Source organism: Streptomyces sp. NPDC004752, assembly GCF_053601275.1.
This window is the reverse complement of record NZ_JBSGBN010000037.1, coordinates 5512-63182: the sequence shown is the minus strand read 5'-3', so window position 1 is coordinate 63182 and position 57671 is coordinate 5512. Positions and strand designations below refer to the sequence as shown.

Sequence of the window (57671 nt, the reverse complement as noted above, 5' to 3'; positions counted from 1 at the left end):
CAACGAGGGCGGCATCCTTCCGCTGTCCCGCCGGACGCACCGCGACCTGCTGGTGGTGGGCGCCGATCCGGCCTCCCCGTCCGGTACGACCGGCCCGCCCACCGGGGTCCTGGCCGCCGCCCTCACCGAGCTGGGCTTCACGGCCACCGCGCTCTCCACCGGCACGGACCCCTCCGACGCCACCGTCGCCGAGGCGGTGGCCGCCGCCCGGGACGCGGACGCGGTGGTCGTGGGGACGTACAACGTCTCGGCGACCAGCTCCCAGAAGTCCCTTGTCGAGCAGCTCCTCGCCACCGGGAAGCCGGTCGTGGCCGTCGCCGTCCGCAACCCGTACGACGTCGCGCATCTGCCGTCCGTACCGGGCTACCTGGCGACGTACTCATGGACCGACGTGGAACTGCGCGCCGCCGCCCGGGTGATCGCCGGACGGGTCGGGCCGCGGGGCAGGCTGCCGGTGCCGGTGCAGCGGGCGGACGATCCGGCCCAGGTGTTGTACCCGATCGGGCACGGGCTGTCGTACTAGGCGTACGCCCCGCATCGGGCGTACCACCGCCAACAGGCGGAAAACCTCCCGAATGTCTGGCGTGTGCCCGCCGCCGCGGGCCACGCTGGACGGGGTGTCCGGGGGGAGCGCGATGCGCGGGAGACGTTTCATGGGGGTGGTGTGCGCGCTGTCGGCGCTGGTCACCGGCCTGCTGGCGGGCTGTCGGGGAGCGTCGGGCGATGCCGGGGACGGTCCGCCCGGCGGGCCGTCGGCGGCGAGCCGGACCGCGGGGTACGGCGCGCGGTTCCTGGCGGTCGGCGAGTGCAGCTCGTTCGGGACGACCCGTTTCGCCGAGGTGCCCTGCACCGGTGAGCGGGCGGCGGCCCGGGTCGTCGCCCGGTACGACGGCGCGGTCGGCGACGGCCTGCCGTGCCCCGCGACCACCGACTTCGTGCTGCACATCAGCGCGCGGCAGCCGACCGGCGAGGGCAGCGAGGACGGAGAGGACGGAGAGGGCACGTTCCCGGTGGGCTACGCCTGTATGCGCCGGCTGGAGCCGCCGCACCCGGGCGACCCGGGCGGCGGGGGCGGCCCCCGCACCATCGCCGGGGACTGCGTCTACGGCACCGGCGCGGGCCAGGTACGGGAGACGGCCTGCGACGGCTCGGGGTCACGGAAACCGCAGTTCAAGGTGGTCGAGACGGTCACCTCAAGGGACCGGTGTCCGGCCACGACCGCGCTGTACGTGCAGCTCGGCGGTGAGCGCCCGGTGGGCTGCGCCCGCCGCCTGTAGGGCGGGCGCAGCACCGTGCGTCACGGACGCAGCGCCGGTTCGCGCTCCATGTCACGGACGTCCAGCCGGGCGTCGTAGCGGGCCAGCGGGCGGGCCGCCGACGGGTCCGCCGCGACCGCCGGGGAGGCGACGCCCGCCCAGGTGAGGATGCGGGCGGTGGCGAGCGCCTTCTCGTCGGCCACCAGACCGGCCACGTTCGCGCCGTGGTTCATGCCGGGCGCGGTGACCACGTACGAGTCCCGCGCGCCGTGGCCGAGGCGGAACCGCTCGGCGCCCCAGGGGTCGTTCTGGCCGTAGACGAAGAGCATGCGGGTGGCGTGGTGGCGGACCCAGGTGTCCACGTCGCGCATCGCGTACGGCCAGAACGTCATCGGGATGGACCGCGGCACGAAGTTCCGGGGCGGCTGGTAGCCGTACTTGATGTACTTCTTCTCGATGTACGAGAAGTGGATCGTCGGCGCGCCCAGTTGGGTGCCCGCCTGGTAGTAGTACGGCGTGTACGACTCCAGGCCCTGGTCGGTGTAGGCGGAGAAGCCGGAGATCGTGTCGACGGAGTCCCAGATCTCCTGGTCGGTGGCGTGCTCGGCGTCCGCCGGGACGGTGTCGCAGTCGGACAGCCCGCTGTACTGCCAGAAGCCCCAGACGTAGTCGAGGACGACGGCCTCGTAGGCGCGGTCCAGGCCGCCGATGGTGCTGAAGGTGTAGCCGTTGTCGGCGGCGTACGCCGTGTACGTCTTCTCCAGGGCCTCACGGCGTACCAGTGCCTCCCGCTGGACCGCGTTCAGCCGGTCCCGGCACTCCTTGGTGCCGACGGTCGCGAAGAACCGGTCATAGGCCGAGTCCTCGTCGTTGACCACGTCGTTGGGGGCCACGTACGCCACGACGCCGTCCATGTCTCGCGGATAGAAGCGCTCGTAGTAGGTGGCGGTCATGCCGCCCTTGGAGCCGCCCGTCGCGAGCCAGTTGGCGGGGTAGATCTTCTTCAGGGCCGTGAAGATGCGGTGCTGGTCTGCGGCCGCCTGCCAGATGTCCAGCTTGGACCAGTCGGCCGGGGACGGGCGGGACGGAGTGAAGAACCGGTACTCCATGGAGACCTGGTTGCCGTCCACGATCTGGGTCGGCTCGCGGCGGCCGGGGGTGGTGGAGACGTTGTAGCCGCCGGTGTAGAAGACCGTCGGGCGGGAGACGTCCTTGTGCAGCACGGTGATCCGCTGCTGGAACGTGCCCTTGGCCGGGTCCCGGTGGTCGACCGGCTGGGTGTAGGTGAGGACGAAGAAGCGGTAGCCGGTGTAGGGCTTCTCCTCGACCAGGCTCATGCCCGGTATCGCGAGGAGCCGTTCCTTGATGTCCGTGCCGCCGGTGGTGACCGACCCGGCAGCGGTGGCCACGCCCGCCGTGCTCACGGTGCCTATGAGCACCGTGAGCGCGAGCAGCCATCTGAGCGCCTTGCGCATGCACCCTCCCTGTGAAACGGATGTGCGCCGGAAGCTATCGGAGCAACTCGCTTCACACCAGGGGGTGTTGGGGGTGTTAGGGGTGTTGGAGGGATTGGCTCAGCGCCCGGTCGGCGGGGCGGGCCGCGTCAGCGCGGCCAGCCTGGCCGGCGAGGTCAGCGGAATCGGCGGGGTCAGCCTCGTCGGCGAAGTCAGCACAGGATCCAGCCGGAACTCACCGAGCCGCGGTCCACCGAACCCCTGACCCATACGCACCGGTGCCCGGCGTGCACCCGCACCGGGCCCGCCCGGAGTGCATAGCGACCCTGGTCCACGACCGGGCGGTTGCCGCGGGCCTGCACGCTGACCGACATGGTGCGCTTGGTACCGGACCTCTTGGGGAGCGTGACCGCGCAGACGTAGCCGTTGCGCTTGTAGATGTGCACGGTGCCGGTGGAGAAGGGCAGGGACTTCACCTTGCGCCCGGCGCAGGACCCGTCCGACGCCGCCAGCGCGCCGCCGGGCACCGCAAAGGCGAGCGCCCCGGAGGCGGCCAGCACGGCCACGCCGAGTGCCAGCCGTCTGCGCATCGCACCACTGCCCACTGTCGACCCTCCCATGTCACGGCCGCCGCACGGCCGTCGGCGGTGCGGCGGTGAACGTACTGATGTACGGACGCACGACATACGTCCAAGGTTGCACGGCCATGGGCGGTGGTGGGCCGACCGGTTGACGGCACATCAGTCGACTGACGGCGTGTCGGCCGACGCACCGTCCGCCCAAGATGACGCACCGTCCGCCCAAGATGACGGGCAGATCAGCCCGAGATGACGCATCGTCAGCCCGGGACGCCGACCGGCTCCTCGGGCTCGGACTGGCCGACGAAGGTCCGCCACAGTTCGGCGTACCGTCCGCCGCGCGCCAGCAGCTCCTCGTGGGTACCGTCCTCGGCGACCCGCCCGTGGTCCATCACGACGACCCGGTCGGCGCGCGCGGCGGTGGTGAGCCGGTGGGCGACGACGAGTGTGGTGCGGCGGCCCGCGAGCCGGTCGGTGGCCTGGTTGACCTGGGCCTCGGTGGCCAGGTCGAGGGCCGCCGTCGCCTCGTCGAGGAGCAGCACGTCGGGGTCGACCAGCTCCGCGCGGGCCAGCGCGATCAGCTGCCGCTGGCCCGCCGAGAGATTGCGGCCGCGCTCGGCGACCTCGTGCAGATAGCCGCCGAGCCGGGCGATCATGTCGTGCGCGCCGACCGCCCGGGCCGCGGCCTCCACCTCGGCGTCGGTGGCGTCGGGGCGGCCGTAGGCGATGGCGTCGCGGACGGTCCCCTGGAAGAGGTACGCCTCCTGCGGGACAACGCCCAGGCGGTGCCGGTAGGAGGTGAGGTCGAGGGCGCGCAGATCGGTGCCGTCGACCGTGACCCGGCCGGCGGTGGGGTCGTAGAACCGGGCCACCAGCTTGACCAGGGTCGACTTGCCGGCCCCGGTCTCGCCGACGAAGGCCACGGTCTGCCCGGCGGGTATCCGCAGGTCTATCCCGGTGAGGGCCGCCTCGCCGAGCGCGCCCGACCCGTCGGTGCGGTACGCGAAGTGCACGTCCTCGAAGGCGATGTCACCACGCAGACGGGGCACGTCGAGCGGCGCGGCGGCGGACTCGGTGGACGTCGGCTCGCGCAGCAGCTCCCGGATCCGGCCGAGGGAGACGGACGCCTGCTGGTAGCCGTCGAAGACCTGGGAGAGCTGCTGCACGGGGGCGAAGAACAGGTCGATGTAGAGGAGGTAGGCGACCAGGGCGCCGGTGGTCAGGGTGGCCGCCTCGATCCGGCTCGCGCCCGCGATCAGTACGGCCGCCGCGGCGACCGAGGCCAACAGCTGGACGAAGGGGAAGTAGACGGAGATCAGCCACTGGCCGCGGATACGGGCACCACGGTAGCTGTCGCTGCGCTCGGCGAACCGGCGCGCGCCGTCCCGCTCCCGCCGGAACGCCTGCACGATGCGCAGCCCGGACACCGACTCCTGAAGGTCGGCGTTGACCACCGACACCCGCTCGCGGGCCAGTTCGTACGCCTTCACGCTGGCCCGGCGGAAGAAGACGGTGGCGACGAGCAGCGGCGGCAGGGTGGCGAAGACGACCAGCGCGAGCTGTACGTCGATCACCAGCAGGACGACCATGATGCCGAAGAAGGTGACGACCGAGACGAACGCGGTGACCAGCCCGGTCTGCAGGAACGTGGACAGCGCGTCCACGTCCGTGGTCATCCGGGTCATGATCCGGCCGGTCAACTCCCGCTCGTAGTAGTCGAGTCCGAGCCGCTGGAGCTGGGCGAAGATCTTCAGACGCAGGGAGTACAGGACGCGTTCGCCGGTGCGCCCGGTCATCCGGGTCTCGGCGATCTGCGCCGCCCACTGCACGAGGACGGCGACCAGGGCGAGCAGCGAGGCCGCCCAGACGGCGCCCAGCGCCATCCGGCCGACGCCCTGGTCGATGCCGTGCCGGATCAGGACCGGCAGCAGCAGGCCCGTGCCCGCGTCGACGGCGACGAGCAGCAGGCTGACGAGCAGGGGGAGGCCGAAGCCGTGCAGCAGGCGCCGCAGGCCGTACGACCGCTCCGGCCGGACGGCCCGTGCCTCGTCGATGCCGGGGGTGTCGGTCGCCGGGGGCAGCGCCTCGACCTGGGCGAGCAGTTCGGGGGTGGCCGGGGTGCCCGCGAGGGCTGTGTCCTTGGGGTTCTTCGGTTCGCGGTCGCCGCTCCACAGGCGCGGGGTCACGCCGCGCTCGGCGTCGAACTCGGCGTCCAGTTCCTCGCGTACCGAGGTGTCCTCCTGCGGTACGACGGGCCGGGCGTGGCCCGGGGAGACGCCGCCGAGTTCGTCGGGGTCGGTGAGCAGGCGGCGGTAGAGGGCGGACCGTTCCTGGAGTTCGTCGTGGGTGCCGATGTCGGCGAGCCGGCCGGCGTCGAGGACGGCTATTCGGTCGGCGAGGCCGAGGGTGGAACGGCGGTGGGCGATGAGCAGGGTGGTCCGGCCCTCCATGACCTGCTTCAGCGCCTCGTGGATCTCGTGCTCGACGCGGACGTCCACGGCGGAGGTGGCATCGTCGAGGACCAGCAGCCGCGGGTCGGTGAGCAGGGCGCGGGCCAGGGCGATGCGCTGGCGTTGGCCGCCGGAGAGGGTGAGGCCGTGTTCGCCGACCTTGGTGTCGTAGCCGTCGGCCAGCTCGGTGACGAAACGGTCCGCCTGGGCGGCGCGGGCGGCCTTCTCGATCTCCTCGAAGGTCGCGTCCGGGCGGCCGTAGGCGATGTTGGCGCGCACGCTGTCGGAGAAGAGGAAGGAGTCCTCGGGGACGAGGCCGATCGCGGCCCGCAGGGAGTCGGAGGTCAGCTCGCGCACATCGTGGCCGCCGATCAGGACGGCGCCGTGGGTGACGTCGTAGAAGCGCGGCAGCAGCAGCGAGACCGTCGACTTGCCGGAGCCGGAGGAGCCGACCACGGCCAGGGTCTCGCCCGGACGGATCTCGAAGCTCAGCCCTTGCAGGACCGGGTGGCCCGGGTGGTACCCGAAGGACACGTCGTCGAACTCGACGGTCGCGGGGGCGTCGGCGGGCAGGGTCTTGGTGCCCTCACGCAGGCTCGGCTCGGTGTCGATCAGCTCCAGGACACGCTCGGTGCCGGCCCGGGCCTGCTGGCCGACGGTGAGCACCATGGCGAGCATGCGGACCGGGCCGACCAGCTGGGCGAGGTAGGTGGAGAAGGCGACGAAGGTGCCGAGGGTGATGTGGCCGCGCACCGCGAGCCAGCCGCCGACGGCCAGCATGGCGACCTGGCCGAGGGCCGGTACGGCCTGGAGCGCGGGCGTGTACGTGCTGTTCAGCCGGATGGTGCGCAGGCGCCCGGCGAACAGCCGGCGGCCGACGTCGCGCAGCTTGCCGGTCTCCTGTTCCTCCTGTCCGAAGCCCTTCACCACGCGTACGCCGGTGACGGCGCCGTCGACGACGCCCGCGACGGCGGCGGCCTGGGCCTGCGCGTACCAGGTGGCGGGGTGCAGCCGGGAGCGGCTGCGCCGGGCAATCCAGCCGAGGGCGGGGGCGACGGCGAGGGCGATCAGGGTCAGCGGCAGCGACAGCCAGGCCATGACGGCCAGGGAGACCAGGAAGAGCAGGACGTTCCCGATGGTCATCGGGAGCATGAAGAGCAGGCCCTGGATCAGCTGGAGATCGCTGGTGGCGCGGCCGACCACCTGGCCGGTGGACAGCTCGTCCTGGCGGCGGCCGTCGAGCCGGGTGATCGTCTCGTACATCTCGGTCCGCAGGTCGTGCTGGACGTCGAGGGCGAGCCGGCCGCCGTAGTAGCGGCGGACGTAGGCGAAGACGTAGACCAGCAGGGCGGCGCCGATCAGGGTGCCCGCCCAGGGGGCCATGGCGCGGCTGTGGTCACCGATCACCTCGTCGATGATCACCTTGGTGACCAGCGGGACCAGCGCCATCACGGCCATGCCCGCGAGGGAGGAGCCGAGCGCGAGAACGACGTCCTTGGGATACCGCCAGGCATACCCGGCCAGCCGCCTCGCCCATCCCCGCTCCGCTACCACGCCGCCGCCTCCCACGTCGTCCTGCGTCGTCCTGCTCCGTCGCAGGATCAACGCCCGGAGCACCGGATTTCATCCCCCCGCAACAAACCACTCCGTTGGGTTCGGCGGGGTGCGGGCGGAGCCGGGTCCGAGGCGGAGCCGATTCCGGGACGGCCGATTCCGGGACGGCCGATTCCGGGACGGCCGATTCCGGGACGGCCGAGTCCCCGCTGTGGGCGGTTTCGGGATCCGGGCGGTTCCGGCTCGGCAAGTCGCCGAACATGCCCGGTTCCGGCCGCGGGCGGCTCTGGGGCAGCCGTTCTCTCGCTCACGGAGCCCGCGCGTACTCTGCGGAAGGCGATGAACGCGGAGACAGCGGAGACATCCGTGGGGGCGACGAATGCCGTCCGGTGACCCCCGGACGTAAATGCCGCCTAAGAACTGAACGGACCATGGAAGACCATGGAAATGGGCACCGAACTTCCCGAGGATGCGATCCTCCCCCTGATCCGGGAGCACACGGGCCCGGTCACCGGGATCCGGCGGACCGAGCGCGGCTTCAGCTCGGACCTGACGGCCATGGTCGACTGCGCGAAGGGCCCCTTCTTCTTGAAGGCCATGCGCAACCGGCCCGGTGGCCGACGGAAGTCCCTCATCAGGGAAAGACGGATCAACGCCTACCTCGGACACCTCTCGCCACCCCTGCTGTGGGACGTGGAGGCGGAAAACTGGCTGGTCCTGGGCTTCGAAGCGGTCGACGGCCGCTCGGCTGACTTCGCACCCGGCTCGCCGGATCTTCCCCTGGTGGTGGACGCCCTCGGGCAGATCGGCCGGCTGCCCCTTCCGGAGATCGCCCGAGAGTGGACCGATATCCGATGGGACCGGTTCGCCACCGGTTCGGAGGCTGAGCTGTTCCGGGGTGACTTTGACTCGCTTCTCTACACGGACATCAACCCGAGCAACATGTTCGTAGCCGGGCGCCGCGTGTGGGTGGTGGACTGGGCATGGCCGACCAGGGGGGCGGGCTTCATGGATCCTGCGCTTCTCGTCGGTCAGCTCATCGCGGCCGGCCACACCCCGGACGGGGCGGAGAAGTGGGCGGCCCAGTTGCCCGCATGGCGCAGGGCCGATCCGAGGGCGATCGATGCCTTCGCCGTCGCCAACGTTCGGATGTACCGCGCCTTCGCCGAGCGGAAGCCGGATGAGGACTGGCCGAAGGCCATGGTCGAGGCCGGCCGGGCGTGGACCGACCACAGAGGGGTCACGGCGGAGTAGGCGCCGGCACACGCACACCCCCACGGCCCACAACAACGCCCCTCGCATGCCCCTGGCACGCGACTCGCAGGCCCCTCGTACGGTCGTGGGCGGTCGTACGAGGGGCGTTGTCCACGTGCGCGGGCGGCGAGGCGCTTGATCCTGCCTGTGGCCGTCGGCCGGGTCGTGGGGCGGCGGTGGTCAGACGCGTACGCGCAGGTAGTAGAAGCGCGTCGTCTGCGCCGCGTTCTGGTTGTCGTCGCTGACCAGGACGACCTTCAGGCGGCCCCGTTCGCGGCCTGTGATCGCCATGCCCTCGATGTTGTCGAGGAGGGGGTTGGGCTGGGGCTGCTTGGCGGTGGCGCCCAGGGACGGGCAGTCGGCGAGGTCCGCCAGCAGGGTCTTCTTGATCAGCCGCACGTCCTTCTGGCCGGTCAGGTTCTCGACGCCGCTGGTGTCGGTGGCGTGCCGCGGATCGGCCAGGTAGAGGCGGACGGTGTTGCCGACGCCGGCGGTGAAGCCACGCTCCAGGACCAGCAGTCGGCCGTCGCGGGTCGCCTGGACCTCGGGGACGCCGAGCCCCCGGTCGGTGCGGTAGGCGTACTGCGCGGAGAGGCGGAAGTGGTCGCCCTTCGTCCGCTGCCAGGTCTGGAAGCGGACGGTGTCGGCGTCGTCGCCGGAGAGCGCGCCCTCCATGCCGGCGAGCAGGGTGCGCCCGCCGGGCAGCAGAGTCAGGCCCTCGAAGGTCAGGTTGGTCTTGGCGCGGCCCGCCGGGGCGACCAGCAGGGCGGACGGGACCGGCAGCCGGTCGAGGATCCGGCCGTCGCGGGAGTAACGGCGTACGGACGGCTCGGTCTCGGAGCTGACCAGCCGGGTCCCGTCGCGGTCGATGACCAGGCCCTCGGAGTCCAGCTGGGCGCCCTTCTCGTCGGCGAGCGAGAGGACCGACCTCGGCTGGAGGGTCCGCGCGTTGAGCCCGAAGAGCTCGGAGCGGTCGGAGAGGGCGGCGAGGGAGCCGTCGCGGTCCACGGCGAGCGCGGAGAAGTTGCCGACGAAGGTGCCCTCGTACGTCGTCTTGTCGAGCGCGTCCGAGAAGCGGTCGATGGAGACGGCGGGCGAGCAGGCGTTGCCCGCCGCGGGGGCCGCCCCGGCGGTGCCCGCGGCGGTGAGGCAGGTGGCCGCGGCCAGCGCGGCGGTGAAGGTGGCGAGTGCGGTTCTCATGCGCATGGGCGTCACCGTAGGGCAGCTCGGTGACGCCGTGGGGTCCGCGCAGTGAAGGCTCAACTCCCAGCCGCGGCGAGGTCCTTGTGGATGGCCTTGGCCACGCCCTGGATGGTGCCGATGCCGTAGTTCATCGTGCTGTTGCCGTGGGTCAGCACGGTGATCATGTAGTCGTGCCCACGGCCGTCGAACGTGCCGACGCTGTGCACCCGCCAGCCGTGCGTGGAGCGCTGTAGCCAGCCGTTTTTGACGTGCACGGAGACATCGGAGGGGGCGCCGTACGGGGTCCCCCAGCGCTGCGACGAGACGACCTGGCCCATCAGCTTGCGCAGGTAGGCGCGGGAGTTGTCGCTGAGCACGGTGTTCTTGGCGGTGACGAGCTTCAGCAGCTTCTGCTCGTCGGTCACGGTGATCTGGGTCAGGCCCCAGTGGCCGTTCGTGCCCGGTTCGGTCTGTGTCATCTTCGCGGCGGCCAGGAAGCCCTTGATCTTCGTCAGGCCCAGCTGCTTCCACAGCTTGCTGGTCGCGTCGTTGTCCGACTTGGTGATCATGGCCTTGGCGAGCGTGGCCTCACGGTCGGTCAGATAGCGGTTGTGCTCCTTCGCGTCCCACAGCAGCGTGGCGAGGACGGTGACCTTGACGACGCTGGCCGAGTCGTAGGCGGTGGTGGGACGCAGCGTGCAGGTCGTCCGCGAGGTGCGGTCGTAGAGGCCGACGGCGACGGTGCCCTTGCGGCCCGCGAGGGCGGCCGTGATGTCCTTCTTCAACTTGGCGGCGAGGTCCGCCTCGGCGGACGTACAGCTGACCGCGGGCGCGGTGGCGGCAGGCGCGGTGGCGGCGACCGCCGGGGCGGCGACGACGAGACCCGGCACGAGCGCCGCGGCACCGACGCCCGCCGCCAGGACCGCGGCGCGTCTGGATATCCGATGATTCATGCACCTGTTGACTCACGGGTACAAAGGAAAGGTTGTACGCGCAGGCCCACTTGCCGGATAAATCCCCCAAGTCCTGCCGCCGCCCGCACCCGACCGGCCGCCGCCGGAACGAAAACCCCACGCCCGGGGCCCTCGGCGCACGGCGTACGGGACACCTCGCATCCCGTCATGCAACCGACACTCGCCGTACACCCCCACCCCCGCATGTCCATGTCACTCTAGGGTGCCGCCTCCTTCAACCCGCGTAGAACGGACCCCACATGATGCTGGCGACACCCCTGCGCCGCTGGAGGACAGTGGCGTTGACCACGGCCACCGTCCTGGTCGCGCTCACCGCCCCCACCCTCACCGCGACCCCGGCCCAGGCGACGACGACCGCGTACGACTCGACGTACTACAAGAACGCGATCGGCAAGACGGGCACGAACCTCAAGTCCGCCCTGCACACGATCATCAGCGGCCAGAGCAAGCTGTCCTACGCGCAGTTGTGGGACGCGTTGAAGGTGACCGACCAGGACCCGAACAACAGCAACAACGTGGTCCTGCTGTACTCGGGCATCTCCCGCAGCAAGTCCCTCAACGGCGGCAACGTCGGCGACTGGAATCGCGAGCACGTCTGGGCGGTCTCGCACGGCAACCTCACCACCTCGACCGGCCCCGGCACCGATCTGCACCACATCCGCCCCGAGGACGTCCAGGTCAACTCCACCCGCGGCAACAAGGACTTCGACAACGGCGGCAGCACCTTCACCAACTCCGGCGGCAGCCGCACCGACTCGGACTCGTTCGAGCCCCGCGACGCCGTCAAGGGCGACGTGGCCCGCATGATCCTCTACATGGCGGTCCGTTACGAGGGCGGCGACGGCTTCGCTGACCTCGAACCGGACGACAAGGTCAACAACGGCAGCACCCCGTACATCGGCCGGCTGTCGGTCCTGAAGCAGTGGAACGACGAGGACCCGCCGGACGCCTTCGAGGAGCGCCGCAACCAGGTCATCTACGACTCCTACCAGCACAACCGGAACCCGTTCGTGGACCACCCGGAGTGGGTGGACGCCATCTGGTAGGCGCGCCACGGCCGCCCCGGGGATGCGGGCACGGCTCCGGTCCCGGTGTGCTTGAACGACTACTTCGCTCACACCGGTGAGGTCACTCCCGGACCCGGGCGTGTCCCGGAGCCCGGACAGGAGCATGGGAACGCCTCGGCCGCTCGGCCGGGGCGTCCGACTCGCTTCTCCGGAGAGCCATATGAAGCTGCGTTCCTGGTCCCTCGCCGCCGCCCTCGCCCTGACCACCCTGGTGGTGCCCGCCCAGGCCGCCTCCGCCCGGGCCGCCGCCCCGTCCTGTCCCGACGGTTCGGTGTGCTTCTGGAGCGGGGAGGGCTTCGGCGGCTCCTACTGGGAGTGGACGTCCCGCAGCGGCTACCGCGACATGCCGCCCAGTCTGCACGACCACGTCGGCTCCTTCGTCGCGAGCGCCCGCGCCTGCTTCATCAACTGGTCCCCGGTCGAGAAGCGGGACGTGTTCAACGGCGACTGGCGCTCGCGGTACAACGGCGACTTCGGCGGCCGCATGGACGGCGTGGGCCCGGGCGCCTGCTGACCCGGACCGTCGTCCTCAGCCCAGATGCGTCGGCGCGAACATCCGCAGGACCGCCGGGAGTACGACCACCGACGGTCCTGGTGACGTGAGCGCTCGCGCCAGGTCCGCCTCCAGGGTCTCGGGGCTGCTGCACACCCCGGGGATCCCGAAGGACCCGGCCAGCGCCACATAGTCGGGGCGGGCCAGCTCCGTCGCCGTGGCCTGACCGAACGCATCGGTCATGTACTCGCGCAGAATGCCGTAACCGCCGTCGTCGACGATCAGCCAGGTGACATCCAGACCGTACTGGCGGGCCGTCGCCAACTCGGCGATCGAATAGAGCGCCCCGCCGTCCCCCGACACCGCCAGCACCGGGCGGCCGGGGTCGGCGACGGCCGCACCGAGCGCCGCCGGAAAGCCACCTCGTCCCGCTCGCATGAAGTGCCACACCCCTGAGCGGGGGATGCGGCATTACCAGGGTTGGGTCAATCTCCCGCTACGGGGCTCTCGGCATCGTCAAGAACGTCGATGTCATCGAGGTCGGCGTACACGGGTGAAGGAAGGCGGGCACCCCGGCTGTCCGCGATGCGTCGGACGTCGCGCAGCGATTCAGCCATGCGGGATGCCAGGAAGTGGAGTTGTACGGGAGTGGCCTTGCGGTCGGCGAGCATGTCGGTGGCATGGTCGAGCAGGTCACCCGCCATGCCGAGCTGTACGTTCTCGATCGTGTCGGCGACGCGGGAGAGATACCCGGTGCCGTCACCCACGAGGTAACAGGGCTTTCCCTCCGCACCGTCCCAGGGCAGCAGTCGTGAACTGTTCATCCCGTGCGCACCGGTGACACCGCCCCTCACCTGGCGACCTCCGCATCCGCTGCGAGCATGCCGAGGGACCCGACGCCGATCCCGAACACCCGGGTCGTTGCCGGTGCCGTCGGGGGCCGGTGACCGGTGTGGTGGGCGGCCGGTCCACTCACGTACGGGGCGTCGGCACAAGAGGAGCCGAGGCACCGACACGGCCGATCGGCGGCGGCAACGACAACGCCTCGGTTCGCGCCTCGGTGTGGGCGGCGCAGGAGCCGGAGCAGCGGATTGAAGGGACCGGCGATACGGTGACTCATGTCGTCAACTTCCTTGGGTTCGTTGATGACCACGCCCCCGGACCGGTCGCACGCGGTCACACGGTCGCGGGGGTATCGCTTTGTGCGGGGTGGTGCTGCATGGGCGGGTTCCCGGGAAAATAATCCCAGTCAGATCGTGCTCATCAAGGCACTCTCAGCGATGGCTGGAACGAGCTTTGCAACCAGGCGCAGACGGATCTACCCCCTGACCAGCCTCGGATTTTTGCGTTCAGTTGACGTAGGACCTCGGCCTCCCCCGGACTCTCCTCGGAGTCAATAAGAACCTTCGTATGAGGGCAACTTGATGAGGACGACGTCCTACCGTCGGAGCAGTGACCTGCTCGGCGCCTGATGTGTGGGAGGCAATGTTGTTGTTCTTCCGGAGCCTGCTCGAAGAACGAGGCATACGGACACCCGACGACTTCCTTCCGCACTATCGGAAGGCGGCGAAGCGACTCGGAGTGACGAACGCGGATCCGGCTCCAAAGACCATCGAGGGCTGGATCTACGAGGGCCGGAAGCCGCAGCGGGTGTTCCGACCCGCGATCGTGGAGATGCTCGGCTACAGCATCGACAGCCTCTGGACGGAAGTACCCGAGGGCTCCAAGCCGAACCTCGTTCCGCTGGCCGGCGCGTCACCGAACCAACCTCACGTCGAGACCGACGTGGACCTCAACGAGATGAAAAGGACAGGCGCGATGGCTGTACGACGCGCAAAAGACTTCCTGCTCGGCAAAGACCGCGGTGCGGTAGGAGACGACACACTCGGCCTGCTGGATGACGAGGTGCAGCGCCTGGTCATCGCGTACCCGCGGGAGCCTCTGGCCGCGATCTGGCCCGACCTCCTGGAGACCCAGGACCAGGTCTTCGCTCTCCTGGAGGGCGGCAGGGTACGGCCGTCACAGCTCCGTGACCTCAACGTCAAGGCGGCGGTGCTGTCGTTCCTCGTCGCCAAGGGCTTCAACGACATGGAGGACACGCACGAGGCGAAGACCATGACACGGGTCGCCGCAGCATGCGCACGAGACGCCGAGCACGCCGGACTCATCGCTCTCACCGATGGACTGATGTCGCTCATCGCGTACTGGGCCAACAAGCCAAGTGACGCCTACCACTACGCGAGCAAGGGCGCGGAGACCGCGGCGAACCTGCGCGGCACCGTCGGGCTGTGGCTCCTGGGTCTCCAGGCTCGCGCCGCGGCCGCTCTCGGTGACGAGGAGAGCGTGCGCGCCCTCACCCAGCAGGCAGCCGACAGGCGTGAGCGTGTCGTGCTTGACGACCTGGACCTGCTCGGCGGCCTGTTCACCTACCCCCAGGAGAAGCAGTCGTACTACGCGGTGGAGTCCGAGGCGCTGCTCGGCCACGGCGACGCCCAGCTCGTAGCGCAGGCCGAGCAAGCGGTACTGGGCTTCAGCGATCCGGAATCCCCGAACTGGGCCTTCGGAGACCTCGCCGGATCGCAGTGCGACCTGGCGATGATCCGACTGTTCAACGGCGATGTCGACGGGACCGCCGAAGCGATCCGCCCCGTCCTGGACCTCCCCGCCTCGCACCGCAACAACGGCATCGTCGTATCCGCTCTGCGTGTCCGTCAGACCATCACGCACAGTCCCGCACACAACTCCGCCGCAGCACGGGACCTGCGCGCCGAGATCGAGGCGTTCCCCACCAGCCGGCCGGCCCTGCCGCGCGGGTAGAGTCGGGAGAATGTACCCGGTCCAGCGGTCCAGCGCGCGCCTGGAACTGCGCGAACTCGCCGTCGATGACGTCGAAGCGGTACTCGCTGTCTACGGCAGCCCCGAGGCTACGGAGCACCTCTCCTTCGAGCCCCGCACGCGCGAGCAGGTCGGCCAGATCGTGGCGCGCTCGATCGCCGCAGCGACGGACACGCCACGATCGGAGTACGCGCTCGCCATCATCGAGCGAGACACGACCCGACTGATCGGGTTCGGCCGCCTGGCGGCCGATCCCCACCAGCAGCGCGCAGCCACGATGGGCTTCGCTCTGCGCCCGGACGCCTGGGGGGTCGGCTACGGCCTCGAAGCGGTATGCCTCCTTCTTGAACTGGGATTCGAGGGGCTGGATCTTCACCGCGTCTGGGGGGCTCGCTCTCCGCTGAACGAAGCGTCAGCGAAGACCATGACTGCGGCAGGAATGACCGAGGAAGGCACGATCCGCGAGCACGTCTTCAAGGCCGGCCGCTGGCGTGACTCAGTCGTGCACGCCATTCTCGATCGAGAATGGCGTCTTTCGCAGGCCACAGCCTGATCGACGACATGACGGCCGACGTCGTCATCGAGGAGCTGGGCAGGCGCTAGGTCCCGGTGGTCCGGCTCGACCTGACTCGTCGGGATCGGGCGCGATGATCAAGAGGCTGCTGGATCAACTGGCGTGGCGATTGCCGGGCGCCGCGGCAGGCGAGACCAGCTCAATCACATGTGGAGTGGCGCTAAAACAACCTTCGTGGCTGAAATGCAACCTGCACACCTGACCGAGATCAGTAAAATCTGACTCAAGGCGTGAAGATAAATTGGGGACTATTTCATCGAGTATGACCTCAGCCCGTTACTGCCGATAGTAAAGCATATATGGCACATTTGGAAAATAGGGGACATATGGCCACATCAAGAAGCGTAGTTGTTCAAGTTCTGACCATAGAAGGCGTCATGACAGGGTGTGAGTGACGTGTGAAGATCTCCGGCTGGCGCAGAGAGGCAACTGCGCTGGAGGGGACTTCACATGCGATCTCTGTTTCAGAGACCCACGCGGCACAGAGCCGCAGGGTCCGAGCAGCCCTATCTCCCACTGTCCTCCCTGCGTCGTCTGCGTCCGCTCGCGGCGGCGCTGACATTGCTGATGGCCGTCGAGGCTGCCGTGGTCATCGACTCCACGGGCCAGGCCGTCGCTCTGCCGCAGGAAGTGCCCACCAAGACCGCGACGGCCTCCGGTAAGAAGCCCAAGAAGCTGGGACCCGTTACTGCGGCCTCCGTTGCCGCTGCGCGGTTGAAGGCCAAGATCCAGAACCGCCGCATCGAGGCCACCGACGCTCGTACGGAGACCTCGACCACCTACGTGAACCCGGACGGAACGGTTACGGAGAAGGCGTACGCCGGACCGATCCGCTTCAAGGGCGACGACGGCTCCTGGCACAGCGTCGACCCGTCGCTGGAACAGGCCAGTGACGGATCGGTCAGGGCGAAGGGGCATCCCCACGGGCTGACCCTCGCCGGCAAGCATGCCGCACCGAAGGGACTGAAGGTCGCCGGTGAGAAGAGTGCGGCGACGCCGGTGCCACTGGTCACGGTGGAGGATCGTGCGGGTCGGCAACTTCAGCTCGGCTGGTACGGCGCGTTGCCGGAGCCCACGATCGAGGGGGCCGATGACACGGTCGCCCGGTACAAGGACGCACTGCCCGCCACCGACCTGCTGATCGAGTCCACGCGCACGGGCTATGAGCAGTTCCTGGAGCTGAAGAATCGCTCCGCCGTCGATGCCAACGGCCAGGTGGCCTACAGCCTGAAGGCCAAGGGACTGACCGCGAAGGCCCACGCGGACGGGTCGGTCACCTTCACCGACGACAAGGGCAAGACCGTAGGGGTTTTGCCGTCGCCGGTGATGTGGGACGCCCAAACGGACAAGAGCTCCGGGGAGCACACCCATCAGGCGAAGGTGGGGGTGCAGGTCGCACAGGACGGCGACACCATCACCATCACGCTGACTCCGGACGCCGAGTTCCTGACGGATGAGAAGACGCAGTTCCCGGTCACCATCGACCCGTCCATCAACGTCGGCAGCAGCTTCGACACCTTCGTGGAGCAGGGCTACACCACCGACGAGTCGGCCGCGACCGAGCTGAAGATCGGCAACAACGGCTCCAGTCAGGTAGCCCGTTCCTTCCTGTCCTTCCCGATGAAGAACATCACCGGGAAGCAGATCACCGCGGCGAAGCTGAACCTGTACGAGTTCCACTCCTGGTCCTGCACGGCCAAGGGCTGGGACGTGTACAGCACGGGCGCGGCCAGCACCAGCACGCGCTGGACGAGCCAGCCGTCCTGGGGCACGAAGTACGCCACCAGCACACAGACCAAGGGCTACTCCAGCTCCTGCAACGACGGCTGGGTCAACGCGGACGTCACCTCGCTGGTCAAGTCGTGGGCGGCCAACGGCAACGGCACCAACCACCTGGGGCTGCAAGCCTCGGACGAGACCGATCCGTATGGCTGGAAGCGGTTCAACTCGGGCGACGCCGCCTCCAGCACGCCGTATCTGTCGGTGAGCTACAACTCCATTCCCGGGGTGCCGACCCTGATATCCCCGGCCGACAAGGGCGCCACCAACGACACCACGCCGACCCTGTCGGCGAAGGCGCTGGACGGCGACGGCTCGCAGGTCACGCTCGACTTCGAGGTCTGGGCCTCCAACGGCACCTCCGCGCTGCAGTCCGGCTCCAGCAGCAGCGTCGCCTCCGGCGCGACGGCCACCTGGACGCCGACGGCGCTGCCGCCGGGCACCTACAAGTGGCGCTCGCGTTCCGGGGACGGCTCAGCGAACAGCGCCTGGTCGGGCTTCCGCACCCTCACGGTCGACACCACGGCCCCGGCGACAACGCAGATGTCCTCCACCGACTTCCCGGCCGGGCAGTGGTCAGGGACGCCGGATGACAACGGGAACTTCACCGGCACGTTGACCTTCACCCCGCCGACCAGCGATGTGAAGGAAGTCCAGTGGAATCTGGACGGCGGCACCTGGCAGCCGGTCGCCACCACCGGCACCGCGGTCACCGCCAAGCCGGTCTTCCGCGCCGGCAAGCACACCCTGAACGCGCGCACCAAGGACGCGGCCGGCAACGTCTCCGCCTCCACGAGCTACACCTTCTACGCCGGTTCCGGCGCCGCGCTGCTCACTCCCGGCGACGGGGACCGTCCCGCCCGGCGTACGGAGCTGACGGGCCAGGGCAAGGCGAGCGACACCGGAGTGCGCTACCAGTACCGGCGCGGCGAGACCGACACCTGGCAGGACATCCCCGCAACGGACGTCCGCCGCAAGGCCGACGGCTCGACCCTCACAGCCTGGCCGGCGACCGTCACCAGCGGCAACGCCGAGGCACTGACCTGGAACGTCACCGACACCCTCAGCGAAGACGGCCCGGTCGACGTCCGCGCGGTGTTCACCGACGGCACCACCACCGACGCCTCGCCGGCCACCACCATCACGGTGGACCGTAACGCCGGCCAGGCGCCCAGCGAAGATGTCGGGCCCGGCACCGTGAACACGCTCACCGGCGACTTCGGCTTGTCCGCCACCGACGCCTCGGCCTTCGACCTGACGGTCACGCGCTCTTTCTCCTCCCGGCGCCCGTCCAACGGCGCCCAGCAGGAGGGCCAGGCCGCGATTTTCGGGCCGCAGTGGACCGCGGGCACCACTGCTGACATCTCCGACAGCAACTGGGCCTACGTGCGCAAGACCTCGGCCACTTCCGTGGCGGTCGTGGACGTGGACGGCGACGAGACCGGGTTCACCGCTGCCAAGGACGGCGGCTGGAAGCCGGAAACCGGTGCCGAAGATCTGACACTGACCGGCAGCCTGACGAGTTCCTTCACGCTGAAGGACACTGACGGCACCACCTCGCTGTTCAGCAAGGTCGACTCCACCGCCACCACCTGGCAGCTGTCCACCACCTTCCTGCCCACGGACAAGTCCACCACCACGGTGATCTCGGAGAAGACCACGGTGGACGGCAAGACGCTGGCCCGGCCCAAGTACGTGATCGCGCCCACCTCGGCCATGTCGGCCGACACGTGTGCGGCCACGCCGTCGACCAAGGGCTGCCGGACGCTGGAGTACGTCTACGCGACCTCCACCACCGCCACGTCCAGTGCGTTCGGCGACTACAGCGGGCAGGTCAAGCAGATCCGCCTGTGGGCCACCGACCCCGGCGCCTCGGCCGCGACGGCCACGGCCATTTCGCAGTACTCCTATGACGACCAGGGCCGCCTGCGCGAGCAGTGGGACCCGCGCATCTCCCCGGCCCTGAAGACCGCCTACGGCTACGAGTCCGCCGGCCGCGTGACCGCGCTGACCCCGCCGGGTGAACTGCCGTGGACCTTCGAGTACGGCAAGGCAGGCAGCAGTGCGGTGGCCGGCGACGGCATGCTGCTGTCGGCTTCCCGCCCGACCCTGACGGCGGGCACGAAGGACACACAGGACGGCGGCAAGGCCATCGCGTCCGTCGTCTACGACGTGCCGCTGTCCGGCGACAAGGGCCCCAACCAAGTCGCGCCCGGCGACGCGGCGACGTGGGGCCAGACCGACGCTCCCACGGACGCCACCGCAGTCTTCCCCGCCGACCAGGTTCCCCTCTCCCACACCGGAAGCGACCTGGGCGCAGGTGATTACGACAAGGCGTCCATCACCTACACCAACGCCTCCGGACGCGAGGTCAACACCGGCCTGCCCGGCCGGCACCTGACCACCAAGCAGTACGACCGGTTCGGCAACACCGTCTTCGAACTGACCGCCACCAACCGCGAACTGGCCCTGGGCAGCGCGGACTACCAGGTCAACACCCAGAGCCAACTCGGCATCCTGGCCGCCTCCTCGGCCGAGCGAGCCCGCCTGCTGGGCGCCGTCTCGGTCTACTCGGCCGACGGCAAGCGGCAATTGGAGGATTTCGGGCCCCTGCATCTGGTGACCCTCACGCACGCCCTCACCGGCGACGCCGACAGCCCCGACCTCCCGGCCGGAGTCCAGGTTGCCGCACGCGAGCACACCGTCAACACCTACGACGAAGGGCGGCCCACCGACGGCACTGCCACGGTGAGCGACCAGGTCACCACCACCAAGGTGGGCGCCACCATCGACGGCTATCCGACGGATGGTGACGTGCGTACCACGGCCACCGCCTACGACTGGGCCAAGGGCCTGCCCACCAGCGTGACGACCGACCCGAACGGGCTGAAGCTGACCAAGACCACCAGCTACGACGCCCAGGGCCGAGTCATCAAAACCACGCTGCCGAAGTCCACCGGAGCCGACGCAGGGGCCACAGTAACCAGCTACTGGTCAGCCACCGGAACCGGCTCGTGTGCCGGGCGCCCGGAATGGGCGGACCTCGTCTGCTCCACGGGTCCGGCCGCTGCGATCACCGGGGGCGGTTCCAACCCGACCGAACTGCCGGTCAAGACCACGGAGTACGACCGCTGGGGCAACCCGGCCAAGGTGACCGAGACGGCCAACAGCGTCACCCGCACCACGACCAACACCTACGATGCCGCAGGCCGCTTGAAGCAGACCCAGGTCACGGGCGGTGTCGGTGCGGCAGTTCCGGCCCAGACCACCACCTATGACTCGGCAAGCGGCGACGTGGCGACCGTCACCAACGGCACGGCCACCATCACCCGCACCACCGACCTGCTCGGGCGGGAGATCGCCTACGACGACGGCGCGGGCAACGTCACGCGTACCGAGTACGACAACCGTGACCGCAAGATCAGAGTCACCGACTCGGCCCCGTCCACCATCACCTACGACTACGACAACCCCGCCGGCCTGCCCACGCGGGTCCACGACTCGGTGATGGGCACCATCGGCGACGTCACCGGCTCCTATGACTCCGACGGCCGCCTCTACAAGGAGGTGTTGCCGTGGAACATGGACGTCGAGTTCGACTTCGACCCCAACGGGGCTGAGACCTCCCGCTACTGGCACTGGGAGTCGGGCTGGACCGTCCAGGGTGAGTCCACCAGCGAGTCCATTCACGGCCAGGTCGTCAGCCGCACCACCTACACGGGCGGCGGGGCTTACCAGGAGTACACCTACGACGCGGCCGGCCGCCTGACCAAGGTGGACGACTCCGAGGTCGGCGTCACCACCCACCGCGCGTACGCCTTCGACGACAACACCAACCGCACCTCCCTGACCACCACGGTCGATGACGTCGACGGAGGCGATCCCACCACCAACACGGTCAACTACAACTACGACAGCGCCGACCGGCTGACCGCCGCAGGCACCGTCTACGACGCCTTCGGCCGCACCACCGCACAGGCCGGCGGAGCCCAGAACGCCTACTACGCCAACGACCTTGTACGCCAGATCACCGCGAACTCCAAGCGCACGACCTGGAACCTGGACGCGGCCGGGCGTCTCGCCTCCTGGACGACAGAGAAGCAGGCAGAGGACGGCACCTGGGCAACGGACACCACCAAGACCAATCACTACGGTGGCGACGGCGACAGCGCGGACTGGACGGACGAGGGCAACGACACCATCAGCCGAAGCCTGGAGGACCTGACCGGCAGCCTGATCGCCACCACCAGCGCGACCGGTGACGTCGTTCTGCAACTCGCCAACCTGCACGGCGACATCGCCACCCAGATCCCGCTCGTGGACAACACCACCCCGGTGGTCAACACCTACGATGAGTACGGCAACCTGCTACCCGGCACCGACCCCACGCGCTACGGCTGGCTCGGCGGCAAGCAACGCTCCACCGAAACACCCAACGGCGTGACCCTCATGGGCGTACGCCTCTACGACCCGACCACCGGACGCTTCCTGTCCGTCGATCCCGTCCCCGGCGGCAGTGCCAACGCCTACGACTACTGCAATGGCGACCCCATTAACCACTATGACCTCGACGGGCGGTGGTGGCACTGGCGGCGCTGGACCCGACGGGTCGGCCGTTTCGTGGCGCATCATCAAACGTGGGTGTCGTACGGCCTGGCCTTTGGCTGCTCGTTCGTCACGGAAGGATGGGGAGCACCAGCGTGCGCGGCAGGTGCAGGCGCTATCACCGGCTGGGTCTCGTACCGATACGGCACCAAGAAGCGCAAGCGCCACATTGGTGGTTACTGGGCGAGCACCTGGCGTGGAGCCCGGGACGGACTGATCGGCTACAGCGCCGGAAACGGCAGGAAATACTACAACGGCGTCCGCGGCGGCATCAGGAGCTTCCGCACATGGTGGCGCGGTGGTCACGGCGGGTACACACACAGATGGCCCAACTACTGACGGATAGGAACGGGATGGTCTCAGACCCGCGCGTACACACACGCAGATGGGCATCTAAGCATCCGATCTACACTGGATTGATCTTCGGGGCGCTGTTCTATCTCGTAGAAATCCTGGCGACCGGAGATGCCCTCGAGGCCATACCGTTCGCCATCGCGATCGGAGCGGTTTTCACTCTGACCGCCTTCGGCGAGCGGCGGCGTCGACGCAAAGCGGAGCAGATCCGCAAATAGCGGTTACCCCTGAGCCAAAAAGAAACCGCCGGCAGGCGTATAGCCCGACGGCGGTTTTCTGTTGCTCTTTTCTCATCGTCGAGGGTTTCCACCTGATTCGGAACCCGCTCAGAAACCCGGGACATGGGGCCAAAGGCAGCCAACCGAGCCGAGATGGGGCCGAGCACCCTCAGCTCATACCTCGCAATGCAGATGGCCACGTTAAAGATGCACAAGCCTCTACCCATAGTAAAAATAGAGCAGGTTGACGCAAAGAATGACTGATTGAGTCGACAAGGAAAGGGATTTCGCTACACTTCAGGTATCGGTCGGCAACCCGAGGTGCACTGAAACGTGAATTTGAAGGTGCTAGCCGATTTCGTCGTGGATCTCCGAGTCTTTCAGGGGCGATCCTTAAGGCGATCCGTTATTACTTGGACGCAGTCCTGTCCCGTCAACTGTCCTGCGACAAGCCGGGGGTACCAAGGGGAATTCAGAGCCCCGCCGCAGGCCCTTCCGGGAGCACCTTTTGATACGCCGACGTCAGCGTAATGAACCTCAACCACCCTCGACTTTTTCAGCAGCCTCGGATGCTATCCAGATTACCATTCGAGAATTGATTGACCTTGTAGGAGTTCTTGAGCATGCCCATACTAAAATCGCCGAGTTGAGCGATTCCGACGACGAGACGATCGCCCGCGCCAGCGGAGTCACGCTCATACCATCACTGTATGCGCGAGCTGGATTGGCCTTGACAAAAGATGGTGATAACATCCCCTTGCTTGTCAGCGAGGTTGGTCTGCTTGAGGCCGCAGTAATTAACCTGGAGTCATATGAAGGGAATGAGGTAGTTCTGGTCGCTGGATACGAACTCCTCGATGTCTTTTCGAATCGAGAGGTGAATTCCGGTCCTCTGCGCCGTATACACGGGATCTTGACCTTTGATGGTGATGCGGGGACGACCAGCGGATCAGTCACTCCTTCCGTGAAATGACGGCCAAGGGCGAAGTCTGCTGAGCGTCGATCCACCTCGTGCTGGCCGGGCTGTGAGTGAGGGAAATGAGAAGAGGCGCCTGATGCCTGTGATGATGGGAGTTCTCACGCTTTCATCAGGCCCGACCAGCAAGGCACCTCGTAAGTAACGGGTGATCAGCTCGTACTCAGGTGCGTCGGCGCGAACATCCGCAGTACCGCGGGGAGCACGACCACCGACGGTCCTGGTGACGTGAGCGCTCGCGCCAGGTCCGCCTCCAGGGTCTCGGGGCTGCTGCGCACCCCGGGGATCCCGAAGGACCCGGCCAGCGCCACATAGTCGGGGCGGGCCAGCTCCGTCGCCGTGGCCTGACCGAACGCATCGGTCATGTACTCGCGCAGGATGCCGTAACCGCCGTCGTCGACGATCAGCCAGGTGACATTCAGACCGTACTGGCGGGCCGTCGCCAACTCGGCGATCGAATAGAGCGCCCCGCCGTCCCCCGACACCGCCAGCACCGGGCGGCCGGGGTCGGCGACGGCCGCACCGAGCGCCGCCGGAAAGCCATAGCCGAGGCCGCCGGCGCCCTGCGCCGAGTGCATGGCGTTCGGGGCCTGGGCGTCGAAGGCCGACCAGGCCCAGTAGGCCAGGATCGTCATGTCCCAGAAGGACGGGGCACCGTCCGGCAGGGCGCGCCGGACCGCGGCCAACACGTCCTGTTCCAGGGTGAGTTCCTGGGCGGCGATGCGGTCGGCGACCTTGGTGAGCAGGGTGCGCACCCGCCGCGGCGCCGAGGGGTCGGTGCGCTCCGTCACCGTCTCCAGCAGCGCCTGTAGGGCCGGCCGGGCGTCCGCGTGGATGCCCAGGGCGGGGTGGTTGGACTCCAGCTTGCCGAGGTCGGCCTCGATCTGGATCACCCGGCCGCGCGGGGTGAACGTGTGGTAGTTGGAGGACAGTTCACCAAGGCCCGAGCCGACCACCAGCAGGACGTCCGCGTCCTCCAGGAAGTCGGTCGTGTGCCGGTCCTCCAGCCAGGACCGGAGGGAGAGCGGATGCTCCCACGGGAACGCGCCCTTGCCGCCGAAGGTCGTCACGACCGGGGCGGCGAGGCGCTCGGCCAGCCGCAGCAGCTTGCCGGCGGCGTCCGCCCGGACCACTCCCCCGCCGGCGATGATCGCCGGGCGGGCGGCGCGCGAGAGCAGGTCGGCGGCCAGGGCGGTCAGTTCGGGGCGCGGGGGCAGCTCGTCCGGGGTGGCGTCCAGCGCGGTCACCACCGGCAGGGCCGTCTCCGCCAGCAGCACGTCCTGCGGGATCTCCACCCACACCGGGCCGTGCGGGGCGGTCAGCGCCGACTTCCAGGCGGCGGCGACGGCGGACGGGATCTGGGACGGGGCGCGGACGGTGTGGACCGACTTCACCACGCCCCGGAACGAGGCCGCCTGGTCGGGGAGTTCATGCAGATAGCCGTGCCGGCCGCCGCCCAGCCCGGCCGTCGGGATCTGGCTGCTGATGGCGAGGACGGGGGCGGAGGCCGCCGCCGCCTCTTGGAGCGCGGCCAGCGAGGTCAGCGCGCCCGGCCCCGTCGACAGCAGCAGCGGCGCGGCCTCGCCGGTGATCCGGCCGTACGCGTCCGCCGCGAAGGCGGCGTTGTTCTCCACCCGCAGCCCCACATAGCGAAGGTCCGAGCGGCGCAGCGCGTCGAACATGCCGAGGGCATGCTGGCCGGGCAGGCCGAAGACGGTCGTCGCGCCCAGCCCGGCCAGGGTCTCCACGACCAGGTCTCCGCCGTTGCGGCCGGGCGGAGGGGCGAGGGCGGCCGCCGTCTGCGCGGGCGTCGGGCGCAGTACCAGGCCGTGGTCGTGCGTCACTGGGGCTCGGTCTCCTAACAAGGGGGCGGGCGGGGGAAGTTACGCGGTGCGGTCCGCCGCGATCCGGCGGGTCATCAGGGTGGTCAGCTCGTATGCCGTGTGGGAGGCGGCCACAGCAGTGATCTCGGCGTGGTCGTACGCGGGCGCCACCTCGACGACATCCGCCGACACCAGGTTGCAGGACGCCAGGCCGCGCAGGATCTCCAGCAGCTCGCGGGAGGTCATGCCACCCGCCTCGGGGGTGCCGGTGCCGGGCGCGTGCGCCGGGTCGAGGCAGTCGATGTCGATGGAGATGTACAGCGGCCGGGCGCCGATGCGCTGGCGCAGCTGGTCGGCGATCTCGTCGGCGCCGCGCCGGTAGACGTCGGCGGAGGTGACGATGCCGAAGCCCAGCTTCTCGTCGTCGCTGAGGTCCTGCTTGCCGTAGAGCGGGCCGCGGGTGCCGACGTGGGAGAGGGCGGAGGTGTCGAGGATGCCCTCCTCGACCGCGCGGCGGAACGGGGTGCCGTGCGTGTACTCGGCGCCGAAATAGGTGTCCCAGGTGTCGAGGTGGGCGTCGAAGTGGAGCAGCGCCACCGGGCCGTGCTTCTTCGCGACCGCGCGCAGCAGGGGCAGCGCGATGGTGTGGTCGCCGCCGAGGGTCATCAGCCGCGCGCCGGTGCCGAGCAGATCGTCGGCCGCCGCCTCGACGGTCTCCACGGCCTCGTTGATGTGGAACGGGTTCACGGCGATGTCGCCGGCGTCCGCGACCTGGGCGAGCGCGAAGGGGGAGGCGTCCTGCGCCGGGTTGTAGGGGCGCAGCAGCCGGGACGCCTCACGGATGGCGTTGCCGCCGAAGCGGGCACCCGGCCGGTACGAGACGCCGGTGTCGAACGGCACGCCGACGACGGCGACGTCGGCGGTGCCGACCTCGTCGAGGCGGGGCAGCCGGGCGAAGGTCGCGGGGCCGGCGTACCGCGGGACGCGGGAGGAGTCGACGGGACCGCGGGGCGTTTCGCTGCCGCTCATGGTGAAATGCCTTCTTTCCTGCGCTTCTTCGCGCATGTACTGCTTTCCCTGACCGTCCCGGGCTTCCCGGGATTTCTCGGGCTTTCCCGGCTTTCCCGGGCTTTCCCGGTGGCTCTACTGGTGGTTCTACTGGTGGGCCGGGACGGGTTCGGAGGCGCGTTCGGACGCGAGTTCGGAGGAGAGTTCGGGGGACCGTCCGGCGAGGCGCTCACGCCACGCGGCGAGGACGGCGGCGTCGGTCGGCCGCGTCAGCAGGGAGACGACGACGTAGGCGACCAGGGAGGACAACAGGCCGTAGTAGACGGGTTCGTTGGCGAGGATGCCGAAGGAGGCCATCAGACCGATGACGGCGAGGCCGCCGACGATCACCGAGGCTAGGGCGCCCTGGGCGGTGCCGCGCTTCCACAGCAGCCCGCCGAGGATCGGGACGAGCAGCCCGCCGACGAGCAGGTTGTAGGCGACGGTCAGGGCCTGGACGACGTCGTTGAGCGCGATGGCCGTGGCGATCGAGGCGACGCCCATGATCAGGATGAACGCACGGTTGCCCTTGACCTCGTCGTGTACTTCCGCTGATTCCGCTGATTCCGAGTGCGGGCGCACCACGCCGCGCAGCCGGGACCAGATGTCGTTGTTGGCGACGGTGGCGCAGGCGATCAGCGCGCCGGACGAGGTGGACATCACGGCGGCCAGGGCGGCGGCCAGCACCAGCCCGCGCACACCGATCGGGAGTTCGTCCTTGACGATCGTCGCGAACGCGTCGTCCGGGCTGCCCAGCTTGGGATAGAGCACCTTGGCCGCCGTGCCGATGACGGCGCCCGCGAGGGCGTAGACGAGACAGTAGGTGCCCGCGACGGTGCCGCCCCACTTGGCGGTCCGGTCGTTGCGGGCGGTGAAGACGCGCTGCCAGATGTCCTGACCGATGAGCATGCCGAAGGTGTAGATCAGGACGTAGGTGAAGATCGTCTCGCCGCCGATGCCCAGCGGGTCGAAGTAGTCGGTGGGCAGCTTGGCCTTCATCTCGGAGAAGCCGCCCGCCTTGACGACGGCGATGGGCAGCAGGAGCAGCAGCACGCCGAATGTCTTCACGACGAACTGCACCATGTCCGTCAGTGTGATGGACCACATGCCGCCGAGCGTGGAGTACGCGATGACGATCGAGCCGCCGAGGACGATCGCGACGGTGCGGTTGAGGTCGAAGAGGACGTCGAAGATCGTGGCGTAGGCGATGGTCGAGGTCACCACGAGCATCAGGGTGTACGCCCACATCACCAGGCCGGAGATGAGGCCCGCCCGGCCGCCGTAGCGCAGGTCCAGCATCTCGGAGACGGTGTAGACCTTCAGGCGGGCGATGCGGGCGGAGAAGAAGACGCTCAGCGCGAGCAGGCCGAGGCCGATGGCGAAGACCATCCAGGCGCCGGACAGGCCGTACTGGTAGCCGAGGCCCACACCGCCGATGGTGGAGGCGCCGCCGAGGACGATCGCCGCCATGGTGCCGGAGTACATCGCGGGTCCGAGGCGGCGGCCGGCCACCAGGAATTCGCTCTTCGACTTGGCGCGGCGCATGCCCCACCAGCCCATGGCCAGCATGCCGGCGAGATAGACGACGATCACGGTGTAGTCGACGGCCATGTGGGGCCCTCCTTCGCGCACGGTCGGTGGCGTGTCGTGCTAAGACTCGTGGGTGTCCCGGAAGGGGATTTCCGGGAGCGGGGACGCCGACAGCGGATCACGGGGACAAACGCCCGTACCCGCGGCTGCCGGTCCGGACTGACACTAGGTGGCCGGAAAGCGACTGCGAAGTGTACGTTTCATCCATTCGAGCGAGTGGGGATGGAGGGAACGCACACGATGATGCCGGACACGTCCGCGCCGGCCGTCCCGCCCACCCCACCGGTTCCGCTGTCGGCGCTGCTGGCCCGGGAGGACCTGGCCCTGCGGCAGATCGCGGGCCCGTCGGGGCCCGGGGTGGTCATCCACTGGGCGCAGACCTCGGAGATGTCGGACCCCTACCCGTATCTGCTGGGCGGCGAGCTGCTGCTGACCGCGGGCGTGCACTTCCCGGAGGCGGCGGGCTCGGACGGGGGTGCCCCCGGCCGAGCGAAGCCGAGACCGGGGGACAGTTCCGGCGACGCTTTCGACGTCGGCTCCGGCGACGCTTTCGACGGCTACTTCGACGACTACGTCGCCCGGATCGTGGCGGCGGGCGGCGCGGCGCTCGGCTTCGGTGTCGCCCCGGTGCACGACACGGTCCCGCGGGCCCTGGTCGCGGCCTGCGAGGCGCACCGACTGCCGCTCGTGGAGGTCCCGCCGCTGACGCCGTTCGCGGGCGTGGCCCAGGCGGTCTGGCAGCTGGTGGCCCAGGCCCGGCTGGCCGAGCTGCGCCGGGTCACGGAGGCCCAGCAGGGCCTCGCGTCCGCCGCGTCCCGCCCCGACCCGGTGCCCGCGGTGCTGCGCCAGCTGGCCCAGCGGCTGGGCGGCCGGGCGGCCCTGTACGGACCCGACGGCACGGAGATCGCCGCCGCGGGCCGGGCCCCCGACGACGACGTACGCACGGCCCTGGACCAGCTGACCCGGGTGGTACGGCCCGTCACGGACAGTCCCCGCCCCGCCCCGGTCCCGCCGCACCGAACCCCGGCCCCTAGGTCCCGGACAACCGGGCCGAGCCACCCGGACCCGGACCCCATGGACCCGACACCCATGGACCCGACACCCACAGGGCGGGCACCCATAGGCCTGGACGCCACCGGCCCGGCATCCATGGGCCCGGCGCCCACCGGCCAGGCGCCCGCGACGCGGGCGGATTCTTCGGACACCCCCGCTCAGGCCGCGGACCCGGGCCGCGCCCACTCCGGTAGCCGCGCGAACTCCGGTAGCCGCACCTACCCGCCCACCGCCGGCTCCGGCCCCACCGCCGGCCGTACCGGACCGGCCGCGCCGCCCACCCCCGTGGGGTCCACCCCCGCGCCGCCCACTCCCGTGCGGCCCGGACCGGCCGCCCGGTCCGGGCCCTCCTCCGCGACCGATGCGCTGGGTGGTACGCATCTCGCCGCCTACGCTCTGGGCAACGGGCAGGGGTTCGTGCTCGGGGTGGCGGTGCCGCGGCGGGAGACCGGCGATCACACCATCTCCTCCGTGGCCGCCGTCCTGTTGTCGCTGCTCACCGGGGAGCATCACAGCGGTGCCGGGGCGGCGCGCTCCTCGGCGCTGGTCCGGCTGCTGCTCGGCGCGGCGCCGGACGACGTGGCACCGCTGCTCGGCGACGGGCGGTGGGTCGTCGTGCACGCCCGCCCGCAGGCCCAGGTGCCGGACGCGGTCGCCGGCTCCGCGTTGGGCGCGGCACTGGGCTCGGCGCTGGTCGACGTCGACCGTGACGTCGTACGGGTGCTGGTGCCCGCCGACCGCGAACCCGCACCGCAACCCGGCTGGACCCTCGGCGTCAGCGCCCCGGCCGCCCCGCACGAGTGGCCGTCCGCCGACGCCCAGGCGGCCCGCGCCCTGACCCGCGCCCGCATCGCCCGTACCGCGCTGGTCCGCCACGGCGGCCGGCCCGGACTGGACGGGCTGGTCCCGGCGGACGAGGCGGAGGGGTTCGCCCGCGCGCTGCTCGCGCCACTCGCCGGCCGGCCCGCCCTCGCCGACACCCTGCGCACCTGGCTTTCCCAGCACGGCAGTTGGGACCGTACCGCGGTCGCGCTGGCCGTGCACCGCAACACCGTGCGGCAGCGGATCGGCCGGTGCGCGGCGCTGCTCGGCGCGGATCTCGACGATCCCGATGTCCGCATGGAGCTGTGGTTCGCGCTGCGACACCAGTGAGTGGCCCGCGTCCCAGGGTGCGATACGCCAGGGGAATCGCACCGCCCGCTGCCCCACAATGGGAGGCATGCCGATACCCGGGACACCCAGCCGCGCCGAGCTACTCGACCACCTAGTGAGCACCCGTATCGCGGGCGATGTCGCCACCCCCCGCGAGAACAACCTCTCCCACTACCGCAAGCTGGCCAACGGCGACCGCGGTTACTGGCTCGGGCTGGAGCTCGGGGACCGCTGGCAGGACGAGCAGGACGTGCTCGCGGTGATGGCGGAGCGGGTCGGCGTCAACGACGACCCCGAGTACCGGTACGGACAGGACACCATCGACCCCGGGCTGACGGTCGACGCCCTGGACCGGCTGGCCCTGCGGCTGCGCAAGGCGGCCGACGGAGGGCAGCGGGTGCTGTTCGCCACCGGCCACCCCGGCGGTCTGCTCGACGTGCACCGGGCCACGGCCGCCGCGCTGCGCGCCGCCGGCTGCGAGGTCGTGGTCATCCCGGACGGGCTGCAGACGGACGAGGGGTACGTCATGCAGTTCGCGGACGTGGCCGTCCTGGAGCACACCGCCACCCTGTGGCACACCCACTCCGGTGAGCCGATGCGGGCCATTCTGACGGGACTTGAGCGCGCGGGCCGCCCGCTGCCCGATCTGGTCGTCGCCGACCACGGCTGGGCCGGTTACGCCGCGCAGCACGGCCTCGACTCCGTCGGGTACGCCGACTGCAACGACCCGGCGCTGTTCCTCGCCGAGTCGGAGGGCACGCTCCAGGTGGCGGTGCCGCTCGACGACCACGTCCTCAGCCCGCGCTACTACGACCCGATGACGGCCTATCTGCTGGCGGAAGCGGGCCTGGCCCAAGGGGACTGACGGACCGACGGACGTCACTTCAACCGACTTCGGACGCCTGACTCCAGACGCCGCGATGTGCGGCCCCGGCGAGGGAGCCGCACATCGCGCTCTGTTTCCGTGATCGGTCAGTGTCCGCCGCCGCCACCACCGTGACCGCCGCCGCCACCGTGACCGCCGCCACCATGGCCGCCGCCACCGTGACCGCCACCACCATGGCCGCCGCCACCATGGCCGCCACCACCGTGACCGCCACCACCGTGACCGCCGCCACCGTGACCGCCACCACCGTGACCGCCACCACCATGGCCGCCGCCACCGTGACCGCCACCACCATGGCCGCCGCCACCGTGACCGCCACCGCCGTGACCGCCACCACCATGGCCGCCGCCACCGTCGTTGCTGTGGAATCCGCTGGAGTAACCGGAGTCGACGTGCGACGTGGCCGCCGAAGCGGTGTTTGCTGCGCCGATCGCGGCCCCACCGGCCATCAGGATGCCGGCAGCGGACACCGCGAGGAGACGCCTCGCGCGCTGTGCTCGCATGGGATTGCCTTTCCTTCCATCGTTCTCGCGCGCCTCTCGACAGGGGGCGGGCGAGTGGATGGCCGCAGCCGCAGAGGAAAGCAGGTGCGGCGCGGTCTCTGGCTTCACCGCTCAGATATGAAGAGCACGTCTCGGCACCGATGCCGCCGGGTCGGACCACGCGATACGCGTGGGCGAGATCAACGACCGGAGTTCCTCGTCTCGGGAACTTCAACGGCACGGGGCGTGCCCCGTTTTGCGGCTCGTCACTCAGCCTAGTCCGGCCCTATGGGATCGGCACCTCGGGCAGGACATCAAAACCTTTGACACCGACGCGGGCCTCACAGCCGGGGGTTTGAAAGACCGCACTGCCGCCGAAGTTCAGGGAATGCCCTGCTCGGTCCACTCCAGGTCGAGCGGACCAGGCAGACCGAGCGGATCGGGCGGATCGGGCAGGCACCGAAGTTCCTTACTCATGAGCCAGGTTGTAGTCGGCGCTCATTTCGTGGACCTGCCGGTCCCTTAAAGGCTCATGTCCTTTACAGGCCCATGTCCTTGGCAATGATCGTCTTCATGATCTCGCTGGTGCCGCCGTAGATGCGGTTGACGCGGTTGTCCGCGTAGAGGCGGGCGATCGGGTACTCGTTCATATAGCCGTAGCCGCCGTGCAACTGGAGGCAGCGGTCGATGACGCGGTGCGCGACCTCGGTGCAGAACAGCTTGGCGCTCGCGGCCTCGGCCGGGGTCAGCTCACCCGCGTCCAGGGCCTGAAGGGCGCGGTCGGCGACCGCCTCGGCGGCGTCCACCTCGGCCTGGCAGGCGGCCAGCTCGAACTTGGTGTTCTGGAAGTGGGCGACCGGCTTGCCGAAGACGGTGCGCTCCTGGACGTAACTCTTGGCGAACCGGACGGCGGCCTTGGCCTGCGCGTAGGCGCCGAAGGCGATGCCCCAGCGCTCGGAGGGCAGGTTGGCGCCCAGGTAGTGAAAGCCCTTGTTCTCCTCGCCGAGCAGATCCCCGACCGGAACCTTGACGTCGACGAACGCCAGCTCGGCGGTGTCGGAGGTCTTCAGGCCCAGCTTGTCCAGCTTGCGGCCTATGGCGTACCCCTCGGACTTGGTGTCGACGGCGAAGAGGGAGATACCGAAGCGGCGGTCATCGGCGCTGGGTGCGGCGGTGCGGGCGCAGACGATGACACGGTCGGCGTGGACGCCGCCGGTGATGAAGGTCTTGGCGCCGTTGAGGACGTAGTGCGTGCCGTCCTCGGCGAGCCTGGCGGTGGTCTTCATGCCCGCGAGGTCGGAGCCGGTGCCCGGCTCGGTCATCGCGATGGCCCACATCTCCTCGGCGGAGACGAACTTCGGGAGGTAGCGCTTCTTCTGTTCGTCGGTGGCGAGCATCTTGAGGTACGGCAGGGCGAGCAGCACATGCACACCGGAGCCGCCGAAGTTCACGCCCGCGCGGGCCGTCTCCTCGTACTGGACCGCCTCGAACTTGTGCGTCTCGAAGCCGGCGCCGCCGAACTCCTCCGGGACGTTGATACCGAAGAGGCCCAGTTCGGCGAGCTTGTAGTAGAACTCGCGCGGTGCCTGGCCGGCGGCGAACCACTCGTCGTACACCGGCACGACCTCGGCCTCGATGAAGGCGCGAAGGGTCTCCCGGAACGCCTCGTGATCCTCGTTGAACACCGTACGGCGCACGCGCCACCTCCACGGACCTCGGCACATCTAAGCGCTTGCTCAGAAGTCACGGTACCGGCGAGTGCGGAACCCGTCCAGGGCGTTCCCGGGGTAACCCTCATCACGCCCGACCACCACTCCCGCGCCGGGCCACCGCTCCCCCGCCGGGCGCCGGGCGCCGCCGGTCCGGCCGACATCGCGGCCCGCCCGACCCACACCCACCCCAGCCGGTCCGCACCGACCCCGCTCAGTCCACCCCCGCCGCCCTGGCCGCCCCCGCCGCCGCGAACGCCCCCCGGGCCATGCGGTGCAGCAGGGCCGCCGTCGTCGCGCGGCCCGGCAGGGAACCCGGTCGGCCCAGGTGCGGGGTCGAGTTCAGCAGGCCGAAGACCGAGTGCACCGCGGAACGCGCGGCCGACTCGGCCAGCCGCGGATACGCCTCGCACAGCACCTCGACCCACAGCTCCACGTACTGCCGCTGGAGCTGGCGCACCAGTTTGCGGTCGCTGTCCCGGAGGCGGTCCAGCTCACGGTCGTGCAGGGTGATCAGGGGACGGTCGTCGAGGGCGAAGTCGATATGGCCCTCGATGAGGGAGTCGAGGACCGCCATGGGGTCGGCCGTCCCGTCGGTCTCCGCCAGGCGCCGCTTCGCCCCGGTCAGCAGCTGCCCGCTGATCCCGACCAGCAGCTCCGCGAGCATCGCGTCCTTGCCCGCGAAGTGCCGGTAGAGACCGGGGCCGCTGATGCCGACCGCGGCCCCTATCTCGTCGACACCGACGCCGTGGAAGCCGCGCTCGGCGAACAGCCGGGCGGCCTCCTTGAGGATCTGCTCGCGGCGGCCCGGGGCGCCGATTCTGGTGACCATGGGTGCAATTCTAGACAGCGGGGTTAGCGCTCGTTAACCTGAGAGAAATGGTTAACGCTCATTAACAGTCGCCACTGGGTGAGGGGACCGCAGGATGCTGGAGGCACCGGAGCTGACGAGCGATGGGGGTCCCCCCGCGCGCGTCCTGTCGAGCGTCGGGGAAGACCCCGCGTCGGCGGCCTGGCGGGCCAACGAGGAGGCGCACCGCGCGCTCGCCGAGGAGCTGCGCGGCAAGCTGGCCGCGGCCCGGCTCGGCGGCGGCGAGCGGGCCCGCGCCCGGCACACCGCGCGCGGCAAGCTGCTGCCGCGGGACCGGGTGGACACGCTGCTGGACCCCGGGTCGCCGTTCCTGGAGCTGGCCCCGCTCGCGGCAGACGGGATGTACGACGGGCAGGCCCCGGCGGCCGGGGTGATCGCCGGGATCGGCCGGGTCAGCGGCCGGGACTGCGTGATCGTCGCCAACGACGCCACCGTCAAGGGCGGTACGTACTACCCGATGACGGTGAAGAAGCACCTGCGGGCCCAGGAGATCGCCCTGGAGAACCGGCTCCCGTGCCTCTACCTCGTCGATTCCGGCGGTGCCTTCCTGCCGATGCAGGACGAGGTGTTCCCGGACCGCGAGCACTTCGGCCGGATCTTCTACAACCAGGCACGCATGTCGGGCGCCGGCATCCCGCAGATCGCGGCCGTCCTCGGGTCCTGCACCGCGGGCGGCGCCTACGTCCCGGCGATGAGCGACGAGGCCGTGATCGTCCGCGGCCAGGGGACCATCTTCCTGGGCGGCCCGCCGCTGGTGAAGGCCGCCACCGGCGAGGTCGTCAGCGCGGAGGAACTGGGCGGCGGCGAGGTCCACGCGCGTGTGTCCGGCGTCACCGACCACCTCGCGGAGAACGACGCGCACGCGCTGCGGATCGTCCGCGGCATCGTCGCCACGCTCCCCGCGCGCGGGCCCCTGCCCTGGGAGGTGCGGCCGGCCGTCGAGCCGACGGTGGATCCGTACGGGCTCTACGGCGCGGTGCCGGTCGACCCGCGCACCCCCTACGACGTCCGCGAGATCATCGCGCGCGTGGTCGACGGCTCACGGTTCGCCGAGTTCAAGGCGGAGTTCGGGCAGACCCTGGTCACCGGCTTCGCCCGGGTCCACGGCCATCCGGTCGGGATCATCGCCAACAACGGCATCCTGTTCTCCGAGTCGGCCCAGAAGGGCGCGCACTTCATCGAGCTGTGCGACCAGCGCGGGATTCCGCTGGTGTTCCTCCAGAACATCTCCGGCTTCATGGTCGGCAAGGACTACGAGGCCGGGGGCATCGCCAAGCACGGCGCCAAGATGGTCACCGCCGTCGCGTGCACGCGCGTGCCCAAGCTGACCGTGGTCGTCGGCGGTTCGTACGGCGCCGGGAACTACTCCATGTGCGGCCGGGCCTATTCCCCCCGCTTCCTGTGGATGTGGCCGGGCGCCAAGATCTCCGTCATGGGCGGGGAGCAGGCCGCCTCCGTCCTCGCCACCGTCAAGCGGGACCAGTTGGAGGCCCGGGGCGAGTCCTGGCCGACCGAGGCGGAGGATGCCTTCAAGGCCCCGATCCGGCAGCAGTACGAGCGCCAGGGCAACGCCTACTACGCCACCGCCCGCCTCTGGGACGACGGCGTGATCGACCCGTTGGAGACCCGGCAGGTGCTGGGCCTGGCCCTGACCGCCTGCGCGAACGCCCCGCTGGGCGAACCGCGGTTCGGCGTCTTCCGGATGTGAGGGGACCGAAGACGATGTTCGAGACAGTCCTGGTGGCCAATCGCGGCGAGATCGCGGTGCGCGTCATGCGCACGCTGCGCGCACTGGGCGTGCGCTCGGTGGCCGTGTTCTCCGACGCGGACGCCGACGCCCGGCATGTACGCGAGGCCGACACGGCGGTGCGGCTCGGTCCGGCGTCCGCGGCCGAGAGCTATCTGTCGGTGGAGCGGCTCCTTGAGGCCGCCGCCTGCACCGGCGCGCAGGCCGTCCACCCCGGGTACGGCTTCCTCGCCGAGAACGCGGACTTCGCGCGTGCCTGCGCCGAGGCGGGGCTGGTGTTCATCGGCCCGCCGGCCGACGCCATCGCCCTCATGGGGGACAAGATCCGCGCCAAGGAGACGGTGCGGGCGGCCGGGGTGCCGGTCGTCCCCGGTTCCAGCGGGAGCGGTCTGTCCGACGCCCGGCTCGCCGAGGCCGCCCGGGAGATCGGGCTGCCGGTGCTGCTGAAGCCCTCGGCGGGCGGCGGCGGCAAGGGGATGCGCCTGGTGCGGGAGGCGTCCACGCTGGAGGACGAGATCGCCGCGGCCCGGCGCGAGGCCCGCGCGGCCTTCGGCGACGACACACTTCTGGTGGAGCGCTGGATCGAGCGGCCCCGGCACATCGAGATCCAGGTCCTGGCCGACGCGTACGGCACCGTCGTGCACCTCGGCGAGCGCGAGTGCTCGCTGCAACGCCGGCACCAGAAGGTCGTCGAGGAGGCGCCGAGCGTGCTCCTCGACGAGGAGACCCGGGCGGCGATGGGCGCGGCGGCCGTGCGGGCGGCCCGCTCCTGCGGCTACCGGGGCGCGGGCACGGTGGAGTTCATCGTGCCGGGCGGCGACCCCTCGTCGTACCACTTCATGGAGATGAACACCCGGCTCCAGGTGGAGCATCCGGTCACCGAGCTGGTCACCGGGCTCGATCTGGTGGAGTGGCAGCTGCGGGTCGCGGCGGGCGAACGGCTGCCGTACGCGCAGCAGGAGATCCGGCTGACCGGGCACGCGATCGAGGCCCGGGTGTGCGCGGAGGACCCCGCGCGCGGGTTCCTGCCGTCGGGCGGCACGGTGCTGCGGCTGCGCGAGCCGCGGGGCGACGGAGTACGCACCGACTCGGGGCTCAGCGAGGGCACCGAGGTCGGCAGCCGGTACGACCCGATGCTGTCCAAGGTGATCGCGTACGGTCCGGACCGGGGGACGGCGCTGCGTCGGCTCCGCGCGGCCCTGGCCCGGACGGTCACGCTGGGCGTGCCGACCAACGCCGGTTTCCTGCGCCGGCTGCTGGCCCATCCGGCGGTCGTGGCGGGCGAGTTGGACACGGGGCTGGTCGAGCGGGTGGTGGCCGACCTGGTCCCGACGGACGTACCGGAGGAGGTGTACGAGGCGGCAGCGGCCGTCCGACTCGACGGGCTGCGGCCCGTCGGTGACGGCTGGACCGACCCCTTCTCGGTGCCCAACGGCTGGCGGCTCGGCGGGGTGCCCAAGCCGGTCTCCTTCGCCCTGCGCGTGACCGATCCCGTGGAGTACACCCCGCGTGGCACCCACACCGTCACCGACGACCGGGTGTCCGTGACTCTGGACGGCGTCCGCCACACCTTCGAGAGGGCGGGCGACTGGCTGGGCCGCGACGGTGACGCCTGGCTGGTGCGGGATCACGATCCGGTGGCCGCGTCGATCGGCCGGGCCGGGCTCACGGGCGCCGACTCGCTCACCGCGCCGATGCCCGGCACGGTCACCGTCGTGAAGGTCGCCGTCGGCGACGAGGTGACCGCGGGCCAGAGCCTGCTGGTGGTGGAGGCGATGAAGATGGAGCACGTCGTCTCGGCCCCGCACGCGGGCACGGTCACCGAACTGGACGTACGGCCCGGCGGCACCGTTGCCATGGACCAGGTGCTGGCCGTCGTCGCACCGCATGAGGAGGCGGCGCAATGACCGCACCGGAACTGCCGATGGTCGTACCCGCGCAGGATCTGCCCGAGCGGGTGCGGATCCACGAGGTCGGCCCGCGCGACGGGCTGCAGAACGAGAAGTCGGCCGTGCCGACCGAGGTCAAGGCGGAGTTCATCCACCGGCTGGCCGACGCGGGCCTGACCACCGTCGAGGCGACGAGCTTCGTGCACCCCAAGTGGGTGCCCCAACTGGCCGACGCGGAGCAGTTGTTCCCGCTGCTCGGCGATCTGCCGGGGGTCGCGCTCCCGGTGCTCGTGCCCAACCGGCGTGGTCTGGACCGGGCGTTGGCGCTCGGCGCCCGCCGGATCGCGGTGTTCGCCAGCGCCACCGAGTCCTTCGCGAAGGCCAACCTCAACCGCACGCTGGACGAGTCGCTCGCCCTGTTCGACCCGGTCGTGCGGCACGCGCTGGACCAGGGCATGCAGGTGCGCGGCTATGTCTCCATGTGCTTCGGCGACCCGTGGGAGGGCGCGGTCCCCCTCCACCAGGTCGTGCGGGTGTGCCGGGCGCTGGTGGACATGGGCTGCGACGAGCTGAGCCTGGGCGACACGATCGGCGTCGCGACCCCGGGCCATGTCCTGGAACTCCTCGCCGCGCTCAACGAGGAGGGGCTGCCGACGAACGTCCTCGGCGTGCACTTCCACGACACCTACGGCCAGGCGCTCGCCAACACCTACGCGGCGCTGGAGCACGGCGTCACGACGGTCGACGCCTCGGCCGGCGGCCTGGGCGGCTGTCCGTACGCCAAGTCCGCCACCGGGAACCTCGCCACCGAGGACCTGGTGTGGATGCTCCAGGGCCTCGGCATCGAGACCGGGGTCGATCTGGGCCGTCTCACCGCCACGAGCGTGTGGATGGCCGAACAGCTGGGCCGACCGAGCCCGTCCCGCACCGTCCGCGCCCTCTCCCACAAGGACCAGTGATCAGCATGGACCACCGTCTCAGCCCCGAGCTGGAGGAACTCCGCCGCACGGTGGAGGAGTTCGCGCACGACGTGGTGGCGCCGAAGATCGGCGACTACTACGAGCGGCACGAGTTCCCGTACGACATCGTCCGCGAGATGGGCCGCATGGGCCTGTTCGGGCTGCCGTTCCCGGAGGAGTACGGCGGCATGGGCGGCGACTATCTGGCGCTTGGCCTGGCCCTGGAGGAGCTGGCCCGGGTCGACTCGTCCGTGGCCATCACGCTGGAGGCCGGGGTCTCGCTGGGCGCGATGCCGGTCCATCTGTTCGGCACCGAGGAGCAGAAGCGGGCCTGGCTGCCGCGGCTGTGCGCGGGCGAGACCCTGGGCGCGTTCGGGCTCACGGAGCCGGACGGCGGTTCGGACGCGGGCGCGACGCGCACGACGGCCCGGCTCGATGCGGACACCGACGAATGGGTGATCAACGGCTCGAAGTGCTTCATCACCAACTCGGGCACGGACATCACGGGTCTGGTGACGGTCACCGCCGTGACGGGCCGTACCCCGGACGGCAGACCGCTGATCTCCGCGATCATCGTGCCGTCCGGCACCCCGGGCTTCACGGTCGCGGCCCCGTACTCGAAGGTCGGCTGGAACGCCTCGGACACCCGCGAGCTGTCGTTCGCGGACGTCCGGGTCCCGGCGGCCAACCTGCTCGGCGAACAGGGCCGCGGCTATGCGCAGTTCCTGCGGATCCTCGACGAGGGCCGCATCGCCATCGCGGCGCTGGCGACCGGTCTCGCGCAGGGCTGTGTGGACGAGTCGGTGAAGTACGCCAAGGAGCGGCATGCCTTCGGGCGGCCGATCGGCGCCAACCAGGCCATCCAGTTCAAGATCGCCGATATGGAGATGAAGGCCCACACCGCCCGCCTCGCCTGGCGGGACGCGGCCTGCCGGCTGGTGGCGGGCGAGCCGTTCAAGAAGGAGGCGGCGCTGGCCAAGCTGTACTCGTCGACCGTCGCCGTCGACAACGCCCGTGACGCCACCCAGATCCATGGCGGCTACGGCTTCATGAACGAGTATCCGGTGGCCCGGATGTGGCGCGACTCCAAGATCCTGGAGATCGGCGAAGGCACCAGCGAGGTGCAGCGGATGCTGATCGCCCGGGAGTTGGGCCTGGCGGGCTGACCCGATGCCCGGTCGCCGGTGCCGCAGGGCCACCGGGCCGGTACTGCCTCTTGGGGTGACTCTGAGGTTAGGCTAACCTAATCACGACTTCGGTCCAGTGACCCCTCAGACGAAGGCAGAGCACCCCCATGTCGAACGCCAGATCCGCCCGCCTCTCCCGTCGTGGACTGCTCGCAACCGGCGGCGCCCTCGGCCTCGGTGCCGTGCTCGCGGCCTGCGGCGACGACGAGGCGAAAAGCAGCGGCTCCGGCAGCGGGGCGAGCGCCGCGTCCGGCCCCTGGACCTTCAAGGACGACCGCGGACAGACCGTCAAGGCCGACAAGGTCCCGTCGAGCATCGTGGCGTTCGTCGGTGTCGCCGCCGCGCTGTACGACTACGGCATCACGGTCGAGGGCGTCTTCGGTCCCACCACGACCAAGGACGGCAAGGCCGATGTCCAGGCCGGCGACATGGACGTCAGCAAGCTGACCGTACTCGGCAACGAGTGGGGCCAGTTCAACATCGAGAAGTACGCCTCCCTCGCCCCCGACCTGCTCGTCTCCACCATGTTCGACGACGCGGGCACCCTCTGGTACGTCCCGGACGAGTCGAAGAAGAAGATCGAGGCCGTCGGCGCCCCGAGCGTGGGCATCTCGGTCTACGACCGCCAGCTCACCGAGCCGTTGCAGCGCATGCTCGCGCTCGCCGAGTCCCTCGGCGCCGACACCACGTCGAGCAAGGTCACCGCCGCCAAGAAGCGGTTCGAGGAGGCGGCCGCCCGGCTGCGTGCCGCCGCCAAGGCCAAGCCCGACCTCAAGGTGCTGGCCGGTTCCGCGAGCCAGGACCTGTTCTATGTCTCCGGTACCAACCTCTCCATCGACCTGGAGTACTTCAAGGCCCTCGGCGTGAACTTCGTCGAGCCCCCGGAGAAGGCGAAGGCCCAGGGCGGCGGCTGGTACGAGTCGCTCAGCTGGGAGAACGTCGACAAGTACGACGCGGACATCATCATGATGGACAACCGCACCTCGGCCATCCAGCCCGCCGACCTCACCAAGGCCACCTGGCAGAAGCTCCCCGCGGTCAAGGCCGGCCAGGTCATCTCCCGCAACCCCGAGCCGATCCTGTCGTACGACAAGTGCGTCGCCCTGCTCGACGACCTCGCCGAGGCCATCGAGCACGCCAAGAAGGTCAGTTGACACCAGCCGTCGCGAGGGGCGTCCGGCGTCGCGGCGTTGCGCGGGCCGGATGCGGCCCCTCGCACGGCTCGCTCCCCGCGCCCCCGAGGCCGACCGCCCTCCTGCACGACCATCCAGGAGCCCCGATGACCACGGCCCTAGCCGCCCCGTACCGCTTCTTCCCCCTTCAGGTCGTACGGACGAGGCGGCTGGGACCGTCTCTCGTCCGGGTCAGCTTCGCCGGGCCCGGCCTGCGGGACTTCCGGTCCGACGGGCACGACCAGTCCCTGTCGCTGTTCCTGCCGCGGCCCGGACAGCGCGAGCCCATGGTCCCGCTGGACCTGGGATGGGGGTCCCCCCGCTCAAGCGAAGCCGCGAGTGGGGGAGAGTGGTGGCATGCCTGGCGCGAACTGCCGGACGACGTCCGGGCGGTGATGCGCTCCTACACCCTGCGCGCGCTGCGCCGTGACTCCCTCGGCCACACCACCGAGATCGACATCGACTTCGTCCTGCACGGCGTCGAGCCGGGCGCGGCCGCCCCCGCGGGCCCCGCCGCCCGCTGGGCCGCCGCGGCGGCGGCCGGTGACCGCGTCCTGGTGCTCGGACCGGTGATCGCCGACAATCGCGCGATCCGCTTCCGCCCGCCCGAGGACACCGACCTGGTCGTGCTGTGGGGCGACGAGACCGCCGTGCCCGCCGCCACGGCCGTCCTGGAGGCCCTGCCGGCCGGCCTGCGTGTCCGCGCCTGGCTGGAGGTGCCGCACGCCGGTGACGTCCAGGACGTGCCGACCGAGGCGGACGCGGACATCACCTGGCTCGTCCGGGACGAGAATCCCCCGACCGCCGTCGACGCGATCCGGGCCGCCCAACTCCCTTCCGCGCAGCGGCCGTACGTCTGGATCGCCGGCGAGTCCGGCCGGATGAAGGAGCTGCGCCGGCACTTCGTCGGCGAGCGCGAAATCGACCGCCGACGGGTCACGTTCGTCGGCTACTGGCGCCGCGGCATGAGCGAGGAACAGCTCCGCGAGGCGGAGTAACCGCCCCTGAAGTGACGGCGGTCACGGGAGGGGCAGGTTTTTGATCAGGTTACTTAGGTTAGGTTAACCTAAGTTGACTCGCGCGGTTCCGTCCCTCTCCCCGTCCCGTCCGGACCGTCCCCTCGGAGGACCCCCACATGCGCTCGCACCTGCTCAATGACCTCACCGCGGAGCACTACCGCCGCTCCGTGACCGAAGGAGTCGAGCGGGTGGCGGCCAAACTCGCCACCACCGAGCGACCGTTCACCGGCGTCACGGTCGACGCCCTCACCCCCCGCATCGAGCGGATCGACCTCGACCGTCCCCTGCACGACACCACCGCGGTGCTCGACGAACTGGAGGAGATCTATCTCCGCGACGCGGTCTACTTCCACCACCCCCGCTATCTCGCCCACCTCAACTGCCCGGTGGTCATCCCGGCGGTGCTCGGCGAGACCGTCCTGTCCGCCGTCAACTCCTCCCTGGACACCTGGGACCAGTCGGCCGGCGGCACGCTCATCGAGCGTCGGCTGATCGACTGGACGGCCGCCCGTATCGGCCTCGGCCCGGCCGCCGACGGCGTGTTCACCTCCGGCGGCACCCAGTCCAACCTCCAGGCGCTGCTGCTCGCCCGCGAGGAGTCCAAGCCGGCGCGGGCAGGGTGGGAGCAGGGCGCCTCGCTCGCCCCCCTGCGCGTCCTCGCCTCCGAGGTGAGCCACTTCAGCGTGAAGAAGTCGGCGAAACTGCTCGGCCTCGGCCCGGACGCCGTCATCCCGGTCCCCGTCGACCAGGACAAGCGGATGCGGACCGTCGCCCTCGCCCATGAGCTGGAGCGCTGCAGACGGGACGGCCTGACCGCCATGGCCGTCGTCGCCACGGCCGGCACCACCGACTTCGGGTCCATCGATCCGCTGCCCGAGATCGCCGAGCTGTGCGCCCGGTACGGGGTGTGGCTGCACGTGGACGCGGCCTACGGCTGCGGGCTGCTCGCCTCCGTGAAGTACCGGGACCGCATCGAGGGCATCGAACGCGCCGACTCGGTCACCGTCGACTACCACAAGTCCTTCTTCCAGCCGGTGAGTTCGTCCGCCGTGCTGGTCCGCGACGCCGCCGCGCTGCGGCACGCCACCTACCACGCGGAGTACCTCAACCCACGGCGCATGGTGGCGGAGCGCATCCCCAACCAGGTCGACAAGTCGCTGCAGACCACCCGCCGCTTCGACGCCCTCAAACTGTGGATGACCCTGCGCACCATGGGCGCCGACGGCATCGGCGAACTCTTCGACGAGGTCTGCGACCGGGCCCGGGAGGGCTGGCGGCTGCTGGCCGCCGACCCCCGGTTCGACGTGGTCGTCGAACCCGCGCTGTCCACACTCGTCTTCCGCTACATCCCGGCGGCCGTCACCGGCGCGGACCGGATCGACCGCGCCAACCTGTATGCCCGGGGGGCCCTGTTCGCCTCCGGCGACGCGGTGGTCGCGGGCACCAAGGTGGGCGACCGCCACTACCTCAAGTTCACCCTGCTCAACCCCGAGACCACGACCGACGACATCGCCGCCGTCCTCGACCTGATCGCCGGCCACGCCGAGCAGTACCTGGGAGAGCCCCTTGACCGCGCGTCCTGAAACCCCCACCAAGACCTACGACTTCGTGGGGATCGGCCTGGGCCCGTTCAACCTCGGCCTGGCCTGCCTCACCGAGCCGATCCCCGAACTCGACGGCGTCTTCCTGGACTCCAAACCCGACTTCGAGTGGCACGCCGGGATGTTCCTCGACGGCGCCCATCTGCAGACCCCGTTCATGTCGGACCTGGTCACCCTCGCCGACCCGACCTCCCCGTACTCCTTCCTCAACTACCTGAAGGAGAAGGGCAGACTCTACCCGTTCTACATCCGCGAGAACTTCTACCCGCTGCGAATCGAGTACGACGACTACTGCCGCTGGGCCGCGAGCAGACTGAGCAACCTCCGCTTCGGCACGACGGTCACCGAAGTGACGTACGAGGACAGGCTGTACACGGTGCGCACCCGGGACGGCGAGACATTCCGCGCCCGCCATCTGGTCCTCGGCACCGGCACCCCGCCGCACCTCCCGGACGCCTGCCGGAACCTGGGCGGCGACTTCCTGCACAACTCCCGCTATCTCCAGCACAAGGAGCGGCTGCAGGCCAAGGAGTCGATCACCCTGGTGGGCAGCGGCCAGTCCGCCGCCGAGATCTACCGCGACCTGCTCGGCGAGATCGACGTACACGGCTACCGGCTGAACTGGGTCACCCGCTCGCCCCGCTTCTTCCCGCTGGAATACACGAAACTCACGCTGGAGATGACCTCCCCGGAGTACGTCGACTACTACCACGCGCTGCCCGAGGCCACCCGCTACCGCCTCACGGCCCAGCAGAAGGGCCTGTTCAAGGGCATCGACGGCGACCTGATCAACGAGATCTTCGACCTGCTCTACCAGAAGCACCTCGGCGGTCCCGTCCCCACCCGTCTGCTCACCAACTCATCGCTGGAAAAGGCGAGTTACCGGGACGGCAGCTATACCCTGACGTTCCGTCAGGAGGAGCAGGGCAAGGACTTCGAGCTGCGCTCCGAGGGCCTCGTCCTCGCCACCGGCTACCGGTACACCGAGCCCGGGTTCCTGAAGCCCGTCCGCGACCGGCTGCGCTACGACAGCCAGGGCAACTTCGACGTGGCCCGCAACTACACCATCGACGTGACCGGCCGCGGCATCTTCCTGCAGAACGCGGGCGTGCACACGCACAGCATCACCAGCCCCGATCTGGGCATGGGCGCCTACCGCAACAGCTACATCATCCGCGAACTGCTCGGCACGGAGTACTACCCGGTCGAGAAGACGATCGCGTTCCAGGAGTTTTCCGCATGAACTTCACCTTCCGTCCGCTCGACCCGCTGAAGGACGCCGAGTTGCTGCACGGCTGGGTCACCCACCCCAAGGCCGCGTTCTGGATGATGCAGGACGCGAAACTGGAGGACGTCGAGCGCGCCTACCTGGAGATCGCCGCCGACGAACACCACGAGGCCCTGCTGGGCCTGCTGGACGGCGAGCCCGCCTTCCTCATGGAGCGCTACGACCCGGCCCACCGCGAACTGGTCGGCCTGTACCGGCCCGAGCCGGGCGATGTCGGCATGCACTTCCTGGTACCGGCCACGGACACCCCCGTACCCGGATTCACCCGGGCCGTCATCACCGCCGTCGTCGGGCGGCTCTTCGAGGACCCGGCGACCGCCCGGATCGTGGTCGAGCCGGACGTACGCAACCAGGCGGTGCACGTCCTGAACGAAGCGGTCGGGTTCGTGCCCGAACGGGAGATCCAGAAGCCGGAGAAGCGGGCGCTGCTGAGCTTCTGCACCCGGGAACAGTTCGAGAAGGCGGTGCCGGCATGAGCCTCACCGACGCCGTCGCCCATCTCTCCCCCGACCGCTGGGAGCGGGCCAACCGCCTGCTGGTCCGCAAGGCGCTCGCCGAGTTCGCGCACGAACGGCTGATCACCCCCGAGCCGGACGGGGCCGGGTACCTCGTGCGCAGCGACGACGGGCTGACCCGCTACCGCTTCACCGCCGTGCGCCGCGCCCTCGACCACTGGCAGATCGACGCCGACTCGATCACCCGGCACCGCGACGGCGACGAACTCCCCCTCGCCGCCCTGGACTTCTGCATCGAGATGCAGGGGTCACTGGGCCTGAGCGACGAGGTCCTGCCGGTGTACCTGGAGGAGATCTCCGCCACCCTGTCCGGCACCTGCTACAAGCTCACCAAGCCGAGGGTGACCTCGGCGCAGCTGGCACGGGCCGGTTTCCAGGACATCGAGACCGGCATGACCGAGGGCCACCCCTGCTTCGTCGCCAACAACGGCCGGCTCGGCTTCGGCATCCACGAGTACCTGTCGTACGCCCCCGAGACCGCGAGCCCGGTCCGGCTGGTCTGGCTGGCAGCGCACCGCTCCCGGGCGGCGTTCACGGCCGGTGCCGGTATCACGTACGAGTCCTTCGTACGGCAGGAACTGGGCGAGGAGACCGTCGACCGGTTCGAGCGGCAACTGACCGACCGGGGCCTCGACCCCGCCGACTACCTCCTGATACCCGTGCACCCGTGGCAGTGGTGGAACAAGCTCACCGTCACCTTCGCCGCCGAGGTGGCCCGCGGACATCTGGTCTGCCTCGGCGAGGGCGACGACGCATACCTGGCCCAGCAGTCGATACGGACCTTCTTCAACACCTCCCACCCGCACAAGCACTATGTGAAGACGGCGCTGTCCGTCCTCAACATGGGCTTCATGCGCGGCCTGTCCGCCGCCTATATGGAGGCCACCCCGGCGATCAACGACTGGCTGGCCCAGCTGATCGACAACGACCCGGTGCTCAAGGCGACGGGCCTGTCGGTCATCCGCGAGCGGGCCGCGGTCGGCTACCGGCACCTGGAGTACGAACGGGCCACGGACCGCTACTCGCCCTACCGCAAGATGCTGGCCGCGCTGTGGCGGGAGAGCCCGGTGCCCGCCCTCCAGGACGGCGAGACCCTCGCCACCATGGCCTCGCTCCTCCATGTGGACCACGCGGGCGCGTCCTTCGCCGGCGCGCTGATCGAGCAGTCGGGGCTGACGCCCACGCAGTGGCTGCGCCGCTATCTGCGGGCCTACCTCACCCCGCTGCTGCACAGCTTCTACGCCTACGACCTGGTCTATATGCCGCACGGCGAGAACGTGATCCTGGTCCTGGAGGACGGCGTCGTGCGGCGCGCGGTCTTCAAGGACATCGCCGAGGAGATCGCGGTCATGGACCCGGACGCGGTGCTGCCGCCGGAGGTGCAACGCATCCGCGTCGAGGTTCCCGAGGACAAGAAGCTCCTGTCGATCTTCACGGACGTCTTCGACTGCTTCTTCCGCTTCCTCGGCGCGAACCTCGCCGCCGAAGGCGTCCTTACGGAGGACGACTTCTGGCGGACGGTCGCGGAGGTCACCCGCGAGTACCAGGACTCGGCCCCCGAACTCGCCGACAGGTTCCGGCAGTACGACCTATTCGCCCCGGAGTTCGCCCTGTCCTGCCTCAACCGGCTCCAACTGCGTGACAACCGGCAGATGGTGGACCTGGCGGATCCCGCGGGCGCGCTCCAGCTCGTGGGCAGCCTGAAGAACCCCCTCGCGGGGCGCTGACCGCACGGACGGGTGGGCGCGACACACGGGCGGACGGCCGGGCCGCCTGGTGGCCTGGTGGCCGGGCAGTCCGGCGGCCGGGGGGCCGGGGCTCGGTGTCGCCGCCCGGCGAGCGGTGAAACAATCCCCGTATGGCGGAAATCCTCCAGAAGGACGGCACCTGGGTGTTCGACGGCGACGCCCTCCGACTGACCCCGGGACGGGACAAGAACGTCAGCCTGCTCCGCCGCACCCTGGGGGAACTGGTGGTCCCGCTGGCGGCACTTGCGGGGATCTCGTTCGAACAGGGCCGGAAGTCGGGCCGGTTGCGGCTGCGGCTGCGCGACGGCGCCGACCCGCTGCTGCACGCCACCGGCGGCCGGCTCACCGAGCCGCACGACCCCTACCAGCTCACCGTCGAACCGGACCGCCACGGCGTCGCCGAGTACTTCACCGACGAGGTGCGCACCGCCCTGCTGCTCAACCAGGTGCCGGCCGATCCGGCGACCGGGTTCCTGCTGCCCGGCCCGCCCGTCCCGCTGTCGGTCTCCGCCGGGGACGGCACCGCCGCCTTCGACGGGGAGCAGGTGCGCCTGGAGTGGAACTGGAAGACCGAGGACGCCAAGGCCGCCGCCGGGCCCCGCGCCCTCGCCGTCGCCGACATCACCGGCGTGGAGTGGCAGCCGGCCGCCGGACTGGAGAACGGGCATCTGCGCTTCACCGTACGGGGCGCGGCCACCAAGGCGCCGCCCAAGTACGACCCCAACGCCGTGGAGTTGTGGGGCTTCAAGAAAGACCCGCTGATGGCGCTGGTCGCCGCCGCCGTGCAGGCCCGGCTGCCGCACCCGTCGGCGGCCGGCGCGCCGGATCAGGACGCACGGCGGCAGGTGCCCGAGGCGCCGGGCCCCTCGCCCGCCACCGGGGACGACCACGACGCGCTGCTGCGGCGACTGCGCGAACTGGGCGAACTGCACCGGGCAGGGGTCCTGACGGACGAAGAGTTCGGCACGGCCAAGCAGGCGGTCCTCAAACGCATGTAGCGCGGACGAGGACCGCCCACGGGGCGGGACGACACCGAAGCCGCCGGTCCGGTGCCGGGGGACGCCGGTCCGGTGCCGGGAGGTGCCGGTCCGGTCCGGTGCCGGGAGGTGCCGGTCCGGTCCGGTGCCGGGCGGTGCCGTTCCCGGTGCCGGGCGGTGCGCCCCGCCTTCTGGGCGCACCGCCAGCACGTGACCCTGCGCGCCACCGTCACTCGGCCTTGCGCACCGCCGTCACATGACCCTGCGCGCCACCGTCACTTGGCCTTGCGCGCCACCGTGAAGTGGTCGACCTGGTCACCGGTCTCGGCGATGCCGCGCACCGTCAGCGTGGCGTGGCGGCCCTTGGCGGCCGGGTTGACGTCCACGCGCAGGAACGAGTAGTCGAGGTAGCGCACGCGCGACCAGGTGACCGTCTCGTTCTTCTTGCCGTCCTTGGTGTTGATGAAGGAGGCCACGGAGTCGACCTCGTTCTCGTGGCCCTCGTAGGACAGCGGGGCGCTGAACGCGTACAGGCTGCGGCCGGCCGCGCCCGCCGTCACATAGACGACGCCCTCGGTCTCGGGGTAGGCGGTGCCGCCGATCGGCAGCTTCTTGGTGACGGCGCCCGCCTTGATGACGTCGGTGCGCTCGTACTGGTGGTTGTGGCCGTTGATGACCAGGTCCACGGTGTACTTCTCGAACAGCGGCACCCACTCGTCGCGGACCCCGCCCTCCGAGGCGTGCGCGGTGGAGGTGCAGTAGGCGCAGTGGTGGAAGAAGATGACGATGAAGTCGACGTCCCTGCTGGCCCGGAACTTCTTCAGCTGGGCCTTTAGCCATGAGGTCTGGGTGCCGCCGGAGATACCGAGGTTGGCCGGGATCTCGAAGGAGACATCGTTGGCGTCGAGGGAGATGACCGCGGTGTTGCCGTAGACGAAGGAGTAGACGCCCGGCAGGTTCTTCTTGTCGGGGCCGTTGTCCGGCAGGTTCCAGCGGGCGTCCTCGCCGCCGTAGCCGTTGGGCGAGTACCAGGCTTCCATGTCGTGGTTGCCGTAGGCCGGCATCCACGGCACGGACTTCGCGACCGACTCGGTCTGGGCGAGGAACTGGTCCCAGATGCGGGAGTCGAAGCCGGTGTCGGTGGACTTGCCCTGGCCGGCCGGGTCGCCGTAGGCGATGTCACCGGCGTGCAGGTGGAAGGCCGGGTTCTGGCCGAGGATCAGGGCGTTGTTGGCGAGGCCGTGGTAGCCGACGCCCTCGTCGCCGAAGGCCGTGAAGGTGAACGGCTTCCTGTGCGCGGGGGCGGTGGTGAAGGTGCCCACGGTGCCCGCCAGGTGCGGCTGGGCGGGGTCGAAGCCCTGGTGGCCGACGCCGTAGTAGTACGTGCGGCCCGGGCGCAGGTGAGTGAGCTTGGCGTGCAGGTAGTACTGCGTGTGATCGCCGCTGGCGCCGACACCGGCCGGGGTGTAGAGGGCGCGGACCTCGGCGTGGATCTTGCGGCTCAGGTCCCAGGGGTGGGCGCCGATCCGGATGAAGGGCTTCTTGACGGCGACGGGAACCTGCCAGGACACGGTGATCTCGGTGCGCGGGTCGTTGCCGTAGGCGAGGTGGCGGCCGAAGGGGGCGACGAAGGCGCCGTCGACCGTCTCGGTGGCCGGGGCGGTGCGCTGGGTCGGGACGGCCGCCTGCGCGGTGCCCCCCGGGACGAAGGCCCCGCCCGCGACGGCGCCCAGCGTGACCGCGCCGCCTCTGATCATCGTGCGCCGCGAGAATCTGGCGCGCAGGTATTCGTGCTGCTCGGCCATGCTCATGCGCGCGGCCAGCTGCTCCGGTACTCCCATACGTGGAATGTCCATGAACCGCAAAACTCGTCTCCTTAAGCAACCGCTCACAGCACACCGGATGGACGGCTCGCGAACAGCGCCCCATAAGAGTTTCAACAGGCCGCTGCCCGATATCGGGCAGAATTCTTGCGAAACCGCCACCGATCCCCCAGGATCGACCGGGTGCACGACGAACTTGTTGATCACCTGACGCGGTCCACGACCCTCAACAGGGGCGAGGCACTGCGGGTGATCCAGGACGTGCTCGCCTTTTTCGACGAGACGACCGAGGACTACGTCCGTCGCCGCCACCGCGAACTCCAGGGCCAGGGCCTGGTGAACGTGACGATCTTCGAACGGATCGAGGCGGACCTGAAGTACCGAGCGGTGGCACCGCCCGAGCTCACGCTCAGGCAGTTGCGGCGCATCGTCTACGGCTGAGAACCGACGACTGGCCGGCCGACCGACCGGCCACAGACAGAGGGATACCTGCTCTATGTGCGGAATTGTCGGATACATCGGGAAGCGCGACGTCGCCCCGCTGCTCCTGGAGGGCCTGCAGCGCCTGGAGTACCGCGGCTATGACTCCGCGGGCATCGTCGTCACCGCCCCGAAGGCGCCCGCCCTGAAGATGGTCAAGGCCAAGGGCCGGGTGCGTGACCTGGAGGCCAAGGTCCCGGCGCGTTTCAAGGGCACCACCGGCATCGCCCACACCCGCTGGGCCACCCACGGCGCCCCGTCCGACGTGAACGCCCATCCGCACCTGTCGGCCGACCACAAGGTCGCCGTCGTGCACAACGGCATCATCGACAACGCCGCCGACCTGCGTCGCAAGCTGGAGGCGGACGGCGTCGAGTTCCTCTCCGAGACCGACACCGAGGTGCTCACCCATCTGATCGCCCGCGCCCGGGCCGAGAAGCTGGAGGACAAGGTCCGCGAGACCCTGCGGGTGATCGAGGGCACCTATGGCATCGCGGTCCTGCACGCCGACTTCCCCGACCGCATCGTGGTGGCCCGCAACGGCTCCCCGGTCGTCCTCGGCATCGGCGAGAAGGAGATGTTCGTCGCCTCCGACGTCGCCGCGCTGGTTACCCACACCCGCCAGATAGTGACCCTCGACGACGGCGAGATGGCCACCCTCAAGGCCGATGACTTCCGCACCTACACCACCGAGGGCACCCGCACCACCGCCGAGCCGACCACCGTGGAGTGGGAGGCCGAGTCGTACGACAGGGGCGGCCACGACACCTATATGCACAAGGAGATCCACGAGCAGGCCGAGGCGGTCGACCGGGTGCTGCGCGGCCGCATCGACGACCGGTTCTCCACCGTGCACCTCGGCGGGCTGAACCTGGACGCCCGCGCGGCCCGCCGGATCCGCCGGGTGAAGATCCTCGGCTGTGGCACCTCGTACCACGCGGGCATGATCGGCGCCCAGATGATCGAGGAGCTGGCCCGCATCCCCGCCGACGCCGAGCCCGCATCCGAGTTCCGCTACCGGGACGCCGTGGTCGACCCCGACACGCTCTACGTCGCGGTCTCCCAGTCCGGTGAGACCTATGACGTGCTGGCGGCCGTCCAGGAGCTGAAGCGCAAGGGCGCCCGGGTGCTGGGCATCGTCAATGTCGTCGGCTCGGCGATCGCCCGTGAGGCGGACGGCGGCATGTATGTGCACGCCGGCCCCGAGGTGTGCGTGGTGTCCACCAAGTGCTTCACCAACACCACGGTCGCCTTCGCCCTCCTCGCCCTGCACCTGGGCCGCACCCGCGACCTCTCGGTCCGCGACGGCAAGCGGATCATCGAGGGCCTGCGCAGACTGCCCGAGCAGATCACCGAGATCCTCAAGCAGGAGGAGGAGATCAAGGAGCTGGCCGAGCAGTACGCCGAGGCCCGCTCGATGCTCTTCATCGGCCGCGTCCGGGGCTACCCGGTGGCCCGCGAGGCATCCCTGAAGCTCAAGGAGGTCTCCTACATCCACGCCGAGGCATACCCCGCCTCGGAACTCAAGCACGGCCCGCTCGCCCTGATCGAGCCCGCCCTGCCGACGGTCGCGATCGTGCCCGACGACGACCTGCTGGAGAAGAACCGGGCCGCCCTGGAGGAGATCAAGGCCCGCAGCGGCCGGATCCTCGCGGTGGCCCACCAGGAGCAGGAGAAGGCCGACCGGACGATCGTCGTGCCGAAGAACGAGGACGAGCTGGACCCGATCCTCATGGGCATCCCGCTGCAACTGCTCGCCTACCACACGGCAAAGGCCCTGGGCCGCGACATCGACAAGCCGAGAAACCTGGCGAAGTCGGTGACGGTGGAGTAGAACGCGCGACGTAGGGGCGCGGGGCCGTATCGATGCGCGGCTCCGCTGACCCCCTCGCACCCGCCCGGCAACGCAGCGGACCCCCACGTGTGCCGCCCTTCACGTGGGGTCCCTTCGGTGCCGCTGCGTTCTCAGCCCGGTGGCCGCCGCCCCCTGTCAGGAACTCACCTCGACAGCAAGGTCGTTCAAGAGTTCGCGCACCCGCTGCTCGATCTCGTCGCGGATCGGCCTGATGGCTTCGATGCCCTGTCCGGCCGGGTCGTCGAGCTGCCAGTCGAGGTACTTCTTACCGGGGAAGACGGGGCAGGTGTCGCCGCAGCCCATCGTGATCACGACGTCGGACGCCTGCACGGCCTCGACGGTGAGCACCTTCGGCACCTCGGCCGAAATATCGATCCCCGCCTCGGTCATGGCCTCGACGACGGCCGGGTTCACGGTGTCGGCGGGGTCGGAGCCGGCGGAACGCACCCGTACGCGGTCGCCCGCAAGGTGGGTGAGGAACGCGGCGGCCATCTGCGAGCGGCCGGCGTTGTGGACGCAGACGAACAGGATGGACGGGCTTTCGGCGGGGCTGCTCATGAGCGGTGTCTTTCTGCGCGGGAGGGTCAGGAGACTGCGGAGGTCGCGATGTCGGGTTCGCCCTGTGGGGCGGTGGCCTGGGTCTGCGGGCGGGCCGGACGGCCGAACACCGTGGTCACCAGGGCGAGCCCCAGGGCGGCGCCGACCAGCTGTGCCGCGATGAACGGCGCGACCGAGCCGGGCGCGATCCCGGCGAACGTGTCCGTGACGGCACGGCCGATGGTCACTGCCGGATTCGCGAACGAGGTCGACGAGGTGAACCAATACGCCGCGCCGATGTACGAGGCCACGGCGACCGGGGCGAAGTGGGCGCGGCCCACGCGGGACAACCCGAAGATCAGCAGGATGAGCCCCGCCGTGGCGACGATCTCGCCGATCCACAGGTGCCCGGCGAAGCGATCATGCGTCGACCACTGCACCAGCGGCTTGCCGAACATGGCATCGGCGATGATCGCGCCGACGATGGCGCCCGCTGTCTGGGCCACGACGTACGTGCCGACGTCCCGCACGGTCAGCCGGTCGCCGCCGCGGCGGCCGGTGAACCACGCTGCGACGGTGACGGCCGGGTTGAAGTGGGCGCCCGAGACGGGTCCGAGCAGTGCGATGAGCACGCCGAGGCCGAAGACGGTGGCCAGGGAGTTGGCGAGCAGTTGGACACCGACGTCGTGGGTCAGCTCGGTCGCCTGGATTCCGGAGCCGACGACCACCGCGACCAGGGCGGCGGACCCCACGGCTTCGGCGAGGGCCCGTCGCCCGAGTGAGTTGCTCACGCGGTCGCCTCGGCGGTCTGCGCTGTCTTCAGGAACCCGGCGAGCCGGTCGAGGACGGGGGGAAGCACCCAGTAGTACACCCACGTGCCGCGCCGCTCGCAGTCGATCAATCCGGCCTGCCGAAGCAGCTTGAGGTGATGCGAGATCGTCGGCTGTGACAGGTCGAACGCGGGGGTCAGGTCGCAGACGCAGACCTCGCCACCGGAACGTGAGGCGATCATCGACAGCAGGCGCAGCCGTACCGGGTCGCCCAGCGCCTTGAACACCTTCGCAAGCTCTGTGGCCTGCGCCTCGTCGAGGGGTGCCGCGATCAGTGTCGAGCAGCACGCGCCCGTCTCGTCGGCTCGGCCGATCACCGCAAGCTCTTGTTTCGACATACTTCTATATTGACGTCTGTCGATTCAAGACGCAACGTCGAGTCAACGGACGAGATGACGGCCGAGATGACGGCCGAGATGACGAACGAGATGACGAACGAGATGACGGCCGCGACAAGTCGACTCAAGGACGCGGACCTCGTCCGACGCATCCCCCTCGGCCACTGCCGACGGTCGGGGCGGGCGGCCCGCATATCAGGCGTGCGGGCAGAGACTCTTGCCGTGACGCGGTCCTGGTCGCGGACGGCCTTCTTGTAGGCGACGAAGCAAAGCCGGCCCAGACGGTCCGCTTCCAGGGCGCGCAGAAGTCGGCAGCGAAACGCGCAGAGTTGGCGGCCGGACGCGGGGGTCGGCGGCGGGACGCGGAGAGTTGACGGCAGGACGCCGGGGTCGGCGGTGCGACGGGGAACGTTGACGGCAGGACGCGCGAAGTGGACGGGGCGACGCGGGTGTTGACGGTGGGCGGGCGGGGTGGTTACGGGATGACCACCACGGGCCGCTGCGCCCGCTTGGCGAGCCGGCCGGCCACCGAGCCGAAGATCCGGCCCACGATGCCGTGCGTGGAGCCGACGACGATCGCGTCCGCCTCGTACTCCCGCCCCACCTCTTCGAGTTCGTGGCAGATGTCGCCGCCGCGCTCGACGAGGATCCAGGGCACCTCGGCCAGATAGTCCGCACAGGCGAGTTCGAGGCCCAGGACCTCGGTGCGGTGATCGGGCACGTCGACGAAGACGGGTGGCTCGCAACCCGCCCACACCGTGGTGGGCAACCGGTTGGCGACATGGACGATGATCAGGCCCGCTTGGGAGCGGTAAGCCATGCCGATCGCGTAGGCGAGGGCGCGTTCACTGGATGTGGAGCCGTCGAAGCCGACGACCACGCCGTGCTTGAAGGCGGGGTCGCAGGAGGGGCGTGACTCTTCCGCCGCCAGGGGCTCGGCCGCCGTGGGGTCGGCGACGGGCCGCTTGCGGTCCGCGGGTTCGAAGAATTCGTGACCGGCCATGGGTGTCTCGGCGTTGTGATCCTCGTGGGTGGGACGACAGTGTGCGGCGGAGCTGTGTCCGGGAAGCATCTTCCCAACCCCATACCCCCAAGGGTACGGCGGCACGCCTCCTTAGCCCAGTTCCCGCGTGGGCTCCGCGGGGTTCCAGGGAGCATGCACGAGGTACGCCCGTAACGCAATGCTTGATGTGTTGTACAGGCGGTTTGCACAGTCTTCCGTTACGTGACCGTCCACAGGTCGTCCCCACAGTGACCGACCGCTCGAACACGCGTTGATCAGCGTGAGTCACGCCACAGGGAGCACGCATGTCCGGACCCCTCACCCGCTCCGGGGCATATCGCGCGACCCCGCCCGCCGGGTCCGCCCCGGACCTCCGGTCCGGCCGGTCGAGCCGGTCGCCCCACCCCGAACCGCCCACCCCATCCGCCCCTTCCACCTCATCCATTCCCTGCGCCTCATCAGCCCGATCCGCCCCACCCGCACCGTCCACGCACGCCACACCGCCCGCACCGTTCACGCCCGCCGCACAGCCCGCGCCCTCCGCGCCGTACGCCGCGGACACGGCGACCGACGTCGTCCGCTGGGCGGTCTTCAGCTGCTTCCTGGTCCCCGTGGTCCTCCTCTGGTACGGCACATCGCTCGCCGGCGCCGCCGGCACCGCCCTGGGCCTCGCCGCCATGACCGCCGCCTGCCGCGTTCTGCTGCGCCGTTCCGAGCATTGCGCCGCGCAAAGAGGCGGACGTCACACCCGAGGCGGTACACCGGTCGGCTGACCGGTTTCCGCGCACGCGCCCGGCGCTTTTCAGCCAACTTCTGGACCCCCTCCCGGCCGTGGGCGAAGCACCCCCCAACCCCCGTTCCACCTGCACGAACAGGGCCTCTGGGGCCCTGCGCACCCTACGCGGATTGGCCACTACGACGAGGCGCACTTCCCCACACGGCCCGGGAGTGCAACGCTTCGTGATCGAATGCTTCACGCCAAGTTGTCATGTCGACAATGTGCCGCATGTCGAACTGGTCACCGCGGTACCGCGGGACACAGTAGATTCGATCTTGACTGTCTTACGGCGGGGGACTCGTGCAGGACCGAGGGGAAACGTGCAGGAGCGACACAACCGAGGAGCCGCGACCACCGAGGGGGGCTTAGCAGGATGAGCCACGACTCCACTGCAGCGCCGGAAGCCGCTGCCCGGAAACTATCCGGGCGACGCCGCAAGGAGATCGTCGCGGTGCTGCTGTTCAGCGGCGGCCCCATCTTCGAGAGTTCCATACCGCTTTCGGTGTTCGGTATCGACCGCCAGGACGCCGGAGTGCCGCGCTACCGGCTGCTGGTGGCCGCCGGTGAGGAAGGCCCGCTGCGGACCACAGGGGGCCTGGAACTCACCGCACCACACGGCCTGGAAGCGATCTCACGCGCGGGCACCGTCGTCGTGCCGGCCTGGCGATCGATCACCTCGCCGCCACCCGAGGAGGCACTCGACGCACTGCGCCGCGCGCACGAAGAGGGCGCCCGCATCGTGGGCCTGTGCACCGGCGCGTTCGTCCTGGCGGCGGCGGGCCTGCTGGACGGCCGGCCGGCCACGACCCACTGGATGTACGCGCCGACGCTGGCCAAGCGCTATCCGTCGGTGCACGTCGATCCCAGAGAGCTGTTCGTCGACGACGGCGACGTGCTGACGTCGGCGGGCACGGCGGCCGGGATCGACCTGTGTCTGCACATCGTGCGGACGGACCACGGCAACGAGGCGGCCGGCGCGCTCGCGCGGCGCCTGGTGGTCCCGCCGCGCCGCAGCGGCGGTCAGGAGCGCTACCTCGATCGATCTTTACCAGAGGAGATCGGCGCCGACCCGCTCGCCGAGGTCGTCGCCTGGGCGCTGGAGCACCTCCACGAGCAGTTCGACGTGGAGACGCTGGCCGCGCGCGCGTACATGAGCCGCCGCACCTTCGACCGCCGCTTCCGCTCGCTGACCGGGAGCGCGCCGCTGCAGTGGCTGATCACCCAGCGCGTGCTGCAGGCCCAGCGTCTCCTGGAGACGTCGGACTACTCGGTGGACGAGGTCGCGGGCCGCTGCGGCTTCCGCTCCCCGGTGGCGCTGCGCGGGCACTTCCGCCGCCAGTTGGGCTCGTCGCCCGCCGCCTACCGGGCCGCCTACCGGGCCCGCAGGCCGCAGGGCGACCGGCCCGGGGACGGGGAGGCCACGGTGTCGCAGCCGGGGCCCGCGGGCCCGGGGGCGGCCGGACTCCCCGGACCGGTCGGACCGGTGCCCGCCCTGCTGCATCCCGAGAGCGCCGTACCGATGCAGTCGCGGCGCACCGCCGCGATGAGCCTGCCGGGACCGCGCGCCGGCGCATGACGCGGTGACGGATCGGGAGTGACGGATCGGGGTGCGGGGCGGGGGGCCCGGCCCCCCCGCCGCAGCGGCGGCCCCCCGGCCCCCGCGCCGCCGCCCCGATCCACCGTCCCGCTCCACCGCAACGGACCCCACC

42 protein-coding genes and 2 pseudogenes (1 of these 44 running past the window's edge) are annotated in these 57671 nt (G+C 70.1%); 26 read left to right on the top strand and 18 right to left on the bottom strand.

Annotated features, from left to right (window positions below):
• Positions 1-523 carry the final stretch of a glycoside hydrolase family 3 protein gene (locus ACWEKM_RS17795; protein ID WP_451622112.1) on the top strand. It extends 1328 nt beyond the left edge of the window, so only the last 523 of its 1851 coding nucleotides appear in the window; its start codon lies beyond the left edge, outside the window; it ends in the stop codon at positions 521-523.
• A gap of 112 nt (positions 524-635) precedes the next feature.
• The gene (locus ACWEKM_RS17790; RefSeq protein WP_451622111.1) at positions 636-1277 is read left to right on the top strand and encodes a hypothetical protein; all 642 of its coding nucleotides are present in this window, start codon (positions 636-638) and stop codon (positions 1275-1277) included.
• A 20-nt stretch (positions 1278-1297) separates the two neighbouring features.
• Here ACWEKM_RS17790 and ACWEKM_RS17785 read toward each other — a convergent pair whose 3' ends face one another.
• From ACWEKM_RS17785 to ACWEKM_RS17775, 3 genes are all read right to left on the bottom strand, one after another.
• Positions 1298-2731 (bottom strand): S28 family serine protease, encoded by a 1434-nt coding sequence (locus tag ACWEKM_RS17785; protein WP_451622110.1) that lies wholly within the window; start codon positions 2729-2731, stop codon positions 1298-1300.
• A gap of 191 nt (positions 2732-2922) precedes the next feature.
• Positions 2923-3300 (bottom strand): hypothetical protein, encoded by a 378-nt coding sequence (locus ACWEKM_RS17780; protein ID WP_451622109.1) that lies wholly within the window; start codon positions 3298-3300, stop codon positions 2923-2925.
• 248 nt (positions 3301-3548) lie between these two features.
• The gene (locus tag ACWEKM_RS17775; RefSeq protein ID WP_451622126.1) at positions 3549-7292 is read right to left on the bottom strand and encodes an ABC transporter ATP-binding protein; all 3744 of its coding nucleotides are present in this window, start codon (positions 7290-7292) and stop codon (positions 3549-3551) included.
• Positions 7293-7739: 447 nt separating this feature from the next.
• On the opposite strand from ACWEKM_RS17775, the gene ACWEKM_RS17770 reads away from it, so the two are divergent.
• A complete protein-coding gene (locus ACWEKM_RS17770; RefSeq protein WP_451622108.1) occupies positions 7740-8546 on the top strand; it encodes a hypothetical protein in 807 nt (268 codons plus the stop codon).
• A gap of 180 nt (positions 8547-8726) precedes the next feature.
• Here the strand turns inward: ACWEKM_RS17770 and ACWEKM_RS17765 are convergent, their stop codons facing one another.
• Positions 8727-9752: an esterase-like activity of phytase family protein gene (locus ACWEKM_RS17765; RefSeq protein WP_451622107.1), complete on the bottom strand. Its 1026-nt coding sequence runs from the start codon at positions 9750-9752 to the stop codon at positions 8727-8729.
• Between the two features lie 53 nt (positions 9753-9805).
• Positions 9806-10681 (bottom strand): serine hydrolase, encoded by an 876-nt coding sequence (locus ACWEKM_RS17760; protein WP_451622106.1) that lies wholly within the window; start codon positions 10679-10681, stop codon positions 9806-9808.
• A gap of 263 nt (positions 10682-10944) precedes the next feature.
• On the opposite strand from ACWEKM_RS17760, the gene ACWEKM_RS17755 reads away from it, so the two are divergent.
• Together ACWEKM_RS17755 and ACWEKM_RS17750 are read left to right on the top strand one after the other, a co-directional pair.
• A complete protein-coding gene (locus ACWEKM_RS17755) occupies positions 10945-11748 on the top strand; it encodes an endonuclease I family protein (RefSeq protein ID WP_451622105.1) in 804 nt (267 codons plus the stop codon).
• Positions 11749-11929: 181 nt separating this feature from the next.
• Positions 11930-12283, top strand: a complete 354-nt coding sequence (locus ACWEKM_RS17750) for a peptidase inhibitor family I36 protein (RefSeq protein WP_451622104.1) — start codon at positions 11930-11932, stop codon at positions 12281-12283.
• 15 nt (positions 12284-12298) lie between these two features.
• Here ACWEKM_RS17750 and ACWEKM_RS17745 read toward each other — a convergent pair.
• A pseudogene (locus ACWEKM_RS17745) lies at positions 12299-12682 on the bottom strand (thiamine pyrophosphate-dependent enzyme); the annotation flags it as partial.
• A gap of 65 nt (positions 12683-12747) precedes the next feature.
• Positions 12748-13086 carry a hypothetical protein gene (locus ACWEKM_RS17740; protein ID WP_451622103.1) on the bottom strand — a complete coding sequence of 113 codons (339 nt, stop codon included), beginning with the start codon at positions 13084-13086 and terminating at the stop codon, positions 12748-12750.
• Between the two features lie 628 nt (positions 13087-13714).
• Here ACWEKM_RS17740 and ACWEKM_RS17735 point away from each other — a divergent pair.
• The 4 genes from ACWEKM_RS17735 to ACWEKM_RS17720 all read left to right on the top strand — a co-directional run bounded on the left by ACWEKM_RS17735 (position 13715) and on the right by ACWEKM_RS17720 (position 23600).
• Positions 13715-15079, top strand: coding sequence for a hypothetical protein (locus ACWEKM_RS17735; RefSeq protein WP_451622102.1), 1365 nt, complete (start codon positions 13715-13717; stop codon positions 15077-15079).
• A gap of 10 nt (positions 15080-15089) precedes the next feature.
• On the top strand, positions 15090-15650 hold the full coding sequence (locus tag ACWEKM_RS17730) for a GNAT family N-acetyltransferase (protein ID WP_451622101.1): 561 nt from the start codon (positions 15090-15092) through the stop codon (positions 15648-15650).
• Positions 15651-16121: 471 nt separating this feature from the next.
• Positions 16122-22394 carry a DNRLRE domain-containing protein gene (locus tag ACWEKM_RS17725; RefSeq protein ID WP_451622100.1) on the top strand — a complete coding sequence of 2091 codons (6273 nt, stop codon included), beginning with the start codon at positions 16122-16124 and terminating at the stop codon, positions 22392-22394.
• 828 nt (positions 22395-23222) lie between these two features.
• Positions 23223-23600 (top strand): hypothetical protein, encoded by a 378-nt coding sequence (locus ACWEKM_RS17720; protein ID WP_451622099.1) that lies wholly within the window; start codon positions 23223-23225, stop codon positions 23598-23600.
• Positions 23601-23755: 155 nt separating this feature from the next.
• Here the strand turns inward: ACWEKM_RS17720 and ACWEKM_RS17715 are convergent, their stop codons facing one another.
• From ACWEKM_RS17715 to ACWEKM_RS17705, 3 genes are all read right to left on the bottom strand, one after another.
• Positions 23756-25447, bottom strand: a complete 1692-nt coding sequence (locus ACWEKM_RS17715; protein WP_451622098.1) for a thiamine pyrophosphate-binding protein — start codon at positions 25445-25447, stop codon at positions 23756-23758.
• A gap of 39 nt (positions 25448-25486) precedes the next feature.
• Positions 25487-26455: an agmatinase gene (gene speB / locus ACWEKM_RS17710; RefSeq protein WP_451622097.1), complete on the bottom strand. Its 969-nt coding sequence runs from the start codon at positions 26453-26455 to the stop codon at positions 25487-25489.
• A gap of 126 nt (positions 26456-26581) precedes the next feature.
• Positions 26582-28084, bottom strand: coding sequence for a sodium:solute symporter (locus ACWEKM_RS17705; RefSeq protein WP_451622096.1), 1503 nt, complete (start codon positions 28082-28084; stop codon positions 26582-26584).
• Between the two features lie 222 nt (positions 28085-28306).
• On the opposite strand from ACWEKM_RS17705, the gene ACWEKM_RS17700 reads away from it, so the two are divergent.
• The gene (locus tag ACWEKM_RS17700) at positions 28307-30268 is read left to right on the top strand and encodes a helix-turn-helix domain-containing protein (protein ID WP_451622125.1); all 1962 of its coding nucleotides are present in this window, start codon (positions 28307-28309) and stop codon (positions 30266-30268) included.
• A 67-nt stretch (positions 30269-30335) separates the two neighbouring features.
• Positions 30336-31133, top strand: a complete 798-nt coding sequence (locus tag ACWEKM_RS17695) for a phosphatase (RefSeq protein ID WP_451622095.1) — start codon at positions 30336-30338, stop codon at positions 31131-31133.
• A 19-nt stretch (positions 31134-31152) separates the two neighbouring features.
• On the opposite strand, the gene ACWEKM_RS17690 is transcribed toward ACWEKM_RS17695, so the two are convergent.
• The 3 genes from ACWEKM_RS17690 to ACWEKM_RS17680 form a co-directional block, all read right to left on the bottom strand.
• Entirely contained in the window at positions 31153-31506 is a 354-nt protein-coding gene (locus ACWEKM_RS17690) for a hypothetical protein (RefSeq protein WP_451622094.1), read from the bottom strand.
• Positions 31507-32175: 669 nt separating this feature from the next.
• Positions 32176-33333, bottom strand: a complete 1158-nt coding sequence (locus tag ACWEKM_RS17685; protein ID WP_451622093.1) for an acyl-CoA dehydrogenase family protein — start codon at positions 33331-33333, stop codon at positions 32176-32178.
• Between the two features lie 226 nt (positions 33334-33559).
• Entirely contained in the window at positions 33560-34177 is a 618-nt protein-coding gene (locus ACWEKM_RS17680) for an SACE_7040 family transcriptional regulator (RefSeq protein ID WP_451622092.1), read from the bottom strand.
• Positions 34178-34271: 94 nt separating this feature from the next.
• Here ACWEKM_RS17680 and ACWEKM_RS17675 point away from each other — a divergent pair, with 94 nt between their 5' ends.
• From ACWEKM_RS17675 to ACWEKM_RS17625, 11 genes are all read left to right on the top strand, one after another.
• Positions 34272-35924 (top strand): carboxyl transferase domain-containing protein, encoded by a 1653-nt coding sequence (locus ACWEKM_RS17675; protein WP_451622091.1) that lies wholly within the window; start codon positions 34272-34274, stop codon positions 35922-35924.
• Positions 35925-35938: 14 nt separating this feature from the next.
• Positions 35939-37870 carry an acetyl/propionyl/methylcrotonyl-CoA carboxylase subunit alpha gene (locus tag ACWEKM_RS17670; RefSeq protein ID WP_451622090.1) on the top strand — a complete coding sequence of 644 codons (1932 nt, stop codon included), beginning with the start codon at positions 35939-35941 and terminating at the stop codon, positions 37868-37870.
• On the top strand, positions 37867-38811 hold the full coding sequence (locus ACWEKM_RS17665) for a hydroxymethylglutaryl-CoA lyase (RefSeq protein WP_451622089.1): 945 nt from the start codon (positions 37867-37869) through the stop codon (positions 38809-38811). Before ACWEKM_RS17670 ends, ACWEKM_RS17665 begins: the two co-directional genes overlap by 4 nt.
• Positions 38812-38816: 5 nt before the next feature.
• Positions 38817-39977: an acyl-CoA dehydrogenase family protein gene (locus tag ACWEKM_RS17660; RefSeq protein WP_451622088.1), complete on the top strand. Its 1161-nt coding sequence runs from the start codon at positions 38817-38819 to the stop codon at positions 39975-39977.
• A gap of 128 nt (positions 39978-40105) precedes the next feature.
• A complete protein-coding gene (locus ACWEKM_RS17655; protein WP_451622087.1) occupies positions 40106-41152 on the top strand; it encodes an ABC transporter substrate-binding protein in 1047 nt (348 codons plus the stop codon).
• Positions 41153-41277: 125 nt separating this feature from the next.
• Entirely contained in the window at positions 41278-42168 is an 891-nt protein-coding gene (locus ACWEKM_RS17650) for a siderophore-interacting protein (RefSeq protein ID WP_451622086.1), read from the top strand.
• A 137-nt stretch (positions 42169-42305) separates the two neighbouring features.
• Positions 42306-43772 carry a lysine decarboxylase DesA gene (gene desA / locus ACWEKM_RS17645; protein WP_451622085.1) on the top strand — a complete coding sequence of 489 codons (1467 nt, stop codon included), beginning with the start codon at positions 42306-42308 and terminating at the stop codon, positions 43770-43772.
• Entirely contained in the window at positions 43756-45033 is a 1278-nt protein-coding gene (locus tag ACWEKM_RS17640) for a lysine N(6)-hydroxylase/L-ornithine N(5)-oxygenase family protein (RefSeq protein ID WP_451622084.1), read from the top strand. The genes desA and ACWEKM_RS17640 overlap by 17 nt, the downstream gene beginning before the upstream one ends.
• Positions 45030-45554 (top strand): GNAT family N-acetyltransferase, encoded by a 525-nt coding sequence (locus tag ACWEKM_RS17635; RefSeq protein ID WP_451622083.1) that lies wholly within the window; start codon positions 45030-45032, stop codon positions 45552-45554. The genes ACWEKM_RS17640 and ACWEKM_RS17635 overlap by 4 nt, the downstream gene beginning before the upstream one ends.
• Positions 45551-47320 carry an IucA/IucC family protein gene (locus ACWEKM_RS17630; protein WP_451622082.1) on the top strand — a complete coding sequence of 590 codons (1770 nt, stop codon included), beginning with the start codon at positions 45551-45553 and terminating at the stop codon, positions 47318-47320. The genes ACWEKM_RS17635 and ACWEKM_RS17630 overlap by 4 nt, the downstream gene beginning before the upstream one ends.
• Positions 47321-47451: 131 nt before the next feature.
• Positions 47452-48339, top strand: coding sequence for a DUF4429 domain-containing protein (locus ACWEKM_RS17625; RefSeq protein WP_451622081.1), 888 nt, complete (start codon positions 47452-47454; stop codon positions 48337-48339).
• Positions 48340-48593: 254 nt separating this feature from the next.
• Here ACWEKM_RS17625 and ACWEKM_RS17620 read toward each other — a convergent pair whose 3' ends face one another.
• Positions 48594-50159: a fibronectin type III domain-containing protein gene (locus ACWEKM_RS17620; protein WP_451622080.1), complete on the bottom strand. Its 1566-nt coding sequence runs from the start codon at positions 50157-50159 to the stop codon at positions 48594-48596.
• A gap of 165 nt (positions 50160-50324) precedes the next feature.
• Between ACWEKM_RS17620 and ACWEKM_RS17615 the strand changes: the two genes are divergently transcribed.
• Together ACWEKM_RS17615 and glmS are read left to right on the top strand one after the other, a co-directional pair.
• Positions 50325-50582, top strand: coding sequence for a hypothetical protein (locus ACWEKM_RS17615; protein ID WP_451622079.1), 258 nt, complete (start codon positions 50325-50327; stop codon positions 50580-50582).
• A gap of 55 nt (positions 50583-50637) precedes the next feature.
• A complete protein-coding gene (gene glmS, locus ACWEKM_RS17610) occupies positions 50638-52455 on the top strand; it encodes a glutamine--fructose-6-phosphate transaminase (isomerizing) (protein ID WP_451622078.1) in 1818 nt (605 codons plus the stop codon).
• Positions 52456-52611: 156 nt separating this feature from the next.
• Here glmS and ACWEKM_RS17605 read toward each other — a convergent pair whose 3' ends face one another.
• The 4 genes from ACWEKM_RS17605 to ACWEKM_RS17590 form a co-directional block, all read right to left on the bottom strand.
• Positions 52612-53034 (bottom strand): arsenate reductase ArsC, encoded by a 423-nt coding sequence (locus ACWEKM_RS17605; RefSeq protein ID WP_451622077.1) that lies wholly within the window; start codon positions 53032-53034, stop codon positions 52612-52614.
• A gap of 26 nt (positions 53035-53060) precedes the next feature.
• Complete coding sequence (locus ACWEKM_RS17600) at positions 53061-53804, bottom strand: MIP/aquaporin family protein (RefSeq protein WP_451622076.1); 744 nt, start codon at positions 53802-53804, stop codon at positions 53061-53063.
• Positions 53801-54181, bottom strand: a complete 381-nt coding sequence (locus ACWEKM_RS17595) for an ArsR/SmtB family transcription factor (protein WP_451622075.1) — start codon at positions 54179-54181, stop codon at positions 53801-53803. The genes ACWEKM_RS17600 and ACWEKM_RS17595 overlap by 4 nt, the downstream gene beginning before the upstream one ends.
• A gap of 475 nt (positions 54182-54656) precedes the next feature.
• Positions 54657-55184, bottom strand: a complete 528-nt coding sequence (locus ACWEKM_RS17590) for a universal stress protein (protein WP_451622074.1) — start codon at positions 55182-55184, stop codon at positions 54657-54659.
• 536 nt (positions 55185-55720) lie between these two features.
• Between ACWEKM_RS17590 and ACWEKM_RS17585 the strand changes: the two are divergent.
• Both ACWEKM_RS17585 and ACWEKM_RS17580 read left to right on the top strand, forming a co-directional pair.
• Positions 55721-55957: pseudogene (locus ACWEKM_RS17585) on the top strand (hypothetical protein); the annotation flags it as partial.
• Positions 55958-56335: 378 nt separating this feature from the next.
• The gene (locus ACWEKM_RS17580; RefSeq protein ID WP_451622073.1) at positions 56336-57538 is read left to right on the top strand and encodes a helix-turn-helix domain-containing protein; all 1203 of its coding nucleotides are present in this window, start codon (positions 56336-56338) and stop codon (positions 57536-57538) included.
• The last annotated feature ends 133 nt before the right edge of the window (positions 57539-57671 follow it).

Excerpts from the sequence above, each read along its gene's own strand:
- ACWEKM_RS17630 (WP_451622082.1), top strand. The coding sequence starts at position 45,551 with ATGAGCCTCACCGACGCCGTCGCCCATCTCTCCCCCGACCGCTGGGAG.
- ACWEKM_RS17700 (WP_451622125.1), top strand. The coding sequence starts at position 28,307 with ATGCCGGACACGTCCGCGCCGGCCGTCCCGCCCACCCCACCGGTTCCG.
- ACWEKM_RS17740 (WP_451622103.1), bottom strand. The coding sequence starts at position 13,086 with ATGAACAGTTCACGACTGCTGCCCTGGGACGGTGCGGAGGGAAAGCCC.
- ACWEKM_RS17590 (WP_451622074.1), bottom strand. The coding sequence starts at position 55,184 with ATGGCCGGTCACGAATTCTTCGAACCCGCGGACCGCAAGCGGCCCGTC.
- ACWEKM_RS17780 (WP_451622109.1), bottom strand. The coding sequence starts at position 3,300 with ATGCGCAGACGGCTGGCACTCGGCGTGGCCGTGCTGGCCGCCTCCGGG.
- ACWEKM_RS17695 (WP_451622095.1), top strand. The coding sequence starts at position 30,336 with ATGCCGATACCCGGGACACCCAGCCGCGCCGAGCTACTCGACCACCTA.
- ACWEKM_RS17580 (WP_451622073.1), top strand. The coding sequence starts at position 56,336 with ATGAGCCACGACTCCACTGCAGCGCCGGAAGCCGCTGCCCGGAAACTA.
- ACWEKM_RS17670 (WP_451622090.1), top strand. The coding sequence starts at position 35,939 with ATGTTCGAGACAGTCCTGGTGGCCAATCGCGGCGAGATCGCGGTGCGC.
- ACWEKM_RS17755 (WP_451622105.1), top strand. The coding sequence starts at position 10,945 with ATGCTGGCGACACCCCTGCGCCGCTGGAGGACAGTGGCGTTGACCACG.
- ACWEKM_RS17665 (WP_451622089.1), top strand. The coding sequence starts at position 37,867 with ATGACCGCACCGGAACTGCCGATGGTCGTACCCGCGCAGGATCTGCCC.
- ACWEKM_RS17655 (WP_451622087.1), top strand. The coding sequence starts at position 40,106 with ATGTCGAACGCCAGATCCGCCCGCCTCTCCCGTCGTGGACTGCTCGCA.
- ACWEKM_RS17730 (WP_451622101.1), top strand. The coding sequence starts at position 15,090 with ATGTACCCGGTCCAGCGGTCCAGCGCGCGCCTGGAACTGCGCGAACTC.
- desA (WP_451622085.1), top strand. The coding sequence starts at position 42,306 with ATGCGCTCGCACCTGCTCAATGACCTCACCGCGGAGCACTACCGCCGC.
- ACWEKM_RS17620 (WP_451622080.1), bottom strand. The coding sequence starts at position 50,159 with ATGGGAGTACCGGAGCAGCTGGCCGCGCGCATGAGCATGGCCGAGCAG.
- ACWEKM_RS17760 (WP_451622106.1), bottom strand. The coding sequence starts at position 10,681 with ATGAATCATCGGATATCCAGACGCGCCGCGGTCCTGGCGGCGGGCGTC.
- ACWEKM_RS17650 (WP_451622086.1), top strand. The coding sequence starts at position 41,278 with ATGACCACGGCCCTAGCCGCCCCGTACCGCTTCTTCCCCCTTCAGGTC.
- ACWEKM_RS17680 (WP_451622092.1), bottom strand. The coding sequence starts at position 34,177 with ATGGTCACCAGAATCGGCGCCCCGGGCCGCCGCGAGCAGATCCTCAAG.
- ACWEKM_RS17785 (WP_451622110.1), bottom strand. The coding sequence starts at position 2,731 with ATGCGCAAGGCGCTCAGATGGCTGCTCGCGCTCACGGTGCTCATAGGC.
- ACWEKM_RS17750 (WP_451622104.1), top strand. The coding sequence starts at position 11,930 with ATGAAGCTGCGTTCCTGGTCCCTCGCCGCCGCCCTCGCCCTGACCACC.
- ACWEKM_RS17705 (WP_451622096.1), bottom strand. The coding sequence starts at position 28,084 with ATGGCCGTCGACTACACCGTGATCGTCGTCTATCTCGCCGGCATGCTG.
- ACWEKM_RS17675 (WP_451622091.1), top strand. The coding sequence starts at position 34,272 with ATGCTGGAGGCACCGGAGCTGACGAGCGATGGGGGTCCCCCCGCGCGC.
- ACWEKM_RS17725 (WP_451622100.1), top strand. The coding sequence starts at position 16,122 with ATGCGATCTCTGTTTCAGAGACCCACGCGGCACAGAGCCGCAGGGTCC.
- ACWEKM_RS17595 (WP_451622075.1), bottom strand. The coding sequence starts at position 54,181 with ATGTCGAAACAAGAGCTTGCGGTGATCGGCCGAGCCGACGAGACGGGC.
- speB (WP_451622097.1), bottom strand. The coding sequence starts at position 26,455 with ATGAGCGGCAGCGAAACGCCCCGCGGTCCCGTCGACTCCTCCCGCGTC.
- ACWEKM_RS17625 (WP_451622081.1), top strand. The coding sequence starts at position 47,452 with ATGGCGGAAATCCTCCAGAAGGACGGCACCTGGGTGTTCGACGGCGAC.
- ACWEKM_RS17660 (WP_451622088.1), top strand. The coding sequence starts at position 38,817 with ATGGACCACCGTCTCAGCCCCGAGCTGGAGGAACTCCGCCGCACGGTG.
- glmS (WP_451622078.1), top strand. The coding sequence starts at position 50,638 with ATGTGCGGAATTGTCGGATACATCGGGAAGCGCGACGTCGCCCCGCTG.
- ACWEKM_RS17770 (WP_451622108.1), top strand. The coding sequence starts at position 7,740 with ATGGGCACCGAACTTCCCGAGGATGCGATCCTCCCCCTGATCCGGGAG.
- ACWEKM_RS17790 (WP_451622111.1), top strand. The coding sequence starts at position 636 with ATGCGCGGGAGACGTTTCATGGGGGTGGTGTGCGCGCTGTCGGCGCTG.
- ACWEKM_RS17605 (WP_451622077.1), bottom strand. The coding sequence starts at position 53,034 with ATGAGCAGCCCCGCCGAAAGCCCGTCCATCCTGTTCGTCTGCGTCCAC.
- ACWEKM_RS17635 (WP_451622083.1), top strand. The coding sequence starts at position 45,030 with ATGAACTTCACCTTCCGTCCGCTCGACCCGCTGAAGGACGCCGAGTTG.
- ACWEKM_RS17765 (WP_451622107.1), bottom strand. The coding sequence starts at position 9,752 with ATGCGCATGAGAACCGCACTCGCCACCTTCACCGCCGCGCTGGCCGCG.